Annotated in this window: 61 protein-coding genes and 1 pseudogene (2 of these 62 cut by a window edge); 17 read left to right on the top strand and 45 right to left on the bottom strand. The window is 44.7% G+C overall.

All coding sequences use genetic code 11. From position 1 onward, the window contains the following. Together AC0YOD_RS17795 and AC0YOD_RS17790 are read right to left on the bottom strand one after the other, a co-directional pair. Positions 1 to 1261: the 5' portion of an MFS transporter gene (locus tag AC0YOD_RS17795; RefSeq protein ID WP_475800663.1), read on the bottom strand. It extends 53 nt beyond the left edge of the window; 1261 of the gene's 1314 nt are visible here — the first part of the coding sequence; it begins with the start codon at positions 1259 to 1261; the stop codon falls past the left edge of the window. Positions 1262 to 1380: 119 nt separating this feature from the next. After that, a complete protein-coding gene (locus AC0YOD_RS17790) occupies positions 1381 to 1941 on the bottom strand; it encodes a GNAT family N-acetyltransferase (RefSeq protein ID WP_475800662.1) in 561 nt (186 codons plus the stop codon). 66 nt (positions 1942 to 2007) lie between these two features. Between AC0YOD_RS17790 and AC0YOD_RS17785 the strand changes: the two genes are divergently transcribed. Together AC0YOD_RS17785 and AC0YOD_RS17780 are read left to right on the top strand one after the other, a co-directional pair. Then, positions 2008 to 4245: a UvrD-helicase domain-containing protein gene (locus tag AC0YOD_RS17785; protein WP_475800661.1), complete on the top strand. Its 2238-nt coding sequence runs from the start codon at positions 2008 to 2010 to the stop codon at positions 4243 to 4245. A 16-nt stretch (positions 4246 to 4261) separates the two neighbouring features. Then, positions 4262 to 5269: an HD domain-containing phosphohydrolase gene (locus AC0YOD_RS17780; protein ID WP_475800660.1), complete on the top strand. Its 1008-nt coding sequence runs from the start codon at positions 4262 to 4264 to the stop codon at positions 5267 to 5269. A gap of 91 nt (positions 5270 to 5360) precedes the next feature. Here the strand turns inward: AC0YOD_RS17780 and AC0YOD_RS17775 are convergent, their stop codons facing one another. The 4 genes from AC0YOD_RS17775 to AC0YOD_RS17760 all read right to left on the bottom strand — a co-directional run bounded on the left by AC0YOD_RS17775 (position 5361) and on the right by AC0YOD_RS17760 (position 7673). Continuing rightward, positions 5361 to 5864, bottom strand: coding sequence for a ferritin (locus tag AC0YOD_RS17775; RefSeq protein WP_475800659.1), 504 nt, complete (start codon positions 5862 to 5864; stop codon positions 5361 to 5363). A gap of 94 nt (positions 5865 to 5958) precedes the next feature. Further along, positions 5959 to 6117, bottom strand: coding sequence for a DUF1450 domain-containing protein (locus AC0YOD_RS17770; RefSeq protein WP_475800658.1), 159 nt, complete (start codon positions 6115 to 6117; stop codon positions 5959 to 5961). Further along, positions 6092 to 6220 carry a hypothetical protein gene (locus AC0YOD_RS17765; protein ID WP_475800657.1) on the bottom strand — a complete coding sequence of 43 codons (129 nt, stop codon included), beginning with the start codon at positions 6218 to 6220 and terminating at the stop codon, positions 6092 to 6094. Before AC0YOD_RS17765 ends, AC0YOD_RS17770 begins: the two co-directional genes overlap by 26 nt. 28 nt (positions 6221 to 6248) lie before the next feature. Next, positions 6249 to 7673 carry a S41 family peptidase gene (locus AC0YOD_RS17760; RefSeq protein WP_475800656.1) on the bottom strand — a complete coding sequence of 475 codons (1425 nt, stop codon included), beginning with the start codon at positions 7671 to 7673 and terminating at the stop codon, positions 6249 to 6251. A 181-nt stretch (positions 7674 to 7854) separates the two neighbouring features. Here AC0YOD_RS17760 and AC0YOD_RS17755 point away from each other — a divergent pair, with 181 nt between their 5' ends. Continuing rightward, entirely contained in the window at positions 7855 to 8661 is an 807-nt protein-coding gene (locus tag AC0YOD_RS17755) for a Cof-type HAD-IIB family hydrolase (protein ID WP_475800655.1), read from the top strand. A gap of 79 nt (positions 8662 to 8740) precedes the next feature. On the opposite strand, the gene AC0YOD_RS17750 is transcribed toward AC0YOD_RS17755, so the two are convergent. Together AC0YOD_RS17750 and fur are read right to left on the bottom strand one after the other, a co-directional pair. After that, positions 8741 to 11188 carry a bifunctional diguanylate cyclase/phosphodiesterase gene (locus AC0YOD_RS17750; protein ID WP_475800654.1) on the bottom strand — a complete coding sequence of 816 codons (2448 nt, stop codon included), beginning with the start codon at positions 11186 to 11188 and terminating at the stop codon, positions 8741 to 8743. Between the two features lie 171 nt (positions 11189 to 11359). Then, positions 11360 to 11839, bottom strand: coding sequence for a ferric iron uptake transcriptional regulator (gene fur, locus AC0YOD_RS17745; RefSeq protein ID WP_475800653.1), 480 nt, complete (start codon positions 11837 to 11839; stop codon positions 11360 to 11362). Between the two features lie 225 nt (positions 11840 to 12064). On the opposite strand from fur, the gene AC0YOD_RS17740 reads away from it, so the two are divergent. Then, complete coding sequence (locus AC0YOD_RS17740; protein ID WP_475800652.1) at positions 12065 to 12313, top strand: type B 50S ribosomal protein L31; 249 nt, start codon at positions 12065 to 12067, stop codon at positions 12311 to 12313. A 91-nt stretch (positions 12314 to 12404) separates the two neighbouring features. Here the strand turns inward: AC0YOD_RS17740 and AC0YOD_RS17735 are convergent, their stop codons facing one another. From AC0YOD_RS17735 to AC0YOD_RS17715, 5 genes are all read right to left on the bottom strand, one after another. Continuing rightward, on the bottom strand, positions 12405 to 13187 hold the full coding sequence (locus tag AC0YOD_RS17735; protein ID WP_475800651.1) for an SDR family NAD(P)-dependent oxidoreductase: 783 nt from the start codon (positions 13185 to 13187) through the stop codon (positions 12405 to 12407). Positions 13188 to 13207: 20 nt separating this feature from the next. After that, a complete protein-coding gene (locus tag AC0YOD_RS17730; protein ID WP_475800650.1) occupies positions 13208 to 13618 on the bottom strand; it encodes a hypothetical protein in 411 nt (136 codons plus the stop codon). A 40-nt stretch (positions 13619 to 13658) separates the two neighbouring features. Next, a complete protein-coding gene (locus AC0YOD_RS17725; RefSeq protein ID WP_475800649.1) occupies positions 13659 to 13955 on the bottom strand; it encodes an antibiotic biosynthesis monooxygenase family protein in 297 nt (98 codons plus the stop codon). 264 nt (positions 13956 to 14219) lie between these two features. After that, positions 14220 to 16397 (bottom strand): transglycosylase domain-containing protein, encoded by a 2178-nt coding sequence (locus tag AC0YOD_RS17720; RefSeq protein ID WP_475800648.1) that lies wholly within the window; start codon positions 16395 to 16397, stop codon positions 14220 to 14222. Between the two features lie 139 nt (positions 16398 to 16536). After that, entirely contained in the window at positions 16537 to 16806 is a 270-nt protein-coding gene (locus AC0YOD_RS17715) for a hypothetical protein (protein ID WP_475800647.1), read from the bottom strand. 189 nt (positions 16807 to 16995) lie between these two features. Here AC0YOD_RS17715 and AC0YOD_RS17710 point away from each other — a divergent pair, with 189 nt between their 5' ends. Beyond that, a complete protein-coding gene (locus tag AC0YOD_RS17710) occupies positions 16996 to 17157 on the top strand; it encodes a hypothetical protein (protein ID WP_475800646.1) in 162 nt (53 codons plus the stop codon). A 96-nt stretch (positions 17158 to 17253) separates the two neighbouring features. On the opposite strand, the gene AC0YOD_RS17705 is transcribed toward AC0YOD_RS17710, so the two are convergent. The 6 genes from AC0YOD_RS17705 to AC0YOD_RS17680 form a co-directional block, all read right to left on the bottom strand. Then, positions 17254 to 18321 (bottom strand): sulfate ABC transporter substrate-binding protein, encoded by a 1068-nt coding sequence (locus tag AC0YOD_RS17705; RefSeq protein WP_475800645.1) that lies wholly within the window; start codon positions 18319 to 18321, stop codon positions 17254 to 17256. A gap of 34 nt (positions 18322 to 18355) precedes the next feature. Next, positions 18356 to 19420, bottom strand: a complete 1065-nt coding sequence (locus AC0YOD_RS17700) for a sulfate/molybdate ABC transporter ATP-binding protein (RefSeq protein ID WP_475800644.1) — start codon at positions 19418 to 19420, stop codon at positions 18356 to 18358. 3 nt (positions 19421 to 19423) lie between these two features. Next, positions 19424 to 20221 (bottom strand): sulfate ABC transporter permease subunit, encoded by a 798-nt coding sequence (locus AC0YOD_RS17695; protein WP_475801026.1) that lies wholly within the window; start codon positions 20219 to 20221, stop codon positions 19424 to 19426. Then, positions 20221 to 21036: a sulfate ABC transporter permease subunit CysT gene (gene cysT, locus AC0YOD_RS17690; protein WP_475800643.1), complete on the bottom strand. Its 816-nt coding sequence runs from the start codon at positions 21034 to 21036 to the stop codon at positions 20221 to 20223. Before cysT ends, AC0YOD_RS17695 begins: the two co-directional genes overlap by 1 nt. A gap of 236 nt (positions 21037 to 21272) precedes the next feature. Further along, the gene (locus AC0YOD_RS17685) at positions 21273 to 21905 is read right to left on the bottom strand and encodes a YigZ family protein (RefSeq protein WP_475800642.1); all 633 of its coding nucleotides are present in this window, start codon (positions 21903 to 21905) and stop codon (positions 21273 to 21275) included. Between the two features lie 36 nt (positions 21906 to 21941). After that, a complete protein-coding gene (locus tag AC0YOD_RS17680) occupies positions 21942 to 23291 on the bottom strand; it encodes a glucose-6-phosphate isomerase (protein ID WP_475800641.1) in 1350 nt (449 codons plus the stop codon). 245 nt (positions 23292 to 23536) lie between these two features. Between AC0YOD_RS17680 and AC0YOD_RS17675 the strand changes: the two genes are divergently transcribed. Further along, positions 23537 to 24430, top strand: a complete 894-nt coding sequence (locus tag AC0YOD_RS17675; RefSeq protein WP_475800640.1) for an NAD(P)-dependent oxidoreductase — start codon at positions 23537 to 23539, stop codon at positions 24428 to 24430. 94 nt (positions 24431 to 24524) lie between these two features. Here the strand turns inward: AC0YOD_RS17675 and AC0YOD_RS17670 are convergent, their stop codons facing one another. From AC0YOD_RS17670 to AC0YOD_RS17650, 5 genes are all read right to left on the bottom strand, one after another. Beyond that, the gene (locus AC0YOD_RS17670) at positions 24525 to 25046 is read right to left on the bottom strand and encodes a DUF420 domain-containing protein (RefSeq protein ID WP_475800639.1); all 522 of its coding nucleotides are present in this window, start codon (positions 25044 to 25046) and stop codon (positions 24525 to 24527) included. Between the two features lie 241 nt (positions 25047 to 25287). Next, positions 25288 to 25605: a pyrimidine/purine nucleoside phosphorylase gene (gene ppnP, locus AC0YOD_RS17665; protein WP_475800638.1), complete on the bottom strand. Its 318-nt coding sequence runs from the start codon at positions 25603 to 25605 to the stop codon at positions 25288 to 25290. A gap of 57 nt (positions 25606 to 25662) precedes the next feature. Further along, positions 25663 to 27681 (bottom strand): transketolase, encoded by a 2019-nt coding sequence (tkt, locus tag AC0YOD_RS17660; RefSeq protein WP_475800637.1) that lies wholly within the window; start codon positions 27679 to 27681, stop codon positions 25663 to 25665. A 162-nt stretch (positions 27682 to 27843) separates the two neighbouring features. After that, on the bottom strand, positions 27844 to 28743 hold the full coding sequence (gene purU / locus AC0YOD_RS17655; RefSeq protein WP_475800636.1) for a formyltetrahydrofolate deformylase: 900 nt from the start codon (positions 28741 to 28743) through the stop codon (positions 27844 to 27846). Positions 28744 to 28773: 30 nt separating this feature from the next. Next, the gene (locus AC0YOD_RS17650; RefSeq protein ID WP_475800635.1) at positions 28774 to 29904 is read right to left on the bottom strand and encodes a deoxyribonuclease IV; all 1131 of its coding nucleotides are present in this window, start codon (positions 29902 to 29904) and stop codon (positions 28774 to 28776) included. 101 nt (positions 29905 to 30005) lie between these two features. Between AC0YOD_RS17650 and AC0YOD_RS17645 the strand changes: the two genes are divergently transcribed. The 3 genes from AC0YOD_RS17645 (at position 30006) to AC0YOD_RS17635 (ending at position 32013) form a co-directional block, all read left to right on the top strand. Continuing rightward, on the top strand, positions 30006 to 30443 hold the full coding sequence (locus AC0YOD_RS17645; protein WP_475800634.1) for a DUF2621 domain-containing protein: 438 nt from the start codon (positions 30006 to 30008) through the stop codon (positions 30441 to 30443). 146 nt (positions 30444 to 30589) lie between these two features. After that, positions 30590 to 31078 (top strand): hypothetical protein, encoded by a 489-nt coding sequence (locus AC0YOD_RS17640; protein WP_475800633.1) that lies wholly within the window; start codon positions 30590 to 30592, stop codon positions 31076 to 31078. A 32-nt stretch (positions 31079 to 31110) separates the two neighbouring features. Next, entirely contained in the window at positions 31111 to 32013 is a 903-nt protein-coding gene (locus AC0YOD_RS17635) for a TIGR01777 family oxidoreductase (protein ID WP_475800632.1), read from the top strand. Positions 32014 to 32024: 11 nt separating this feature from the next. Here the strand turns inward: AC0YOD_RS17635 and AC0YOD_RS17630 are convergent, their stop codons facing one another. The 14 genes from AC0YOD_RS17630 to AC0YOD_RS17565 all read right to left on the bottom strand — a co-directional run bounded on the left by AC0YOD_RS17630 (position 32025) and on the right by AC0YOD_RS17565 (position 46929). Then, complete coding sequence (locus AC0YOD_RS17630; protein WP_475800631.1) at positions 32025 to 33713, bottom strand: DUF6382 domain-containing protein; 1689 nt, start codon at positions 33711 to 33713, stop codon at positions 32025 to 32027. A gap of 27 nt (positions 33714 to 33740) precedes the next feature. After that, the gene (locus tag AC0YOD_RS17625; protein ID WP_475800630.1) at positions 33741 to 34253 is read right to left on the bottom strand and encodes an A24 family peptidase; all 513 of its coding nucleotides are present in this window, start codon (positions 34251 to 34253) and stop codon (positions 33741 to 33743) included. 34 nt (positions 34254 to 34287) lie between these two features. After that, on the bottom strand, positions 34288 to 35268 hold the full coding sequence (locus AC0YOD_RS17620) for a TadE/TadG family type IV pilus assembly protein (protein WP_475800629.1): 981 nt from the start codon (positions 35266 to 35268) through the stop codon (positions 34288 to 34290). After that, on the bottom strand, positions 35234 to 37507 hold the full coding sequence (locus AC0YOD_RS17615) for a hypothetical protein (RefSeq protein WP_475800628.1): 2274 nt from the start codon (positions 37505 to 37507) through the stop codon (positions 35234 to 35236). The genes AC0YOD_RS17620 and AC0YOD_RS17615 overlap by 35 nt, the downstream gene beginning before the upstream one ends. 36 nt (positions 37508 to 37543) lie before the next feature. Then, on the bottom strand, positions 37544 to 38275 hold the full coding sequence (locus AC0YOD_RS17610) for a TadE/TadG family type IV pilus assembly protein (protein ID WP_475800627.1): 732 nt from the start codon (positions 38273 to 38275) through the stop codon (positions 37544 to 37546). Positions 38276 to 38278: 3 nt separating this feature from the next. Further along, positions 38279 to 38464 carry a Flp1 family type IVb pilin gene (locus AC0YOD_RS17605; protein ID WP_475800626.1) on the bottom strand — a complete coding sequence of 62 codons (186 nt, stop codon included), beginning with the start codon at positions 38462 to 38464 and terminating at the stop codon, positions 38279 to 38281. Positions 38465 to 38490: 26 nt separating this feature from the next. Further along, positions 38491 to 39375 (bottom strand): type II secretion system F family protein, encoded by an 885-nt coding sequence (locus tag AC0YOD_RS17600; protein ID WP_475800625.1) that lies wholly within the window; start codon positions 39373 to 39375, stop codon positions 38491 to 38493. A gap of 20 nt (positions 39376 to 39395) precedes the next feature. After that, positions 39396 to 40313 (bottom strand): type II secretion system F family protein, encoded by a 918-nt coding sequence (locus tag AC0YOD_RS17595; RefSeq protein WP_475800624.1) that lies wholly within the window; start codon positions 40311 to 40313, stop codon positions 39396 to 39398. Beyond that, the gene (locus AC0YOD_RS17590; RefSeq protein WP_475800623.1) at positions 40310 to 41554 is read right to left on the bottom strand and encodes a CpaF family protein; all 1245 of its coding nucleotides are present in this window, start codon (positions 41552 to 41554) and stop codon (positions 40310 to 40312) included. Before AC0YOD_RS17590 ends, AC0YOD_RS17595 begins: the two co-directional genes overlap by 4 nt. Further along, positions 41523 to 42722, bottom strand: coding sequence for a P-loop NTPase family protein (locus AC0YOD_RS17585; RefSeq protein ID WP_475800622.1), 1200 nt, complete (start codon positions 42720 to 42722; stop codon positions 41523 to 41525). The genes AC0YOD_RS17590 and AC0YOD_RS17585 overlap by 32 nt, the downstream gene beginning before the upstream one ends. 167 nt (positions 42723 to 42889) lie before the next feature. Beyond that, on the bottom strand, positions 42890 to 43288 hold the full coding sequence (ndk, locus tag AC0YOD_RS17580) for a nucleoside-diphosphate kinase (RefSeq protein WP_475800621.1): 399 nt from the start codon (positions 43286 to 43288) through the stop codon (positions 42890 to 42892). Between the two features lie 35 nt (positions 43289 to 43323). Continuing rightward, a complete protein-coding gene (locus tag AC0YOD_RS17575; protein WP_475800620.1) occupies positions 43324 to 44127 on the bottom strand; it encodes a pyruvate, water dikinase regulatory protein in 804 nt (267 codons plus the stop codon). Continuing rightward, a complete protein-coding gene (locus AC0YOD_RS17570; protein WP_475800619.1) occupies positions 44124 to 44795 on the bottom strand; it encodes a CBS domain-containing protein in 672 nt (223 codons plus the stop codon). Before AC0YOD_RS17570 ends, AC0YOD_RS17575 begins: the two co-directional genes overlap by 4 nt. Positions 44796 to 45141: 346 nt before the next feature. Beyond that, positions 45142 to 46929, bottom strand: coding sequence for a M3 family oligoendopeptidase (locus tag AC0YOD_RS17565; RefSeq protein WP_475800618.1), 1788 nt, complete (start codon positions 46927 to 46929; stop codon positions 45142 to 45144). Positions 46930 to 47047: 118 nt separating this feature from the next. Here AC0YOD_RS17565 and AC0YOD_RS17560 point away from each other — a divergent pair, with 118 nt between their 5' ends. Beyond that, entirely contained in the window at positions 47048 to 47218 is a 171-nt protein-coding gene (locus tag AC0YOD_RS17560; RefSeq protein ID WP_475800617.1) for a YycC family protein, read from the top strand. Continuing rightward, positions 47215 to 47457 (top strand): hypothetical protein, encoded by a 243-nt coding sequence (locus AC0YOD_RS17555; protein ID WP_475800616.1) that lies wholly within the window; start codon positions 47215 to 47217, stop codon positions 47455 to 47457. The genes AC0YOD_RS17560 and AC0YOD_RS17555 overlap by 4 nt, the downstream gene beginning before the upstream one ends. On the opposite strand, the gene AC0YOD_RS17550 is transcribed toward AC0YOD_RS17555, so the two are convergent. Beyond that, positions 47454 to 48194: a DUF2225 domain-containing protein gene (locus AC0YOD_RS17550; RefSeq protein WP_475800615.1), complete on the bottom strand. Its 741-nt coding sequence runs from the start codon at positions 48192 to 48194 to the stop codon at positions 47454 to 47456. The two genes, AC0YOD_RS17555 and AC0YOD_RS17550, sit on opposite strands and share 4 nt — an antisense overlap. A gap of 13 nt (positions 48195 to 48207) precedes the next feature. Then, positions 48208 to 48588 (bottom strand): globin domain-containing protein, encoded by a 381-nt coding sequence (locus AC0YOD_RS17545; protein ID WP_475801025.1) that lies wholly within the window; start codon positions 48586 to 48588, stop codon positions 48208 to 48210. Between the two features lie 496 nt (positions 48589 to 49084). Between AC0YOD_RS17545 and ylbJ the strand changes: the two genes are divergently transcribed. Beyond that, positions 49085 to 50089, top strand: a complete 1005-nt coding sequence (ylbJ, locus tag AC0YOD_RS17540) for a sporulation integral membrane protein YlbJ (protein WP_475801024.1) — start codon at positions 49085 to 49087, stop codon at positions 50087 to 50089. A 102-nt stretch (positions 50090 to 50191) separates the two neighbouring features. Continuing rightward, positions 50192 to 50989 carry an NAD kinase gene (locus AC0YOD_RS17535; protein WP_475800614.1) on the top strand — a complete coding sequence of 266 codons (798 nt, stop codon included), beginning with the start codon at positions 50192 to 50194 and terminating at the stop codon, positions 50987 to 50989. Between the two features lie 36 nt (positions 50990 to 51025). Here AC0YOD_RS17535 and AC0YOD_RS17530 read toward each other — a convergent pair whose 3' ends face one another. After that, a complete protein-coding gene (locus AC0YOD_RS17530) occupies positions 51026 to 51769 on the bottom strand; it encodes a YutD family protein (RefSeq protein ID WP_475800613.1) in 744 nt (247 codons plus the stop codon). A 26-nt stretch (positions 51770 to 51795) separates the two neighbouring features. Continuing rightward, positions 51796 to 52731: a lipoyl synthase gene (gene lipA, locus AC0YOD_RS17525; RefSeq protein ID WP_475800612.1), complete on the bottom strand. Its 936-nt coding sequence runs from the start codon at positions 52729 to 52731 to the stop codon at positions 51796 to 51798. A 240-nt stretch (positions 52732 to 52971) separates the two neighbouring features. Between lipA and AC0YOD_RS17520 the strand changes: the two genes are divergently transcribed. Then, complete coding sequence (locus AC0YOD_RS17520; RefSeq protein ID WP_475800611.1) at positions 52972 to 54030, top strand: M23 family metallopeptidase; 1059 nt, start codon at positions 52972 to 52974, stop codon at positions 54028 to 54030. 66 nt (positions 54031 to 54096) lie between these two features. Here AC0YOD_RS17520 and yunB read toward each other — a convergent pair whose 3' ends face one another. After that, complete coding sequence (gene yunB / locus AC0YOD_RS17515) at positions 54097 to 55260, bottom strand: sporulation protein YunB (protein WP_475800610.1); 1164 nt, start codon at positions 55258 to 55260, stop codon at positions 54097 to 54099. Positions 55261 to 55472: 212 nt separating this feature from the next. Continuing rightward, positions 55473 to 56360: a sugar phosphate isomerase/epimerase family protein gene (locus AC0YOD_RS17510; protein WP_475800609.1), complete on the bottom strand. Its 888-nt coding sequence runs from the start codon at positions 56358 to 56360 to the stop codon at positions 55473 to 55475. Positions 56361 to 56573: 213 nt separating this feature from the next. On the opposite strand from AC0YOD_RS17510, the gene AC0YOD_RS17505 reads away from it, so the two are divergent. From AC0YOD_RS17505 to AC0YOD_RS17495, 3 genes and pseudogenes are all read left to right on the top strand, one after another. Next, positions 56574 to 56789: a hypothetical protein gene (locus tag AC0YOD_RS17505; RefSeq protein ID WP_475800608.1), complete on the top strand. Its 216-nt coding sequence runs from the start codon at positions 56574 to 56576 to the stop codon at positions 56787 to 56789. Positions 56790 to 57003: 214 nt separating this feature from the next. Then, positions 57004 to 57219 (top strand): annotated as a pseudogene (locus AC0YOD_RS17500) (YiaA/YiaB family inner membrane protein); the annotation flags it as partial. 84 nt (positions 57220 to 57303) lie between these two features. Next, positions 57304 to 57504, top strand: coding sequence for a YiaA/YiaB family inner membrane protein (locus AC0YOD_RS17495; protein WP_475801023.1), 201 nt, complete (start codon positions 57304 to 57306; stop codon positions 57502 to 57504). A gap of 85 nt (positions 57505 to 57589) precedes the next feature. On the opposite strand, the gene AC0YOD_RS17490 is transcribed toward AC0YOD_RS17495, so the two are convergent. After that, a protein-coding gene (locus AC0YOD_RS17490) for an ABC transporter substrate-binding protein (RefSeq protein WP_475800607.1) crosses the window boundary here: on the bottom strand, positions 57590 to 57671 show its 3' portion. 1376 nt of this gene lie beyond the right edge of the window; only the last 82 of its 1458 coding nucleotides appear in the window; its start codon lies beyond the right edge, outside the window; it ends in the stop codon at positions 57590 to 57592.

The following is a 57671-nucleotide window of genomic DNA, read 5'->3' as shown; positions in this document are numbered from 1 at the left end:
GAGTATGGCGAATAGGATATAGGAAAAAGAAAAGAAGAGCAATCAGCAGAGCGGTGAACGGAATAAAACTAAGCATGGACCTTATACCCCATACTGCAGCCTCCGATTGAACCGCATCCTTCACGTAACCAGTAGCCTCTAAAATCGTACCAAGCACAATCGCTTGAAGAGAAACACCCCATCTAACAATGAAGCCGTTCATTCCAAAATACATGCCTTCCCTTCGCACATTCGTCCTTTTCTCATCCTCATCGATGATCTCAGATAACAATACGTCCAGCAGGACAAGCAGACCAGCCAAACCAATCCCTATAGCGGCTGCTGCTATAGCGGCTGCCGTAACATTTGATACCAATAGGAAAGGCAGCATGGCTGCCGCATATACCATAACAGCCGCAATGACGGTTTTTCTCGGTCCCCACTTTTGTACGAGTCTTCCCCACAGATAAACACAAGGAATAGCTGCAATAAATATGGCTCCAAGCAAGATTGAATTGGTGCCCTCTTCTGCCAGCAGCACGTATTTAGTGAAAAAGGGGATCGCAGCTGGCAAAACAGCAAACGTAAATTGCACAAAGAAGCTGCCTATTACAAATAGCACAAATGCTTTATTCGAGAATGTAAATTTCAAGGATTGCAGAAAGCTGATCTGCTCGCGCTGAACGACTATTTTCTCCTTGCTGGAGACGATCATGATAATGAAGAACAATAACGCGATACCGGCGAAGATAGCTCCCATTGGTCCCCAACCTAGCTCGCCATATACGAGAGGTGGCAGCGCAACACCGATTATCATACCGAGAATGCCAAACATTTGTCTCCAAGACGATACGCTTGCCCGTTCCTTTATCGTCGTGAACATTTCAGGAAAGAGAGCAGAATAATTCAATACGACCATAACAAACAACACGTCATAGAGCAGAACAATCATCAGAAAGTACCAGAACAACGCATTGCCTGTCCCAACTGGAAACCAGATTAGCGTAAATAGCGCAGCCAGCGGAACCATTCCAAACATCATATAAGGAATACGTCTGCCCCATCGCGACTTTGTTCGATCGGATAGGTGGCCAAAGAGCGGATTAAGCACAGCATTTACAATACCGTGAATGACCATAGCGGCACTTATTAAGCCGGGTCTGACACCAAGAACATCCACGTAATAAAAAATAATGTACGAAGCAAACGCCTGTGCAATTAAATTGACGGATAAGTTTCCTGAGCTGTATGCTAATTTCGACTTAAAGCTTGCAGTGGCCATAATGAACACGCTCCCGGTATCAATGAAAATGGATGGTTGACGCCCATACAACTTTCATCTTACCGTAGAATACCTTTTTATTCCATAATTAACTTATCATACTTGCAGACTGTCTCTTCTTATCTATTCTTCACCATTCTTATATACTCCGTACCGCTGACCAGAATGGAGCCGTCCTCTACATAGTTTAGTCTGCTATATAGAGCATGAGCCCTTTTATTGTAAGGCTCCACGATCAAAGACAGCTTGTTGTGACCAGCTTGAATGCCTCTCTCCTCAAAAGCAGCAATCAATGCCGTTGCGACGCCTTGTCCCTGATATTTCTCATTCACAGCGACGGAATCCAAATAAAACTCGCCCTCCATCGCCTCCAATGCGATTTCCTCATCCGCTCTAGGACCTGACTCCCGCCCTTTCCGCGTCAGGAAAGGAGCATCCAGCTCCGCGGCGCCATCGCCGGAATAGCTGATCAGCATTCCTGCAATATCGTCTTCTCTTCTATCAACAAGCACATGCTTATAGCTGATTCGGTTATCCTCACGTGTATAAAAATCAGATAAAATCTGCTTTACTTCCGTATCGTCTTCCGTTCCTGCTAAAGAGTAGGCAATATCTCCAATAGCTGCAAGCAGCAGAGGCAATACTTGGTGGACATCTTCTTTCAATGCTTGTTCAATCATGCTGTTATCCCTCTTCCTCTGTTTGATCTGTTATAATAAGTGAATATTATTTTCGAAGGTGATCATGTGACTAGTAACTATTATACATTACCGATAGGCATTCGAAACAGCGAGGTACCCTTCGCTGCCAAAGCAGAGGCGCAAACGAGCCGTCAACTCGTTGGTTCAAATGAAGAAGATGCCGCTTTTTTTCGCGCTCTAGAGCAGTACGGCATTTCACTCAACAGACCTCAAATTGAGGCAGTTCGCCACCATGCAGGCGCAGCACTGACACTGGCTGGGGCGGGCTCGGGCAAGACCTCTGTCCTCGTATGCAGAACGGCTTACCTGCTCTCTGTACGTGATGTTTCGCCTCAACATATATTGTTGATGACCTTCTCCAAGAAAGCAGCCGACGAAATGCGCGGCCGCATCCGTTCTTTGCCTGTTTTGAACGCTCATTCAGCAAAGGGCGTTGAAGCGCGGACCTTCCATTCCTTTTGTCTTCAACTGCTGCGCGGCAGCGGCTATAGACAAACTATTCTAGGGGAAACAGGACAAAAGCATATTTTCTTCAAGCGGCTCATGCGAGAGCTGATGCTGCAAAATGACTATGAGCCAGAAACTATATTGGCTAGACTGTCAGCGGTCAAGCTCCAGATGATTAACATTAGCGAATTACCTGAGAAAACAACGGAGGAAAGAGAGCTTAAGCTGCTCTTCACTCGCTATGAGCAATGGAAGAAAGAGACCGACAGGCTCGATTATGACGATCTGCTCCTAGAGGCTTACCGCCTTCTTCGTGATGACAGGGAACTGCTCGCTACACTGCAAAGACGTTTCCAGTACATCATGATCGATGAATTTCAAGATACGAATCAAGTCCAATATGTACTCGTGCAAATGCTGGCGGACGGACATCGCAATCTCATGGTCGTTGGTGATGATGACCAAACCATCTACTCCTTTAACGGCGCAAAAAATGATTATATTCTGAACTTTGAGCATCAATATCCCGGTGCTGCAACCATCATTCTTGACGTCAATTATCGATCCACCAGTACCATTGTCGGACTTGGCAACTCTATTATTCAGCACAATAAGCTGCGCAAGAAAAAGACACTTCTTGCAGTCAAGCCAAAGGGAGTACATCCATCCTATGCACGGTTAAAAACAACGGAAGATGAAGCCAAGCTGATTACAGATACGATCCTGTCACAAACCGATAAAGGAACACGAGCATTTGGCGATTATGCCATACTCTTTCGTACAGCAAGCAGCAGTAGAGCACTTGTTGAGCTGCTGCTGACCAAGCAGCTGCCCTTTATTGATTACGGTGACGGTCAGCTCTTCTATGACCAATGGGCGATAAAACCCTTGCTGGCTCATCTCCGGCTGGTTTTAGATAGGCGGAATTTTGATGCCATGGAAATCCTGCTTCCATCGCTTTATGTCAATCGAGAGCAAGCAATGGCATTCATATGGAATCAGGACAAGCTTCGCGCAAAAAAATGGCCGCTTATCCATCTTCTCCAATATCCGCAGCTCAAGGAATTCCAGAAAGAGAAGGTCAAGGAACGAATCAAACTCATTAAGTCGTTGATCGATTGCAAGCCCGCTGATGCTATTGTTCAGCTTCGCCAAGCTTTTTATGATCAATTTCTTGAAACAAGCAAACGACATGAAATGACGGAACATAAAGAGGGCTTAAAAGAAGTACTCGATGAGTTCGAGACTGCGGCAAGAAGCTATGAGACCATTGAAGCTTTTATTGCCTATATTGATGATATCTCTGAAAAGCATGCTTCCGTGAAGCAGCAACAGAAGCATGAGCATAATCGAAGCGCGATATCATTGATGTCGATACACAAATCGAAAGGACTTGAATTCCCCATCGTATTTGTAATCGGCGCTTCCGAAGGCATACTTCCGCACAGCTCAGCGCTGTCTGCAGACAAGCATAGTGATCGCAGCTCCATACAAACAGGCGATAATGCACTTGCAGAAGCATTGGAAGAAGAAAGACGGCTTGCTTATGTAGCCGTTACAAGAGCACAAGACGAGCTTTACATTAGCTCTCCTGCTTTGTACCGAGGAAAACCCGCAGAATTATCGCGCTTTATTCGATCAGCCTTTATGAGTGAGCAAGAGGCTGATCCCGATTCGGAAGCCGCGCTCGCGTGGCTTTGCACAAGCGATTCCTGCCAGGTCTGGCAGCGAATTATTACGTACGAGGATTCTCAAACTCTCTCTCGTCCTTGCCCCTTATGTCATTCACCCATGGAGCAAGGAACAAAAATACTACCAAAACAGATAAGTAAATAGGGGAGTCACTATCAGCATGAAGCCATTAAATGAACAGCTTACACTCTTCTTAAAGCTTGCAGATGCCGTTATTATCACGAATGATCAGCATCAAATTCTAGCCGTCAACTCGGCTTACGAGAAAATTACAGGCTATGTCTTGAAGGAAATATCAGGGAAAAAAGCTGGCATTTTACGAACATCCTATACACCGAAAAACACGTATGATCAAATGAAAAAAGCATTGAAGGATAATCTGCCTTGGTTAGGTGTATTTACGAATCGTCGTAAGGACAGCAGTTTATGGCATTCCTCCATTACGATAACTCCTTTCCCAATAGAGGGAGAAGTTTTTTATATTGGTGTATTTCGTGAGCTGGAGAAGCTAAAGAGCGGCTTTTATTTACCTGAGGAAAGAATCGGATATATTCAAAGCTCCATGCTGAAGGTACTCGCTATTTCATGTGAAATTCGCGACCCTAGCATTGAACAGCATCTTGTTCGAGTACGTGACTTAACAGAGCGATTAACCAGCTATCATAACGAACGCTTGCAGCTGGGCTGGCCCGTTGAGAAGGTTCAACAAATTGCCAATTCCAGCATATTGCATGATATTGGAAAGTCCGGAATTCCTGAAGGTATCCTCTATAAGCCCGGTCCGCTCACTTATTATGAAAGGCAAATTGTTGAGATGCATACTCAAATCGGTGTAGATATCATCGAAAAAATATACAGCGAATTCAATGATGATCTATTTACCCATGAGCTCGAAACGGGGAAAAACATTATTTTATCTCATCATGAAAAATGGGACGGTTCCGGTTACCCTCATCAGCTTGAAGGGGAAGAGATTCCTATAGAAGCAAGAATCGTTAGTGTCGTTGATGTATTCGATGCGCTAACCAGTGCTAGACCTTATAAGGAAAAATGGCCAGCTTCGCGCGCCATTCAGTATATTGAAGAGCAAAGAGGCCAGCATTTTGACCCTGCGCTGGTTGATTCTTTTATTGGCTTGATTCATGAGGAATCATCTATATCTATCTAGCTGCTTGCAAAAAAATAAGACCGTTCATAGGGTAGAAGACTCTACTTTATGAACGGTCTATTCATTATGTGTTAATAGTGCATAATCCTTCTTAAAGCGCTGGTGCTGTAAATGAGCGTGTTGCGAACTCCGCATCAAGCATGTAGAAAGCATTGCTGTCTTTATCAATTCGTTTTAGCTTATGAATAATGCTGTCGAACAATGCTTCCTCTTCAACCTGCTCTTCAATAAACCATTTCAAGAAGTTGATCGTTGCATGCTCGCGATCATTCATCGCAAGATCAGACAAATGATAGAAACGTTTCGTATTTTGTTGCTCATGGGCATAGCCATGCTCGAATGTATCAAGAATGGAAGCATATTCGTTTTTGGGTTCTCCCAAAGCCGTAACCGTTGCGCGACCGCCGCGATCGTTTAAGAATTTATAAATTTTCATTGCATGGAAACGTTCTTCATCTGCTTGCACAATGAAAAAGTTTGCAAAACCGTCTAGATTCTCACCGGAACAATATGCCGCCATGGCAAGATACACATGCGCAGAATAAAACTCGAAATTCATCTGTTCATTTAACGCTTCTGTTAATCCATCATTCATAGCTAGTGCACCTCAGCTTTCCTAGTTTATACTCATTCTAACATAAAAATAAAGAACGGCAAATGCCGTCCTTGTTAATTTAACCATATTTTAATTAACCAATCATTTTTTTTAGTCGCTTGAAAAGCTTCTCTGCCGACGGCGCGCTTACCGCCTCTGACTTGATGACGACGAAGCATTCCAATCTGCATGTCTTGCAATTTCCGAGACAATCACTTTTCTTTTGCTTAATGTCCGGATAACGGTCCTTCATTGCTTTGTAGATCGGCTTCAATCCATTTTTCAAGTTTTTCCTGCAATATTTGATCTTCTTGATCCGACTCACCCCGCAGCGCAACGAAGTATTTACTCTCCACTAAATGATAATGATTATCACCCTCGTTGTCAACTGCGATTTTTTAGTACATCCAGCCCCTTAATTAGCTGACTATCCTCTCGTCCAAGCTTCTCACGAAGTCGATTGAGCAGTTGATAGCCCGTCTTATCGTTAAAGCTGCCTGTCGTTTCCAACTTCTCTGCCGACTGGAATGATTTTAAGGCTTCCACGGTTTGCGTATCAAACATGCCTTCTTTCCCAGTAGGTCCGTAGCCTAGCACAGTAAGCATTTGCTGCAGCGTCTTAACATCGTCACCGTAGCTGCCCAATTTCATATCTGAACCAATGGCTAGAGGACTGAGCTTCGTGTAGGAAGGAAGCTCGACTGCAAAATCCGGCGTTACGCCTGCTTTGTTAATCCAAGTGCCGCCTGGCGTCTTCCATTGTGCTTCCGTTAAGCTTAGTACGGAGCCGTCCTTGTATTGATTGAACGCTTGCACGACACCTTTGCCATACGTTTTCTGACCGATAACAACGGCACCCGCAGATTCTTTTAAAGCAGCAGTCAGAACCTCGCTGGCGCTTGCTGATTGTCCGTTCACCAGAACTGCAATCGGAATCGTCCATTCCTCAGCCTGATTAGATTTATAGGTAATGGTTTGACGTTCATTTTTGTATACGACATTCAAAATCACTTTATTTTTTGGTATTAATATATCAGCGATCTTGATGGTTGGCTGCAGCAATCCGCCCGGATTGGAACGCATATCCAAGAGCAAGCCCTTTAGCGGCTCCTTCGCTTGCAGCTCTGCTAGCGCAGCGATAAACTCATCTGCTGTTTTCTCTCCAAATCGACTAATCGTCACATGTCCAATTCCGTCTTCCAGCAGCTCGGAAGTAACGGTGTGGATAGGAATAGCCTCCCGCTTCAAAGACAATGAAATCAGCTCCGTCTGATTAGGACGCTGAATTTGCAAGGATAGAGTCGTTCCCTCTTCGCCTCTAACAAGGCTCAGCAACTCCTCAAGCGTTTTTCCAGTCAGCTTCACATCATTAACCGAAAGAATAATGTCACCCGGCAGAATCCCGCCTCGTTCGGCAGGCGCGCCTTTAGTAAGCCCGCTAATGACGAATTGGCCTTCCTCTTCTCTCATTTCAGCGCCGATTCCATAAATCTGGCCCTCATACGATTGCGTATAGGCATTGCCCTTCTCCTCTACGAGGTATCGTGAATAAGGATCATCAAGGGATGCAACCATCCCCTCGACAGCACCGTTAATTAATTTTTTCGGCTCCGCCCCATTCAAATAATCATTCATAATTTTGTTATAAGACACAGTAAACTGCTTAAAGGTTGGTTCCTTAAGCATAGGATATCGATTGCCTGTCCAAAGTATTCCCAGTGCGAAGCCAGCAGCCGTCAATAAAACTGCGCCAAGCACACAGAGAGTCAGAAATCGTTGTTTCGCAGCCGCTGATGTAAAATAGTTCATTTCTTCTCTTCATCTCCTAAAAAGTTTTACGAAGTAAAACTTACTTCGTAAGCATAGTCCAAGTTTTGTGATGCAAAACTTACTTCGTAAGCATTAGCCTAGTCTTGTATGTGTCATTCATTTTAGCTACAATCAACCTAATCATAAATTTATAGACCTAGAGAGGGGCTTTACCGCTAGTATGTATAAACTAATCGCAATTGATGTTGATGACACTTTGTTAACGGATGATATAACAGTAACGGAAAGCACAAAACGTGCATTGGAGGCTGCGATTGCTCAAGGCGTGATGGTTACACTCGCCACAGGCCGCATGTTTGCTTCCGCAAAAAAGATTGCCAAACAGATAGAACTCAATGTTCCTATTATTACTTATCAAGGAGCACTCGTCAAAACTCTGCTGGACGAGCAGGTTCTGTATGAGAGAAATGTCCCTACCGACGCGGCCAAAGAGCTTCATGCCTACGCTGAAGCAAACGGTCTGCATTTGCAGCTTTATGTCGATGATGAGCTTTACGGAACGGTCGATAATGACAAAATCAAAGCTTATTCCAAGCTCACAAATATTCCTTACAAAATCGCGCCTGATTTTAACAAATTAATCGAATACCCAATGAACAAAATGCTCATTATTGACGATCCAGCTAAGCTTGATGCCATTGCTGAGGAACTCAAGCCATTGATCGGAGATCGCGTCCATATCACAAAGTCTAAAGCACACTACTTGGAATTCATGCACAAGGAAGGCACCAAAGGACATGCCCTCCGTTTCATGGCTGAGCATATCGGCTGTACGATGGAGCAAACGATAGCCATTGGGGATGCATGGAATGATAATGAAATGATTAAGGCTGCAGGTCTTGGTGTAGCGATGGGCAACGCCGTTCAATCATTGAAGGACATTGCAGATTACATCACGTTATCAAATAACGAAGATGGCGTACGCCATGTTATTGAGAAATTCGTACTACATTCAGTTATTAAATAATTCCCTTCGAAAGAAGAGACCAGCCCGTCGCATTTGCGATGGGTTGGTCTCTTCTTCTCTTCATATAGCTATTCCATTTTTAGATGGAACCAACTGTTGCACCTGTTCGACCTGGAACAAAAAATGCTTCCTCCACTTCGTTTGCCGGAAGCGGCTTACTGAAATAATAGCCTTGAATTTTGCTGCAGGACTTATCCGTCAAAATATCCAGCTGATCCTTCGTCTCGATACCTTCAGCAATAACCTCCATCTTCAAATGATGCGCCATTGAAATAATGGTAGCTACAATAGCTCGATCATTGTCGTTTTCCGTAATTTCCTTAATGAAGGAGCGATCAATCTTAAGTTTATGAATGGGGAACATTTTCAAATAACTAAGCGAGCTATAACCGGTACCAAAATCATCCAGGCTAATGCGAATACCGTATTTATTTAATTGATTCAAAATACCGGAGGACACCGTCGCATCCATCATCATGCTCTCTGTTATTTCAAGCTCCAAATATTGCGGTTCAAGACCGATCTCTTCCAGCATCTTTTTAATAATTTCGGCAAGCTGCGGCTGATGGAATTGCTGTGAGGATAAATTTACTGAGATCGGAATAAGTGGGCCGCCTTCATTATGCCACTCTCGCATTTGTGTGCACGCAGTTCGCAGCACCCAATCCCCTAGCTCATTAATCATTCCTGTCTCCTCTGCAATTGGAATAAAAATACCAGGCGACAGCAGCCCTTTCACAGGATGATTCCAGCGCACCAGTGCCTCAATTCCGATCATGACTTTATCCTCTGTACGGATTTGCGGCTGATAATGCAGCAAAAGCTCGCCTCTTTCAATTGCTTTTCTAAGATCAGCCTCTAATGCAATCTTATCCAGCAATTGCTTATCCATCTCCGTTGAGAAAAATTGAAATCCATTTTTCCCTTTTCTCTTCACTTCATACATAGCGGTGTCCGCATTTTTCAGTAATTGACTCGCATCTTGTCCATGACTCGGAAATAATGCAACGCCAATGCTGCCGGATACATAATAATCATGGTCCATCAGTCGATAGGGTGTTTGCACGGCCAGTATAATCCTTTGAGCCAATTCCTTAACCTGCTCTTCGTTCTCATAATCACGGCAAAGCAAGGTGAATTCATCGCCTCCCATTCGGGCAAGCATGACCTTTTGTCCATCAATAACATCATTTATTCGACTGCTTACCAGTTGTAGAAAATGATCGCCATATGTATGACCAAGGGAATCATTGATCATTTTGAAACGATCAATATCCAGTACCATGACTGCAAATGTGCTTCCATCCTTACTTTCTTGAATAACCTCAGCGATGGACTGGTTGAATAAACGACGATTAGGCAATCCTGTAAGCTCGTCATGGAAGGCTAGATGATTAATCTTCTCCTTCGCTTTCTTCTCTTCTGTAATATCCTTGAACATAATGTAGCTGCCTACGACTTCACTATTCAAAATGACAGGCGCATTCGTTACACTCAAATCAAATCGCACGCCATCATGACGAAGAATAGCCGTTTCATGTCTCAAAGTTTCCCCAGAATAGGATCTTTGAAATATCCCCTGCACGCTTTCAAGATCCTCGCTAGCGATTATAGAATCCAGTATGCCAATCTGCTGATTCAGCAGCTGATTGCTGTTGAACCCGGTTAATTCTAAAGCAACAGAGTTGAAGCTGATAACACGAAAATGCAAATCAACAGATAGAATGCCATCCTGATTATTATCAAATAATGACTTGTACCATTTCTCGTTTTGCTTCATTTCCGACTCTTTGCCCGCGAACCGCTTTGAAACATAAACACTTGCCAGTGATAAGCTAAGCGTAATTAAGATTCCAGTTGCCAAAAAATAAGCAAGCCACTGTTGATCCATAATAACGCCATAAAAAAGCGCCGATTTATTACTGCTGTGAAAGGTAACTGCTGCCATTCCCGTATAGTGCATACCCGCTATGGCTGCTCCCATAATAATTCCGCTTCCAATTTTCTTCCAATATTTCTCTCGATCATCGCTTTTACGGAAGTAAAAGGAGAGCCACAGCGCGGCAATAGATGCGACGAGCGCAATGAGGATAGATAGTAGAAATATACCCGGATTATAAGTAACTTCGATCAGCATGGCTGCCATTCCGACATAATGCATGACCGAAATGCCCGTAGCAAGGAGCAGAGCACCCACAAATAATCTTGTCCTCGTTAGCTGATTTCTTCCCACTACATGCAGCGTAATAAATGCTGCAGCTACAGCTGCAAGTACAGAGATTAGAACGACAATAAGATCATATTCAATCGTGAAAGGCAGCTTGAATGCAAGCATCCCGACAAAGTGCATCGACCAAATGCCCATACCAAGCGATGCCGCTCCAAATAACAGCCAAGTTATTCGGGATTTCCCTGTGGATGAGGCTACCCTTCCAGCCAAATCAAATGCTGTGTACGATGCTGCCGATGCAATAATATATGAAAAAACGACTAGTAAACTATCATATGATCCGTGAACATGCTCCATCATGATCTCTCATTTCTATGTATTATGAATGACAACGGGGGTCACTCAGCTATTATACAATATACTTCTAAAAATTTTCAGAAATATTGGAATCTTTCTTTTCAGAGAGTGAAGAAGAGCCTCCCCATAGATACAGGGAGGCTCTTCTCTCATATGATGCCAGCAGTACACTCAAGAAACAGCTTTGCGTTCTTTCTTGCAGTTTGCGTTTCCGCAGTTCTTGTAAGTGCCGGTAAAGTCCAAGCGATGATCCGAAACAATAAAACCATATTCCCGCTCTAAGCGTTGTTCCAGATCAAACAGCCAATCCTCTTTAATTTCCTTGAGAGAGCCGCATTCACTGCATATTAAATGATGATGCATATGTGCATGATCCTCGTCTCGCAAGTCATACCGGGCTACACCATCACCAAAATTCATTTTCTCAACCACATGAAGCTCGGCTAGCAGCTCCAGCGTACGATATACGGTAGCAAGACCAATATCATTAAACTTTTGTTTTACAAGCATATAGACTCCCTCAGCGCTTAAATGGTCCACTTCATTTTCAAGCAGCACGCGCAGGATGATCTCACGCTGATTCGTTAGTTTGTATCCATTAGCCATCAGGTGTCGATTTATTCTATCCATTTCCGACGTGATGTTCATCATACCGGATACCTCCTCTTATTAAAAAAAGCCCCATATAATTTATTCCATATATGTAAAGGCTTACTTTTAGAATTATTATAATCTAATGGTAGTATATTTTTGCGGATTAAGCAAATGCCATATTTTCATATACGGATGACCCGCTCTTTGATATTGATAATCATTATTATATATGTTACACTTATCTTGTTCGTAAACATTACGCATAAAGGTCAGGTGAGTGCAATGAGAGAATCCATACATCCCGTTTACCATCAGGTTTTATTTTTTGATGTAACAAGCGGATATAAATTTCTGAGCGGTTCAACGAAATCCTCGAATGAAAAAATGGAATGGGGAGACGGAAACAGCTATCCCGTCATCCGTGTAGATACGAGCTCTGCCTCGCATCCTTTCTATACAGGCAAACAACGCATTTCCGATAAAGGCGGACGCGTGGATCGCTTCAACCAGCGTGTTCAACAAATGAAATAAGCATAAAATGATGTAAGGAGCTTCTAGCCGTTAACCATCCCTTATGGATTACAGCCTGAAGCTCCTTTTTTTTCATTCTATGCGCAAATCGTTATAATACGGTAGAAATACCTCCATCTATATTCACAGATGTACCTGTTACGAAGGATGCCCCATCAGACACAAGAAATGCGATAACGTTAGCCGCTTCCTGAGCACGTCCTATTCGTCCAAGCGGAATGCCATGCTTAGGATCAGCCGCAAACTCATCCCAAGTTAAATGAGGTGCCCTCGCCTGCCACATCCGTTCAATCTGTGCGCTGCGAATCAAACCGATACATACTGCATTCACGCGAATTTGCTGCGAAGCAAGATCCTTGCTCATCGCTTTGGTAAGCGCAAGACCTGCTGCACGGCTGACCGAGGTTGGAAGTGAAGAGGCAGATGGTGTTTTTCCGCCTATCGCCGTTACATTCACAATTGCGCCTCCGCCTGCATGACGCATATAAGGCAGCGCAGCGCGTGAGAAATGAACAGCGCCTAACAGCTTCAAATCAAGATCTCCCGTCCATGCATCAGAATCCACTTCCTCAAACGGCTTTGCTGCCGCCGTACCGGCATTGTTAATAAGAATATTTACAGCACCAAATCTTTCAACCGTTTCCGTTACCGCTCTGCGGGCATTCTCCGGCACCGATACATCCGCACTGATGGCTAGAGCATCTTTTCCCGTCTGCTCCTTAATTTGTTCAACTGCAAGCTTTAGAGATTCCTCATCTCTAGCGACGATAGCTACATCTGCTCCCTCCGCTGCTAATAATAAAGCCGTAGCCAGTCCAATTCCCTTGCTTCCGCCTGTAATAATGGCAACCTTTCCGTTCAAGCCAAGTTCCATCCTTCTCGCCTCCATAAAATCTATTTTTGAACCGTTTTAATAACCTTTTGGACCTCGTTGTTAATATCTATTTCCGAATCTGAGGGCAGATTAACAATGAATATACCGCCAAAAACCTGTTCAGCCTTGCCCTGCCATTCCTTGATTTTATTTTTTAGTATTTTCAGTTCAAGGGAATGAATGACCTGCTTGCTGAGCAGCCAGTTGTATCTTGTGAATTTAGATTTTTCTATCGTTTCAATATAAATGAAAACATCTTTTTCGCTTCGAACTCTTATGATATCCCCGAAAGTTACCTTCTCCGTAAAAACAGGTGTTTCCGCGATTTCATACACGTCCTCTTTCACCTGTAATACATCCAATACCTCGACCTCTTGGCCTGCGCCATCGAAGGAAAGATGCAGCTTTATGTAGTCTAGAATGCCGTTCACCCTCTATGTCAAATTTCGTATAGAAAATATGCGATTCCGGTTAACTCAGATCAACATTCGTATAATGCTCAACCGTAGGAAACGGATCATAAAAATGGTGAAGCAAGCTTTTCCATTCCAAGTATTCCGCTGACCCTCTAAAGCCAACTGTATGATCTTCGAGCGTTTCCCATCTCACTAGTAAAATATATTTGCCCTGCTCTTCCATACATTTCTGCAATTCGTGGTTTATATAACCCTTCATCTTCGAAATAATAAGCGAGGCTTTCTTAAAGTTATCTTCAAAATCATTAGTCAATCCATTCTTCACCTGTAAAATCGCCGCTTCGAGAATCACATCAGCATCTCCCTGTTCTACAGTCTAAGCCTAGCATATAGGAATAAATCGAAAAATTCCATCGCATTATATGTCTAAATTGCCATTCCTTTTAAATAATCTTAACGAGAAGAGTGCTCTTACTCCTGCTATTCTAACGAGTTTTCTATCCTATCCCTATTCGATGAAGGGGATCAAATTCCCTTTTTAACCAAAAAAGGATACTCCCTTAGGTTAGCAACCGATAAGGAGTATCCCATATGTTCTTATTAGCTTACATGCTCATTAATCATTGTTGTCGTTTCTATCCTTTTTCTTGTCCCGCTCTTCCTTTGCCTTTTTCCTTTCTTCCTTCTCTGCTTTTTTCCTCTCTTCTCGTTCTTCCTTCGCTTTTTTCATTCTTTCTTTTCTATCTTTTATTTCCTGTTCTATTTTTGATTTGATATCCTTATTCTCTTCTTGATGATCGTCAGAGACAGAGCTATCCTTATCTTTATCTTTATCTTTATCCTTCTTGCTCTCCAAGGCTGGCAGCTTGCCTAACGCTTTAGGAAAACCTATTACTGGTTCATTAACTAGAGCGCCCTCCATCAGAACTTGGAATACAGAAGCTGCGGCTTTGGAGCTTGTTCTTAAGTAATGGGAACTGTCGCTCTTGTCATAACCGAGCCAAACCGCTCCAACTAGCTGAGGGGTATAACCGACAAACCAGTTATCCTTAGCCCCGTATCCCTTTGTTCCAGACATTTCAGTTGTGCCTGATTTTCCTGCAACCGGACGCCCTTCTAGCGACGCGGCGACTCCCGTACCTTTACTCGTAACACCCTCCAGCATTGCTGTCATCATTCGAGCGGTTTCAGGCTCTGTGACCCGCACCCCCGAATTATCTTGAAACTGGGCCAATACTAATCCATCTGCCGTTTCAATACGTGAAATCGCATGTGCTGTCATTCGTGTCCCATCATTTGCGAATACACTAAAGGCTTCCGCCATCGCAAGCGGAGAAGTTCCCTCTTCCAATCCCCCGAGCGCTAAACCAAGGTTGCGATCGCCAGCTGTTAACGGGATCCCAAAGCGTTCGGCTGCATCCATACCTTTATCTATTCCAATCTCATTAAGCAGCTTAACCGCAGGAATATTATAGGAATGGATGAGAGCCTCATATAATGTCACTTTACCATGGTATGCTCCGTCCGCATTATGAGGCTCATAGCCATTTAGGTTAATAGGCTCATCCACAAGTTTATCTGATGGCTTATAGCCTTGCTCCAGCGCAGGCGTATATACCGCAATCGGCTTCATCGTCGAGCCTGGCTGGCGTTTTAGCTGCACAGCTCGATTAAAGCCGCGAAAAGGCTGATCGCCTCTGCCCCCTACTAGCGCACGAAGCCCTCCATTGCGCGGATCTACTAAGACTGCTCCGCTTTGAATGAGTTGGTCCTCCGCGCTGTTTGGAAACAAATCGTCCTTCGCATAGACTTGCTCCGCTGTCTTTTGCATTTCCGTATCTAATTCTGTATAAATACGCAGCCCGCCTTGAAGCACTTCATTTTCAGATAGCCCATATGTCGTCATGGCTTCGCGTATGATTTGATCCACGTAATAAGGGAACAAAATATCGTCAACACGATTAGGCTTGGCTTCCAGCAAATGAATAGGCTCACTGACACTTGCTTCGTATTCTTCTTTAGAAATCCACGCTTGGTCTCTCATCAATGCAAGAACAATATCTCTGCGTTCCTTGGCTTTGTCTAAATGCTTATAGGGAGTTAGCGAGGACGGTGCCTTGAGGAGACCTGCCAGCAAAGCTGATTCAGCTATCGTTAGCTGATTTGCTTCTTTCCCAAAATACGTATTCGCCGCTCTCTTGATTCCCCATGCTCCTTCACCGAAATACATCTGATTCAGATACAAGGTCATTATCTCTTCCTTATTGTAGGTTTCTTCAATTTTTTTGGCTAAAAGCACTTCATCCCATTTACGCGACCATGTTCGCTCTTGCGATAAAAAAACATTTTTGGCAAGCTGCTGCGTAATGGTACTGCCGCCCTGAACAGTGCCTCCTGCTGTTAGATTAGTCCAAAAAGCACGTCCAATCGCACGCATATCCATCCCGTTATGCTCGAAATATCGTTTATCCTCCACTGCGACAACCGCATCAATCATACCCTTAGGAATATCTTTATAGTCAATTTCTTCAATCTTATTAAAGGCTAATGAAGTCGCCTCCTGGCCTTTCATATCATACAAAATCGTTGCCGCAGGCAGCGGTTCATCAAGCTGACCGACATCCTGAGCATTTACCAGTAATCGAAAAGTCAGCCAGCCTACTAGAATAATGAGTACAACTAATGCTGCCGCTATTATTAAAATATGCTTAAGTCCCGTTTTGTCCCTTTTGGTTTTCTTGCTCGTTGGCATAGCCTGTCCCCCATAATCATGTGTCTCTACTGTTATACTCATTCGTAATGGAGGACTGTTTTAGGTACGTTTGGGCCACAGATGCCCATGTACAAAAAAATGCCAATGAACAGCAGCCTGTTCATCGGCATTCATTTTTAGTTACTCGATACGTAGTTCTAACAAACGCTAGACCACAGCATTAATTTTGAAAGCGAGCGCTTAATGAATTTATGGGGTCATGCTTTAATTTGGGATGAGGGAGCTTAGAACGACAATCCGCCATCATAGCGGTCATATTCTCTCGTTTACTCACAAACTGTCCATATTGTGCTTGTGCAATTTCATCCTCTGGATTTGCTTCTAAATAAATCTCCAGCTCTGCAATGGTCATTTCAATCTCATGCAAAATATCCTTGCCCGCATAACGAAGCTCCACAATCGTTCGTGTTGGTTTCCAAGCATTTTTCAAGCTAATATCCTCCTGCTGCCCTATCCTGTTGTTTTGCAAACAAAAAAAAAAGCAGTCCTGCAAAAATAGGGCTTCGTTAAACAGTATATGCAGGAGCAGCGATTGTAGAACGGCTAATTGGCAACTAATGATTCATCGCTGTCCCGCTGGGGTAAGTATAGACAAATCTTAACTAAGGGAGTGGTTCATATGAATACGCAACAGCGAAACGTAGAAATTGAAGAACGTCATGTGGAGAAAAAGTCAGATTCCAGCTTAGTTGCATCGACATTCATTAAATATGCAGCCTATATCGTCATCTTCTTTGGCGCTCTATACTTTCTAGTTCGATATGTATTCCCTATGTTCTAATAGGAAGGGAATAAAAACCTCTGGTTAAAGCGCATCGCTCACGGAGCGAATCGCTTTAACCAGAGGTTTATTTACTTGCTAACATGCATCATGGACCTAAAGATCTGCCAGCACTTGATACCATACGCCCTTCTTCGAATAAAGGGTTCCCTTAACCTCGGACCAACCGCCAAGGTACGTAATATCGAATAATTGTTCCGGTATTATATAGCGATCCTTCGTGTCCTCAGCAACATCCTCATTAACTGCTCGGAAACCATGCTCGACAAACAAGCGCTGCATCTCATCCTTATGGAGAAAGGCGATAAATGCTTCCGCTACCTTTCGGGTACCATGCTTTTCGACATTTTTATCCACGACGGCAGCAGGATTTTGGATAAGAATTGTACTTTTTGGTACGACGATATCATATTTGACGCCTTTCTTGATTCGAGCGAGCAGCTCATTCTCATAAGTAACAATGACGTCGCCGACACCATATTCAAAGGCAGCCATGGAAGCGCGTCCGCTCTTATCAAGCGACTCTACGTTAGCGTGAACCGCTTTTAGAAAGCTTTTTGCATACTCTGGATTCTTCGTACCCGTCTTCTCCTCGGACTTTTTCAAGCCTGCACCGTAAATCGCATTAATATCCCATTGTGCGCCGCCGGATGTTTTCGGATTCGGATATAACACCTTAACGCCCTTCCGCGTCAGGTCATCCCAATCCTTAATCTCCTTCGGATTGCCTTCACGGGTTCCAAGAACGACAACGGAATTCGTAATCATTCCTTCATTGCCTTGAGTCTTCCAATTATGCGTGATGAAACCGGCATCGGCTATTTTGTCCAGATCGCCTTCCATAGCAAGCACAGCGACATCCGCTTCAAAGCCGCCAGCGATAGCGCGAGCTTGCGTGCCTGAAGCTTCATAGGACTCTTGGAAGGTTACCTTCTGGCCCGTCTCCTCCAGCCAATAGGCTTGAAAGGCAGGAAGGATGTCAGCGAATGCATCCTTCACAACCGAATAGGCACCGATTACAAGCGTTACATCGCCGTCTTGTACGGTAGATTCAGTAGCATTGACATTCGTCTGCTCAGCATTGCTGCAGCCTGCTGCAAGCAGCAGCAGCGCGGTAAGCAGCAGCGTGAGCATGCGCTGGCTTGTGGTTCGGTTTATTTTCATATTCGCATACAACTCTTTCTCCGCAGCTTATATTTTAAATATGGATAGGCATAGGATCTACTTTTAACGTATTTTCCGCAATCCAGCTTTCGTTATCATTAAATAAGTATGCTCGATGCACCAGCACACTTACACCCTCACCGGGATGCAGCACATCTTTCTCCAGTGATCGGTACGTAATCAGCTTCGTATCGCCTACTAGAAGCTCGACCATCCATTCACTGCCGCGGAAATGCAAATGCTTCACGATTCCTGGCAAAGTCGCAGAAGCTAGCTTAATTTCACCTGGCTTGCCGATCTCAATATACTCTGGACGAATGAGTGCTTTTGTACCTGGGCGGCTTGCCGCATCCTCAAAGCCTTTAAGCTGTGAAATATCCTCCACAATTGTAGATTCACCGATAAAGCTTGCCACAAAAGGTGTTTCCGGACTTTTATAAATATCCCAAGGACTGCCCTTCTGCTCCAGCTTCCCTTTGCTAATGATCATAATCTCATCGGCGACTTCGATCGCTTCCTCTTGGTCATGCGTAACGAAAATGGAGGTGATACCCACGCGCTCAATCATTTCCTTCAGCCATGTTCTTAGCTCTGTACGAATTTTCGCATCTATTGCTGCAAATGGCTCATCGAGCAGCAGCAATTGCGGCTCAGGCGCAAGCGCTCTTGCGAAGGCTACGCGCTGACGTTGTCCGCCGGACAGCTGATGCGCATAACGATGCTCAAAGCCTTTGAGACCCGTCAGCTCTACCAAATACATGACTCGCTCACGGATTTTCTCCTTGGATTGCTTCTTTACCTTTAAACCAAAGGCGATATTATCATAAACGGTCATATGCTTGAACAGTGCATAGTTTTGAAATACAAAGCCGATTCCACGTTCCTGCGGCGGAAGATCATTTACGCGTTTTCCATGAAAAATGATATCACCAGAGGTAGGTGTCTCAAGTCCTGCCAACATACGAAGTATGGATGTTTTACCGCCGCCGCTCGGTCCGAGCAAGCCAATCAAATGACCTTTTTCGATTTCAAAGCTAACATTTTGCACAGCATGGAAATCTCCAAAGCTTTTGTTTAAATTCCGCACTTCAATATGCATGGCTCAATGCACTTCCTTCCTTTTTTTAGCCCATTCCATCAGCAGCAGCAAACCAACGGAAAATGCCGCAAGCACCAAAGCAACGCCATTTGCAGCTACCACATTAAAGTTTTCTACATCCTGATAAACGAGTGTCGTAGCGGTTTGCGTCTTATTCATAATGTTGCCGGATACGACGAGTACGGCCCCGAACTCGCCTAGTGACCTCGCCACTGTCAAAACAACGCCGTAGATAACGCCCCATCTAATGGAAGGCCAAGTTACCTTCCAAAAAGTGTACCAAGAGTAAGCGCCCAGCGTTGAAGCTGCTTCCTCCTGTTGGGTTCCTATTTCTTGCAGAACAGGCATCACCTCACGCACCATAAGCGGGAAGGTAACGAATAGCGTCGCTAGAATCATCCCTGGCAGCGCATATACGATTTTGAAGCCTGCATCCTCGAAGAATGCACCCATTACTGTATTGGGTCCTAAAATGAGTACAATCATCAGACCGCCGATTACTGGTGATACTGCAAAAGGCAAATCAACGAGACTATTCAATAGCCGCTTTAGCCGGCGCCCAATCCATTCTGCACGAACCAGATAAATAGCAAGCATAATCCCGAACAATGTGTTTAAAGCTGTGACAACGATTACGATAATGCCTGTCATCATAAGCGCATGCAGGGATTGCGGGCGCGTAATACCTTCGACAAAGCCGCTCCATCCATCCGCCCATGAGCCGGTAAATATTTTGATCAACGGTATGATAAGCAATAGTACAAACACGATATAAGTTAACGTAATCCATAATCTTCTAATCATAGGCCGCTCCTCCTGCTCTGAATGAGGTTAACGGTCCATAGAATAACAAAAGACAGAGTCAGCAACAGTACAGATACAGCTGCAGCACCTTGGGGATTACTGCTTTCAATCTCTCCGAAAATGTATACGGAAGCAATCAATGTCTTGCCTGGAATGTTGCCGGCTACTAATACAACAGCTCCAAATTCCGCGATCCCGCGTGAAAATGCAAGCATCGCACCACTCAAAATACCTGGCAGCATCATTGGAAAAATAACGCTAAAAAATGTTTTTACCCGTGTAGCGCCTAACGTATAAGCTGCTTCTTCCTCTGATTTATCCATTTCCTCAAGGAGAGGCTGAATCGCCCGAATAACGAACGGAAAGGTTACAAACAGCATCGCAACGACAATGGCTGGTTCATGGAACACAATTTCAATTCCAAGCTTCTGAGCCAGGCTCCCTACAAAGCTATTAGGACCTAACAACAACAAAATCATTAGGCCTCCTACCGCTGTAGGCAATGCAAAGGGCAAATCAACTAAGCTATTCAGAAGTCTGCGTCCCGGGAACCGATAGCGGATTAGCACCCAGCCTATCATGGTTCCAAGAAACATGTTAAGGACCGTCGCAATGACCGCTAACTTCACAGTGAGCAGAACAGCTTTCCAAGCCAGCGGATCGGATATACTTTCCCAAAAAGGATTCCATCCAAGCGAAAAGGATTGCGTATAGATGCCGACGATTGGTAGAACGATGAGGATGATAAAATAAAGCAGTATGGTGCTTCGAAAACCAAAGCTCCACCCTTTTCCGCGAAACCATGCATTCACTGTAGCTTGACCTCCAAACCATCGGCTCGTGCCGTAGGACTAACAAACAAAGTAAAACAATAATTCCTATGACAATACTAGGTATTAATAATGTAGCATCCGAAATGGGATTAAGTCAATCCTATTTTTAGAAATTCTAATGGCTTTCATTTCAATTTCTTATAAGTATTTGCAAGCTGTTTTCTAGGTGCATGCAAAAAAGAGGAGACCGGCATATTGCCGATACTCCTCTTTCTCTATTCGCCTTCAATATAGTAAACATTATCGCCTTCAGAAATGATTGCTTGCCCTTGCGTGAGATCGGTTATCCATGCGATAAACGCTTCTGCTTGGGTCGTCTCAGGCAGGCATCGCACGATGACACGATCCGTAAAATCCGTCCCGCCAACGCGCGTGCCTTTGCCATGCAGCTCATTTTCCAGCTTGCCGTACCATGTATAATCCACATCAACGAAAACCTCGCGATGAAGAACCTTAACAATCTCATCAGCCGCCTCTATACCAGCAACCGCTCCGTCGGTATAAGCTCGAACAAGCCCGCCTGCACCCAGCATAATGCCGCCAAAATATCGCGTCACTACGACAGCAACGTTTTTCAAGCCTTTGTGCTTTATGACCTCAAGAATCGGTTTGCCTGCTGTACCGCTCGGCTCGCCATCATCGGACGCCTTCTGAAACTGATCTCGTTCCCCTACAAGATACGCTGAGCAATTATGTGTCGCTTGTCGATGGAGAAGCTTGATTTCGTTAATGAAAGCAACAGCTTCCTCCTCTGTCTCCACAGGCTTAGCATAACCGATGAATCGAGATTTCTTAATGACGATCTCTGCGTAATCCTCCCGCCTGACCGTTGAATACTTATCCAGCATAGGTTGTGACTCCCGTATACCGGTCCTGCCGGTTTATTACAGCCGTGCTTCCAGCTCGGCTTTTTCTTTCTCAAAGCCTGGTTTACCAAGCAATGCAAACATGTTTTTCTTGTAAGCTTCTACGCCCGGTTGGTCGAATGGATTAACACCAAGCAAGTAACCGCTGATTCCGCATGCTTTCTCGAAGAAATAGACAAGATAGCCGAATGTATATGGCGTCATGTCTGCAATGTTAACGATCAGGTTCGGTACTTGGCCATCTGTATGTGCAAGAAGCGTTCCTTCGAATGCTTTTTTGTTAACAAAGTCCATTGTTTTGCCTGTAAGGAAGTTTAGACCATCCAAATCCGCAGCGTCAGCCTCAATCGAAATGTGCTCAGCTACTTCTTTTACTTGAATGACTGTTTCAAAAATATTCCGGTTGCCCTCTTGGATAAACTGACCCATGGAGTGCAAATCTGTTGAGAAATCAACAGCAGCAGGGAAGATACCTTTGTAGTCCTTGCCTTCGCTCTCGCCGAATAGCTGTTTCCACCACTCCGAAACGAAATGCAATGAAGGCTCGTAGTTAACAAGAATTTCAGTTGCTTTGCCTTTGCGGTAAAGCGCGTTGCGAGCTGCCGCATATTGGTAAGCTTCGTTTTCTGCAAGGTTTGGATTGCTGTATTCCTTGGAAGCATCTGCTGCGCCTTGCATGATGGAATCAATACTGATGCCAGCTGCTGCAATTGGCAATAGACCTACAGCTGTTAGAACGGAATAACGTCCGCCTACATCATCTGGGATGATGAATGATTCATAGCCTTCTTCAGTGGAAAGCTTTTTCAATGCGCCTTTCTCGCTGTCCGTTGTTGCGTAGATACGTTTGCGAGCTTCTTCTTTGCCATATTGCTTCTCAAGCGCTGCCCGGAATACGCGGAATGCGATAGCCGGCTCAGTGGTTGTGCCTGATTTCGAAATTACGTTGATTGACCAGTCGCGACCTTCAATCAATTGCAATAAATGAGTCACATAAGTAGAGCTGATGTTATTGCCAGCGAAAAGCACTTGAGGCGTTTTACGCTGCTCTTTCGGTAAAATATTATAGAATGAGTGTGAAAGCATCTCGATTGCTGCGCGAGCGCCAAGATATGAACCGCCGATGCCGATTACGATCAGCACTTCGGAGTCGGATTTAATCTTATCAGCAGCCTTCTGAATGCGAGCGAACTCTTCTTTATCATAGTTAGTCGGAAGGTCGATCCAACCCAAATAATCTGAGCCTGTACCTGTTCCGTTATGTAATTGATCATGCGCAAGGCGAACGGACTCTGCCAAATAATCAATCTCATGCTTGCCGACAAATGTCAGCGCTTTGCTGTAATCAAATTGAACTGTTTTACTCATAGTAACGTGAACCTCCTCAAGATTGTGCGAAGCAAAAATCGCTTCGTATGAACACCCTTTGTTTTGTTGAATCCAAACTTCTTCGAAAGCCTGTGCTAAAATAAATGACAGCAGTCAGGCTTTTTTTCAACTTAGCATCTACAATATCGGATTTACACCACAAAAACAAGCACCGCAACAATGAAAACTTGATGAAGTTTCTGTATAATTAAATAAATAGACCCTTAAGAGTGGAGGAATGAATGATGAAAAAGATCGGATTTATAGGATTAGGTGTTATGGGTATAGGCATGGCAACCAATTTACTCAAAAAAGGATACGAAGTATCCATTTACAATCGTACGCCAGGTAAAGCAGCAGCCTTGCTAGAGCTAGGTGCAGTTGAGCTTCAATCCCCAGCTGAGGTTGTGAAAGCCGTCGATATGGCAATCACCATGATCAGCAACGATGCGGCAATTCGTGAAGTCTATTGGGGAGAAAATGGCGTTTTCGCCGGTGCGCGCAGCGGAATTATCCTCATTGACAGCAGTACGATTTCCCCTGCACTTGCGAAAGAACTGGCTGCATCAGCTGAAGCTCTCGGTGCCTCTTTCCTTGACGCTCCCGTAACAGGCAGCAAGCCTGCAGCAGAGGACGGCACGCTTGTATTCATGGTAGGCGGCCCAGAAGAAGTACTTCAAAGTGCTGAGCCCGTGCTTCTGGCAATGGGACGCAAGGTTATTCCCATGGGACCGAACGGCAGCGGATCGACTGCCAAGCTAGCGCATAATACAATCGTTGGCATAAATGTTGTCGCGCTGGTTGAGGGCATGGCAATCGCTGCAAGCGGCGGTATTGACGGCAGCAAGTTCATTGAGCTCGTTCAATCCGGCGGTGCTGCAAGTAAATCAGCCGAGCTGAAGGGCGCTAAGCTCCTTGAAGGCAACTATGATGTGCAATTCTCACTTGAGCTCATGCTAAAGGACTTAAAACTATCCTCCATCCTCTCCGATAGTCTTAAAGTTCCAACTCCGCTGTTAGAAGCGGCTAAGGGCTTATTCCAAGTTGGAGATTCTATGGGACTAGGCGAGCTTGACATGTGCAGTGTGGGTCAAGCCTATGAGCAGTGGATCGGTCGCAAGCTTAGCGGACGTGAGTAGAATGAACTAAGCAGTTAACGTATCAAAAAGAGGGGTTATCCATGGCTATTAACCATGGATAACCCCTCTTGCTATAGGCTAAGTATCGGTTTTCTTAATAATAAGGTGCGATCATCAAGTAAACGACTACACCAGTGAAGCTGACATACAGCCAGATCGGCATCGTCCATCTTGCGATTTTGCGATGTTTATCTACCTTCATTTGCAGTCCGCGCACTGCAGATATTAAAGCTAAAGGCACAATAACGATAGCCAATAGGATATGTGTAATCAAAACGAAGAAATAGATTGAACGAAGGATACCTTCGCCGCCGTAAGATGTTGATTCCGTCAAGTAGTGATAAGCCACATAGGAAACAAGAAAAAAGGTTGTAGATACAAAGGCTGCTCCGATAAAAGCGCGATGCATCCGTACATTCTTCTTCAAAATAGCAATTAGTGCTACCAGCAGCGCAATAAACGTAAAGCTGTTGAAAATTGCATTCAATAGAGGCAAAATTTTAACATCAAAGCCAATCTCGCCGTCATAGGCAGGCAAGAAAAATAGAACCGCTATAAGCCCGACAAGAACGACTGTTAAAATCGAAATGAGCGGTGTATAGTTTTTTTCCTTCATGGTGCTAGTCCCTCCTAAAAGTTTTGCAAATGACTCTAATAGTTATCCGCATAGTCTTATATCTTGCCTTAACTTTATCCCATTCCCTCCCTTAAAACAATTCCATATCACTCATCTTTGTAACAGAAAAACGAATATTCCAAGTCAATGCTGCGAACAGCTCCTATCCGCGTGCCTTCCCTACAAAAAAAGGAAGGCTGAACCCCTAAGAGGTACAGCCTTCCTTCTTTTCTTATACAGCTTACTCGTAGATATACGAGCAGCAATAATCTGTTACTTCAGCAACTTGAAGTTTGAACTTCGTGTTTGCAGCCACTTTGAATTCGCCTTCGCCTTGAATGTGCAGCCATTCCGTCTCGCCTGGCAGCAGCACTTTCAAATCACCAGCCAAAATCTCCATGATTTCGATGCAGTCCGTTCCGAACTCGTAGTCGCCTGGCAGCATAATGCCAAGCGTTTTTTTCGTGCCGTCCGCAAAAACGACAGCGCGGCTCGTTACTTTACCTTCAAAATAGACATTCGCTTTTTTGATAACCGTTACATTTTCGAATTGAGACATGGTTGCGGAAATCTCCTTTATATATCGGATGCGTAGGCTGCGGCTTGAATGCCGTTATTACAGCAATGCTTTTACTTTGCTTACAACATTCTCAACCGTGAAGCCATACTCTTGGATTACACGATCGCCAGGTGCGGATGCGCCGAAACGGTCGATAGCAAGAATGTCGCCATTATCTCCTGTGTAACGCTCCCAGCCAAATGGATGAGCCATTTCGATAGCTAGGCGAGCTTTAACTTCTGGAAGAATGACGGAATTTTTGTATTCCTTCGATTGCTTCTCGAAGAGATCGAAGCTTGGCATGCTGACGACACGAACTTGGATGCCCTCTTCTGCCAACGCTTTTTGAGCTGCAACTGCAAGCTGTACTTCGGAGCCAGTAGCAAGAATTTGTGCTTGCGGCTTGCCGTTTGCTGCATCGGATACAACGTATGCTCCGCGGCGAACTTTAGCATGTGTATCTTCCAATGCGCCTTCTAGAATCGGCAAGTTTTGACGAGTCAATACAAGCGCTACTGGATTTCCTTGGTTTTCAACCGCGTAAGCCCATGCTGCAGATGTTTCATTCGCATCAGCTGGACGGATAACAGTAAGACCTGGGATGATACGGATTGAAGCAAGTTGCTCAATCGGCTCATGTGTAGGGCCGTCTTCACCAACAGCAATACTGTCATGCGTCAATACATAAACGACTGGCAGTTGCATGAGTGCAGCAAGACGAATGGCAGGACGAAGGTAATCCGTAAATACGAAGAATGTACCTCCGAATACTTTCAAACCAGTATGCAATGCGATACCGTTCATTGCAGCAGCCATACCGAACTCACGAACGCCGTAATAAAGATTGCGGCCATCGTAACTGCCCGGTTTGAATTGCGTCATACCTTTAAGGTGAGTCATTGTTGAGCTTTCTAGGTCAGCAGAACCGCCAAAAATAGTCGGAGCATTTTTCGCTAGACCGTTAAGCGCGTTACCCGAAGCAACTCGAGTCGATACAGGCTTGTCATCAGCTGTGTAGACAGGAAGGTCTGCATCCCAGCCTTCTGGCAATGCGCCAGAAATGGCAAGCTCGAATTGAGCTGCAAGCTCAGGGAAAGCTGCTTTATAAGCTGCAAAAGCAGTATCCCATGCTGCGTTTGCTTTTTCGCCGTTGCTTTTCACTTCAGCAAAATGCGAACGAACCTCATCCGGCACGTGGAATTGGTGATCTTCTGACCAGCCATAAGCTTGTTTCGTTAGTTTTGTTTCGTCAGCGCCAAGCGGAGATCCGTGAGGACCAGCATGACCGCCTTTGCCGCCTTTGTTCGGGCTGCCGTAGCCGATTATTGTTTTCACTTCGATCAAAGTCGGTTTGGAAAGATCCGCTTGAGCATCAGCAACAGCTTTTGCTAGTGCATCAAGATCATTTCCGTCCTCAACGCGAAGCACTTGCCAGCCGTAGCCTTCAAAACGTTTTTGTACGCTTTCGGAGTAGGAAAGATCCAAAGCTCCGTCAAGTGAGATATCATTGGAATCATATAGAACAACCAATTTGCCAAGTTTCAAGTGACCTGCAAAGGAAGCAGCCTCGTGAGAGATACCTTCCATTAAGTCGCCATCACCGCAAATGGAGTAAGTGAAGTGGTTAATGATGTCATGGCCTTCTTTATTGTAAGTAGCCGCAAGCTGCGCTTCCGCAATTGCCATACCAACAGCCATTGCAACACCTTGTCCAAGCGGACCAGTCGTTGCATCAACACCAGCAGTGTGGCCAAACTCAGGGTGTCCTGGAGTCAATGAGCCCCATTGACGGAAGTTTTTCAGTTCTTCAAGCGGCAGATCATAGCCGGAAAGGTGAAGCAGGCTGTATAGCAGCATGGAGCCGTGACCCGCGGAAAGTACAAAGCGGTCGCGGTTAATCCATGTCGGATTCGCTGGGTTGTGAGTCATATTTTTTGCAAACAGCTGATAGCCCATTGGAGCAGCGCCCATTGGCATACCAGGGTGGCCTGATTTCGCTTTCTCAATAGAATCGATCGCCAGTGTACGGATCGTATCGATCGAAAGCTGATCAATTGATTTTTGTGTAACAGTCATTCCAATTCCTCCTATAATCTTATCTCATCTAATTTTCGTCTCGCCATAAGAAACCTATATAGCGATGCAGCGTCATACCAGTACGCAATAACTTTGAATATTGTATCACTCTGAATGCTTCAATGCTATCTCAAAAAACAGAAAACTTGCATAAAAATACAGTTAGTTGAATACAACTGTTTTGTTTTGGTGGACAAGAACGCGGTCCTCAATATGCCATTTTACCGCACGCGCCAGCACGACACGTTCGATTGTACGGCCAATACGTTTCAAATCATCCACATTGTCGCGATGACTTACACGCTGAACGTCTTGCTCGATAATCGGTCCGCCATCCAACTCTTCCGTCACGTAATGTGCAGTTGCACCGATAATTTTCACACCGCGATTGTAAGCTTGCGCATACGGCTTCCCGCCAACAAAAGCAGGTAGGAAGGAATGGTGGATATTTATGATACGATTCGGGAATTGCTCGATAAACTTCGGCGAAATGATTTGCATGTAGCGGGCTAAAACAATAATATCTGCCTTATCTGCTACCACTTCCATCTGCTTGCGCTCTGCTTCATCCTTCGTGGTTGCTGTAACCGGGATGTGATGGTAAGGAATACCGAATGACTCCACAAGCTCACGCATATCTGGATGATTACTAATAACCATAGAGATATCCGCATCTAGGTCGCCAGCTTTCCATTGCCATAACAACTCAAGCAGACAATGATCTTCCTTGGATACGAAAACAGCAAGACGCTTCTTGCGGCTGGCGCGGAATGTATGCCACTTCATATCGAAACGATCAGCTACTCTTGCAAAGTCCTCCACCAGCACAGGCAATTCCTTATCTAGATCCTGTAAATCGAACTCGAAGCGGATAAAGAACATTCCGCCCTCCGGGTCCATTGTATATTGATCAGATTGAACGATATTTGCACCGTGCTCATATAGGAAGTGAGATACTGCAGCCACTATTCCTGAACGATCTGGACAAGCAATGAGCATGCGCGCACGACCATTGTTTCCACTTACTCCTTTATTTTGTTGCGGGTTAGATTGAGATGACATTACATTCAAACTTCCTTCCTTTAGCTAATACTATACATTTGCAAGTAAAGATTTACCGCCAAACCAAGCAACAAGCCTTTGGTTGACTTGTTCCTCTGTTAATGAGCTCGACAATGCTTCACCTGCGATAATCAGATCATACAAGCGTTCCATCGGCTCGCGAGGGTCAGCTTTTTTCGCTTTTGCATCATTTTTGAGCAATTCCCACGTAGAGAGTACGAATAGTCTAGGATCAATTTCTTGCTTGCCAAAAAAGTGATGCAAACGCTCAACGTCCTCGAAGAACGTTTCACCAAAGCGATTTCGAGCATTGCCGCTTAGCAATGCAATTTCCGCTTCATACATTGGACGCTCTGTCTTGTCTTCCTTGCCAATCCAAGGAGTCTCAAGAATGAACGGGCGGCCCTGGAGTCCTTCATGATTTACGATTCTAGAAATCGCATCATGTCCAAGCCAGCCAGCGCCAATCGGAGCATGTCTATCCTTGCCTGCACCGCGCGTGTTTTTACTATCATTCACGTGAACAACCGCTACGCGATCGAGACCAACGGTACGATCAAATTGCGCAAGAACGCCATCCAAATCATCAACTAAATCATAGCCGGCATCATGCATATGACAAGTATCCATACAAACCGTCAAGCGGTGGTTATCTTCAACCTTGTCCATAATAGCTGCCAGTTCCTCAAAGCTGCGGCCAATTTCAGTCCCTTTGCCAGCCATCGTCTCTAGCGCGATATTCACATTTGTATCCTTCGTCCCTGCAAGAACCTCATTTAAGCCCTCAGCTATACGAGCAATACCAAATTCTGCATCCTTGTCTGTATAAGCGCCGGGATGTAGGACAATATTACGAACACCAATATGGTCCGTTCTGCGAATTTCTTCCTGTAAAAAAGATACTGCGAGCTCATATGTAGCGTCTTTGTATGAGCCTAAATTAACAATGTATGGCGCATGCACAACAATCTCTTGGATGCCGGATTTCTCCATCAGTGCTTTGCCTTCTTCAATATATAGCGTATCGATTGGTTTCCTTCTAGTGTTCTGAGGTGCACCTGTGTAGATCATAAATGTGCCTGAGCCGTACGACACTGCTTCCGTTGCAGCAGTGAGCAGCCCCTTGTCCGAAAATGATACATGGGAACCTATTTTTAACATGACTTTTTCGCCCCTTTCGGTTGATCAAACCTTATTTTACAAGGAATGTCGAAATAAATCTAGGAATACGGTATAATTCATTATTGAGGTGAAAGACACTTATGAAAACAACGCCTGATTGGTTCATGTATTTTATCGTTTTTTGGGCAATCGTCATGGTTGTAGCGATGTCGATTGGCGGGTTTTTCATGTTTAGAAAGTTCCTCAAGGTGCTTCCAATGCGCGACGGAAAATCCAAGCTCGATTGGCAGAACTACTGGGTAGAACGAAGCCGCAGCATGTGGAATGATGATTCCAAGGAGCTGTTGGATGAGCTGGTATCGCCGGTCCCAAGCGCTTTTCGCGATATAGCTAAACACTCCATTGCCGCCAAAATCGGTCAAGTTGCAATCGAAAATGGCTCGTCGACTGTCACACGCGCACATTGTATTGAAGGCTACATAAGAGCAACTCCAAAACGTGACTACCGAAGCTTAGTTACTTTCCTTGATCGTCGTGGAATTGATTACGCTCCCTATAAGCATCTACTTAATAAATGAGTTTAAGCCGCCTTGTGCTGCTTAAACTCATTTATAATTTCTGCACCGCTTAGCTGCATTTGCGTCATTATGGAATGATGAGTTTAAATAAAGATGTAACCATTTCGGTTCAGATTCGTTATAACATATAGGAGGTGGTTCTTTTGATGAAATCATCGAAGCAAAGAAGAAACAGAAAATCAGCAACAGCAGGAGCAATTCTTCTAGCTGTCATGCTCGCCGCATCAGCGTGCGGCAATGCCAACACGAACAACACAGCTAACGGACAACAAGGTACAGTGAATGAAGGTACGGTAGTCGATGGACTGCCAACTGACAACGGCGTGGTCGAGCCGGACGTTTCAACTCCCGAGCCAACTGCCGATTCCAGCAATAATACTGCTGCTACCGACAAACCAGCGACAGACAAAGTCATTGTCGCAGAAGGTACTTATATAGGTTTATCGGACTCTCACTCTATCGAGATTGAAACAGCTTCCGGACCTGTTCCTCTTCAAATCACAGAAGAGCAAGCAAAAACGCTGGAAGATTACCCATCGGATGCAAAAGTGAAATTTGAATACACAGAAAAAGCAATTGAAGGCGAAGCTACTCTTAAACAAAATTGGCTTACGAAAATAGAACAAGTGAAATAGTGATGTGAAGTGAAGTGAAGGAGCGAGGCGAAATGCGGATTGCCATTGCCGGCGGTACAGGCTTTATCGGCAGTGCCTTAACAAAGGCGCTGCTGGAAAGAAATGATGAGATATGGATTATCTCTCGCAAAAGCCCCAAGGAGCCGACCAAGCATGCCAATCTCCATCGCGTGACTTGGGTTGAACTGACAGGGGAACCTCTCATGCTTGATGGTATGGACGTCATCATTAATCTCACCGGCGAATCCATTAATCAACGTTGGTCCAACGCTGCAAAGCAGCGCGTTCTCCAATCCAGACTAACGGCAGCGGCACGTATTGCTGAGCTTCTTCAAGCCCTTAACAACAAACCAAAGCTCGTTATTAATGCTTCTGGCATTTCCGCTTATGGTATATCAGCTAACGGTGAATTTGATGAATCGAGCCCAACAGCAGTTACTGACTTCCTCTCTGAAGTCGTACAAAAGTGGGAGCAAGCTGCAGATGCCATTAAGTCAGAACGGCTAGTCAAACTTCGCGTTGGCGTCGTGCTGGATAAAAAGGAAGGTGCATTCCCTTTAATGGCAATGCCCTATCGCTTATTTGGCGGAGGCAAAATCGGCAGTGGAAAGCAGTGGCTTTCTTGGATTCATCTAGAGGACATGATCAGGCTTATCCTCTTCATTATTGATAATGAGGAGATAAACGGGCCTGTAAATGCCTCAGCACCTGAGCCTGTTACAAACAACACATTCGGTCGTGCCATTGGTAAGGCTATGGGACGGCCGCATTGGTTTCCCGTACCTGGTTTTTTAATGAAAACATTATTTGGAGAGATGGCTACCTTACTGCTGGATGGTCAAAGAGCACTTCCGCGGAAAGCGCTCGATAACGGATTCACTTTCCTTTATCCTACTGTAGACAGCGCTATGCAAGAGCTTGTAGGGAAACGTTGATTCCCTCTCATTTAACCTGACTTTAGCTCGTATCGCGGTCCATCTTCACCTGCTAAATGGATGACATCCCCTATTGCAAGCCGATAAGTCTTGTATGGGATCATCGTTTCTCCATTTAGCAGGCTTCCATTTCTTGACCCCAAATCCTTCGTACTCCGTTCACCGTTATTCTGTTCTATCTCCAAATGAATGCGCGAAACCCCATTTGCTTGATCCTCATAGCTTACCTGCTCACCCGTTCTACCTATTTTGAAGTGTGGATAATCCATCAGATCAATTCTTGCCTCTTGCCCCGCCCAGCATCTTTGCAGCCATGCCCCTTCTTTACTCTCTTTGTTTTCATATTTTTTCTCTCGTCCGAGCAGCATCGTTGGTTCAGAAACTGGCATAACGATAGAATCTATAGATGATTTTGGCATGGATGGCAATGAATCTACCGAATTAGTTCCTCTACTAAATGTTCGATCTTCTTTTATTTGTTTGCTATCATTTAAATATCCTTTTTTGTAATCATCAAGCTCCCGCTTGGGAAGTGGTTCTTCATAATCTTCACTTAATCCCATCTCTAAAAATGTCTCTTCTGAAGATTCGGACTTGTCCGTGCCCTTTCTCCATACGAATAGCAAAGCAGCTAGCAGCAAGAGAGAGATACCTGCACTAATAAGAAGACTATGACGAGCTCCATCTGTAAAATAGATAAAACGCCAAACACAAGCAATCATGATAGTGAACACGGCTGTAATGATCCAATTACGTTTTGCGTTTTGCTGCGATTCATCTAATTCTTCTATATAAGGTATATCAGCCAAAGTTCTTTTTTCAGAAATCTTCTCTTCATGAAATGAATCCATCTGATGGGGTATTCGACTGTCTTTCCCCATTAATGACTCACTCTTCGTACCTATAGATGGGTGGTTGTTTCTTTGTATGTAGGATTTTTGCTCTGACGGAAAAAACGATCGATTCTCAAGATTATAATCATGTGTTTTATAATCATGTTTTGGATTCTCATGAGTTCGACTTTCATGGACTCTATTTCCAATCGCATCATTCTTATTTTTGTCTTCATGCATTTGTTTCCCCTTATGGAGAACTGTCTTTTCTATAGGAGTCGTTTGTTGTCGTTGATTTCTCCCTATAAGATCTAGCAAGGTTGCTCTCAATTCTACCAGCGGCCATTTCTTCCCCGATAGATGATGTAATACATGCTTCAACCCGTCTCCATCAATTCCATCGATATAGGATGTAAAACGAACAATCAATGACAGCAGGTCGCCCATCCCCTTCGATTGCTCTTCGGCGATCTCCTTCAATGGTATATAGGCAAGCTGAATATCATGAAGCTGCTCGCCAATAAATATAAATTTCTCATCCAGCAAGCAGCCTTCTGGACGCAGCATATAATGCTTGCATTCATTAAGAGCATCCGTTATGCCTAGTATGAGCATATAATATTGTTCCATCGTAAGCGGCTGCTGCTGCAAACGATGCAAGAGCATTTTCTTACCAGTTAACGTGTACCGAAATGTAACTTCTCCGTCTAATTCAAACCAATCAATGGGTAATAGATAAGGAACTCGCTGACCATTCAGCATATTTAGCTCTATGTCATCCAACTCATTCCTGTATATGCCCTGCTCTCGGCCAATTGTCATTTCATGTTCCCGATTCATTGAAAAATCAATTCGATAGCCTTGCATACTGCTTATCCCCCTCGGAGTGTATTTTTAACTTATCATGAACCATACGGTAATCGCTGCTGGAGCTACAGCCAGCATGAACGGAAATTTCTTCCCTGATTCTGCCCATTGCATCCATTGATTCTTCCTCCATCTGGCTGCCGGTATAAGAATTGCGGTGACTCCTGCAGTAACACGCTTAACGAAGGATTGATTAACAACAACAAGACAAACCCCAATGAATCCGGCGTACAATATAGCATAAAACATTAATTGAAGAACTAACCCTGTCCCTACCCATGCCCCAATTGCGCCGAATAGCTTAACATCGCCTGCTCCGATTCCCTTCGCAAAATGAAGCAGCAATAACGGAATAAAGCCCGACGCTGCACCCACGATCGCAGCCGTTATGCCACCTAGTCCTTCAAAAGCAATGTGGTAAATGAATGCAGCAACAAAAAAGCTAACAGTAAGGCGATTCGGTATGATTTGTGACTTTACGTCAGTTATAAATGCAATAAGCAGCAGCAAAACCGTTGCTCCTGTTTGTATCATACTCATCCTTCACTTCTCTCCTATTCGACAGCCATTGCTGCTATTCATTACTTCCACTGCTCTTTTCCACAACAAAATGCATAGATACTCGATTATCCTGTCTTGCTGTTTCTGAGGCTGTAAACTCCCAAATACCTGGTGTTGTATTCCCAGAGACATGCCATGTCCATTTCACATATCCATTCTCATCAGCAACCGCTTCTCCCAAGTGCTTCGCTTTGCTGGAGCCGCTTTTGTACATGACTGCGAGTGAAATCACTGCGCCTGGCGCAGTTTTCACAATGACCGTTGCCTTCCTGCCTGGTCGAAGAGGTGCTGGCTCAATGGCAACCACTTGCAAAGGAATGGCATCTGAACCATTCAAACCATCATTTCCATATCTCGCAGGGTTTGCATCACTTATCCAAACACGTTCTGACGCTTGCTCTACCAGCACAATCGGCTTTCTATAAAAGGGAAGCTTTATCGGAAACTCATATTGGATCGCAATCGCCAAATAAGGTTCGTTAGCCTTTTTCAAATCGGGCAACGTCAACCATTTCAAGCTTATCCGCTCTGGACTAATAATTGCTTTGTCAGCAAATTCTCTAATTAAAGGCTCAACAATTGATGCCCCTAGTTCAGTTGCGGCTAAGTTTTGAAGCGGTCGAAAATCACCTCGGAGAGCTGATGATACTAACACTCCTGTCGGTGAAGGCAACCACTCTGCGGCTTCCGCTGCAATTTCACTCCAACGAGCTAGTGATTTGGATTGTTCCGTCGTCGTCTGATCACTTGCTTCCGCCGCCTGCCGCCATGCCAATTCAACTGGATGGATATGTGCAGCAATTTGTCTTACTGACTGGGAAGCTGCTGCATGCAATGCCATCTGAACGGCGCATAAACGAATGAGCATGACAAATACCAGAAGAACGATGATGATTAAGGGCATAACTAAAGCCGCTTCTACAACAATCGATCCTTGTTCATTCTTCCGACTCCTGCTTCTAGTAGGACCAGCCAATTGTTTGCGTCGTCTCATAACGATTGCCGACAACCTTTCCTTTCAATAATCCAAATCGGCCTAATACTTTCATTAGCCCAGGAACGAACCATAGCTCTGCTGATACACGAGCTTCTCCTGTTACTGCGCTAGGAACAGCAGATAGCGTCGTTCCACTGTTCTCTTCAATAACGGCAATCATGCGAGCAAGCCTTCCCTGCTCGTCCGCACTATGGATGAGCATAAAGAGTCTTAAGTAGTCTGTATAAGAAAGCTCAACCTTCACATATTTAGACAGAGGGGCGCTTCCCTTTTCTGAAAATGAAAGCATATCCTCTATCGTCTTCTCCAATCCGTAAATAAGAGCAGCAGATAGAATAAGAAGCGGATGACCCAGCGATTTGCTTTCAATAAGCCCTTCCATCGTCCTAACTGCAAGACGTATCGCAAATAATTCGCCATAAGCGGCAGCTATATTTCCAAATGAATTGTGAAATCCATAAATCACGTATTCCGATTCTTGATTATGGAAGGACAAAACCCCAGATAGACTATCCAACTCTCCGTCAGTCATCATAGAGCGTAAATGCTGCGGAGCAAAAGTCGTATAATGATGCACTACATACTCGCCATAATATAGAGAGTCTCTTGTCCGCTCTAACATATCTGCCATGCCCGAAAATAAGCCGCCCATAAGCGCACTTGATTGCTCGGCCTCCTCATGTGCATTGCTTGGTTTTTGGCTGTCATCCTCATGCTTAGCCTCACTGGATTGCTGATTAAACAAGAGGTTTGCAGTAAATCGCTCCCTCACCTTATCAAAAACTTGAGCATGCTCCTCCCTTTGAGGAATGGAAGACAATCCGCTTAGCATACTGCGTGCTTGTTTCCAAAGTGAGCCGGTTTTCTCCTCCTGCTGCTTTAGTTGTATTTTTACATCGCTGCTCTCCAGCTCTTCTTTTCGTTTCAGAAAGATGGTTGCAGGCTGAATATATTGATTGTGATATTGGATATAAGCAAATTCCAGAGATTTAACAGCTTCAAGTAAACCGTTTGAGTAAGCTCCATTAATCGGTACTTCCAACGAAGATAAAGATTTCATTTGAAAACTGGCTGCTTCCCTTTCTACAGCCGCAAATCCCGCTATTTGCTCCTCCACTTCTTTAACGTAAGTGTTGAACCAATCATTCGGTAAAATCAGTTCATCGACTGCTCCGCTGATTTGTTCAATATCCGAAGCTGCATTAGAAGGAACATCATGCTGTTCCCAACCCTTCGAATCACTGTTTGCAACTTTATCGTAACCAGCGTTCGCATCAGCTTGAATCTCTTGATCAACAAGCTGCTGCATTTGATCATTAAGAACTCTCGCTGCTGCCAATTCATTAAGTCCTTCACCAAGAAGCCTTCTATGCTCTGCTGATAGATCGTTACTGATTCCCGCCAGTTGCGCACCTGCCAAACTTACTTTATCCTTGTATGCTTTAATTTCATTTGAATATTTCGGTGCTTGTGCCGATGAAAGCGATTGATCATACTCAACCTGCTTAACATATACTGCAAACTCACTAGCAATAGAATTTGCCGTTGTCCTCTCTATGGATCCCGTTGAAAATCCATATGGTACTAATGGACCTATTCTGCTTCCGTTAGTTTTTGCTGCCGATGTCTGTTGAAGCTCTAAAACACGTGCGAGATGCGCTTCCCTTTTCTCATAGAGCTTACGCATGCTTTCAAGTAGATTAATAGTTACCGAGGCTTCCTTCATTGCTCCAGCCATTGGTGCAAATTTGCCCGCAAGCTCAAGTGTGAAATCAATTGGAGCCTTATATTTCATCTCTTCTAGTATTTGTCTAGCGAAGACATCATGATTACCAAGAAATGCAGCTGATTGGAGGGTCGAAGCATCTGCTTTCAATTGCACTAGACGCATGAAGTTTGTTCCTACAGCTCGATCCGTCTCCACGTTCGCTCTCATCGCTTCCAAAAAGATCGTTTGACCATCTGTGCCGCCACGACCAAATAATCCATATCTCTCATATAAATTACGATCATATGCAGAGAGAACAGATCGAATACTAGACCGAGCAGCATCCTCAGTAAGCTTGTGCATGGCGGCTATTCTGGCATAATCGATGAGCAGAGAGAAGAACAAGAGCAGCGACGAGAGCACGATAACGGCAAATACGGTAACTGCACCATCATCGCGAAACCAAATATTACGAAAGCATTTAAAAACCGGATAGACTCGTCCTCTGTTCTTATCTCCTGTAATCAACGTTTCTTTACCCCTTCTCTCTACAAAATCGCAGCATTATTCATTTCTTTTTGGCGGCATAGAGTCTTTATAAGTCTCAAGTACTTTGCCCCCTTGAGTTTTGGCTCCAGCTGCTCCGCCGCCTATATTTGCGAACTTCGAGGAGTAATATCGGACGAGATCAACACTGCGAATAAATTCCATTGGATCTACGATAGAGGTGGAGGCTACAGACTTCGGCTCTCGCTTCAACCAACTTTGCTCTAATCTATCCATCGACAAGGGCTGCTTAAGCTTCACCTCGATGCTTCTTTTTAAAAGGTCATGAGAATATCTGATCCCTCCCTCATGCACAAGACCAACCTGTGACAGCCACCGCGCTGCTTGTTTTATTTTGCGTAATGGTAAATCTTCTTCTTCATTAGTTGTCTCTACCGGAAGGGTAAGTATGATATCCTGTTCTTCGCCACCTAGACCAAATAAACTGCCCAACGTCTTATCTTCCGTTACTCTCCAATACAAGCCATCATACTGCGAATCCACTAACATGCCGCTCTTAGGATCGCGGTAGCTATTATCCCAACTGAAGGCAGCCCGTTCAACTGTTGTCGATGCGGCATAATACAAAATAACCTTCTGGTACATATACATGCCGAATAAAATAAAGAATAAAATAAGCGACAATATTATAGGAAATACTAGTGTAGATTCCAGTGTAAAACTGCCCTGCTCCCTCTTCAGCCATTGCACTAAACCTTTTGAGATATGGCTTCTATTCACACCGCTCACCTGCTAGCCAAATATTTTATCCGCCTCATCATCTGCTTTGCCCATTAACCTTTCAATTAGTTCGATAATCCAATCCTTGAACAAAAGAGCAATAATAATAACCACTGCAATGATCAAAATAATTTCAAGCGTTCCCAAGCCTTCCTCCTGTTTCCAAAATGAGCGCACACTATTTTTAAGCTTGTTCATTATTCCATCTTCCTCTCTAATAGTAGTTATGTCATAAGTAAAACAGCAGGTGATGCGACTAAAACCATAAGCACCAATAAAATACCTACTAGCGGGAATACGAGCTTGGACGAAGCCTGCTCGCCTCTGGATCTCGCAATTGCCTTTCGTTTCTCCCATAAGGTATAGGACAGCTCTCTCAAAGCGAGTACGAAATGCTCACCTCCACGGCGATAGTTAAGTAGAAGAACTGTCGTGAAAATCGATACCTCTTGCACCGCGCAGCGTCTGTTAAACATCTCCAGCGCACTGCTAAATGAATGCCCATTGCTAATGGAAACAACAGCACTGCTCCACTCCTTGTATAGCGGATGTTCTTCTCTATCTTTCCCCTCCAAGCAGCGAGCCAAAGCTAGCTGTACCGTCTCACCAGCACCAACCAGCAGCATAAGCTTACTGAGCATGTTCGGCAGCTCCGTTATCATTAACTGCTTGCGCTCCTCTACCTTTCGTCCCGCTTCCATAATCGGCCGCCATGTTAACAAAAGGCCAAACAACAAACCCATCATAAGGAGCAAGGGCTCCTGCGCAAGCAGGCTAAGCCAAGAGCAAGCCGTGAATGCCGCATAGCCATTCCCAAATGAAACCGCGACTTCATCTTTTGAACGTTCTATGGTCCAATCATTCTGCTTCAATATAAGAAGCTTCATATGATAGCTGCTTAGAGGCAGCTGCCCTATATCGAATACATGCAGCTTTTCGAGGATTCGTCTAAAAGGATGAATCAGTAGAAGCAGCTTCAACTGATGATCTGGCTCTCTCCATTGGCGTTTTTTCCCCAGCGTTTGCAGGCAAAGTATTTGCAAAGACTTGGTCCCTGCGAAATATAACCAAATGAGCGTCAATATAATAGCAATGATTGCTGCAAGCATTTCACCTCCTCCCCACCTGTCTACATCCGAATATTCATAATCCTTGCCATCAGCCAGAAACAGAGGAGAAGCAATAGCAGCGCTACTGTCAGTAACAAATACCCCGCCCCCCTGTATAAAGGAGCCATATAATCTGGAGCAGCGAAGCTTAAAAAGGCAAGAAAAACAAAGGGCACGCCCATCATTATTCGTCCTTCAAATTTTTTCTGAGCAATCATAACAGCAATCTCCTGTTCAATTTCCATCTTCTCGCCTATTATGACCGTTGTCTGTTTCATGATAAGAAGAGGATCTCCGCCCGTACGCTTACAGGCTGTAAGGGCATCAACAAACTGCGTAATCTCATCGACCTGTGCCCGTTTAGCGAAATTTCGCAATCCGGATTCTAAGGGCTCCGCATTCTCCAGACGAAACTGAATAACTTGAAACTCCAGCAGCAGCTCCGTTCGAGGATCTGGATAAAGCATCTTCAAATCATCTAATGTAGATAAAAATGCATTTTCCAATGAGCGACCAGCTGCAAGCGATGAGGTTAACGAAAATAATGCTTCTTTAAATTGCAGCTTCAGCCGTTCCTTGCGTTTCGTTAGCAACGCTCTTCTTCTAAGCCGCGGGGCGATAATACTACTTATCGATGCCGCGAGGGAAACAATAAATGAGTGATAAAACAAGTAAACAGCAGAGAATATGATGATGGCTGCAATGATTGCGCTCACCATAAACTGTACGCGGCTTAAATAATATTCGCCGTAATTCGTTAACACACGCCCTGATCGAATTTCACACATCATGTCCTCATTCTCCCAGCCGCACCATTTCAATAAACGATGCAATCGACTCCGTTCAGCTTGATTATTTGGAAGCACTCCCTTCTCATGCCCCGATCGCTTTGCTTCTTTGGTTTGCTTCAAAAGATTAGCTTCGCCAGATCTGCTCATACTACAGCCGCTCCACTCAACCTTTTTCCTGCCATGACTAGCTTGTCCGAATGAATGAGTGTGTTTCCTGTTGGCTGGAGCCCTCCTGTCACTCTCCCATTTACCTCTCCCTCCTCCTGAAATAGGAAGAGGGGATTTAGCAGAACCTCTCCCTCCTCCATCCCTCTGATCTCAGAGATCTCCGTTACTTTCCGCGTGCGATCTCGAAATCTTGATAAGTGAATGATAATATCAATAGCCGAAGTAATTTGCTGGCGTATAACTTGAACGGGGAGATCGGCCGCACTAAGCACCATCGTTTCTAGTCGAGCAATCATATCCTTGGCACCATTCGAGTGACCGGTAGACATGCTTCCACTGTGTCCTGTATTTAGAGCCTGCAGCATATCGAGTGCCTCACCTCCTCGCACCTCTCCTACGATTATTCGATTCGGCCTCATTCGAAGTGAGGCACGAATAAGATCACGTATCGTAATCTCCCCCTTTCCTTCCGTATTGGCATTACGTGTCTCCATGGAGACTAAATTAGGAATTGTTCGAATTTGCAGTTCGGCTGAGTCTTCAATTGTTACGATTCGCTCATCACTCGGAATGAATTGGGAGAGTGCATTCAGAAAAGTTGTTTTCCCCGTTCCCGTACCGCCGCTTATAAAGATGTTATATTGCGCTCCAATCATCTCTTGTAGAAAAGCAGCTGCATCAGAAGAGAGTGAACCAAGAGCGATTAGCTGTTCCATTGCAAGGGGCTGTTCCGGGAATTTGCGAATTGTCATACACGGTCCTTTCAGTGCGACTGGCGGCAAAACAATATGCACTCGGGAGCCGTCCTTCAGACGAGCATCAACGATGGGGGAAGATTCATTCACAACTCGGTTAACACTAGCAACGACAGTCTGGATCAGATCCTCCAAACGCTCTCTGCTCTCGAATGTAACGGGTAACAGCGTCATACGTCCCTTGCGTTCAATAAATATTTCAGCATGGTGGTTGATCATAATTTCACTAACTGACGAGTCCTCCATAAGGGGCTGTAAAATATCAAGTCCTCTAAAAGAATGAAAGAGTCTGCGGACCAGTTTTACTTTTTCCGTAGCTGTAAGCGGATTGCGTTCACACCATTCAAAAACAATTCCCTCTGCAATCCGCATAAGACTGTCATCTGACAAGGCACCGCTGAAATCTATCTTGGATCGAACCTTATCTCGCAGTTCAAGCACCGTCTCCTCCTTCAGCAGCCCCATCTCCTCCTTCCCTTATCATCATTTTGAATAGCTTATCTACAGCAGCACGGAACAAGGGCGAGGAAAGCAGCTTTACGTTGGGAACACCTCGCCATTCGGGAACCTCTGGCAATGAAACTTGCGCATAGTTAAACCCATTCATTTCTGAATCTTCACCTTCTGTGTCGGTCGCCCTATTACGGACAAATAAAAATTTGCGTGTCAGCCTACTAAAGGGTTCATTCCATTTCTGCTCTCCGTATCGCAATGCCAGCACCTGCTTGCTTCTAACCGCAGCATCTTCATTCATCACCCAAAGCACATGATCTGATTGTTCGAAGATAGCAGTATGAAGAACATCCAATCCATCATCGAGATCAACCACGATCAGATCGTATTGACCAGACCCCGCAATGATGTCAACTAAGTTAAGCGCATCTTCTGCTCCCAGCGTCAGCCGATCCTCCAAATTTGTGCATGCTGCCAAAAAGTCTGCTTTTAGCAGCGGATGCTGCTTCCGATTTTCCAATAACCATCTTATCGATTGCTCCGGCTGTGACTTCATACCATACAAAAGCTCGGAGAGCCCTTCATCATCAAAATTATGAATACGCTCTATTTCGCTGGCATTAGAAGCAGACTTATTACCTGACTGAACCATCCCTAACCAGGAACTAGCTGTATTCCATCTCTCTAAATTCAAATAAAATGTTCGAAACTGATGACTGCTTGCTGCATGTGCCAAGTGCATGGCCACCGCCGTTTTCCCCGTACCTCCTGAAGCAGAATAAACGGATATGACTTTAACACTAGATGCAGCTGAGGAATGTGCTGCTAATTGAGCAGGATGGTTGATAGCTTTGGTATGAATATCTGCTAAACGCTGCAGCAGCAAAGGAAGCGGCTGATATTGCAACAGCTCGGATTCTTCTGAGCTCTCACCTAGCTTCATGACCAGCGCTGTGAAGGGAACATTAACGATAACTTCCTTCAACTCTCGCAGCAGTGTCGGTTGCGCCGCAATCAGATCAATTTTGTAGCCTTGCTTCACATATTGCTTATAGGCATCCGCATGTGTGAAAGCAATCACCTGCCATTGTTCACCCCATTGACTGTCGCGCACATAATCAGCCAGCCGTTTCAAATACTCCGTTTCCTTCATTACCAGCGCAAGCTGATATTTCTTCAATTGCAATCTCCTCCTTCCAGCTATGAAAACACAAAAAAAGCACCATAGAAGGCGCAGCTTACTGCGGCCTTATACGGTGCTTCCGTGTTTGTTTTTTAACTTTGTATAAAATTTACCATATGGGTATTCTATTCGTCAACCATGTTTTATTAATGCTTACGCCAGTCTTACCCAAAAAATAGTTTGATTTCACGTTCTGCATTTTCATTTGAATCTGAACCATGAACAATATTGCTGCTAACATCAGTCGCAAAATCTCCGCGGATTGTACCAGGAAGCGCTTCCGAAGGATCGGTAGCACCAATGAGCTCGCGAGCATTTTTAACGGCATGCTTTCCTTCCCAGACCATTGCGAATACAGGACCTGACACGATGAAATCTACCAATTCACCAAAAAACGGCTTTGCGTTCAAATGCTCATAGTGCTTCTCTGCGTGCTCTCTAGTTAAATGCATAACCTTCGCATCAACAAGCTTAAATCCCTTTTCCTCAAAGCGAGTTACAACACGTCCAACTATACCTTTAGCGTAGCCATCAGGCTTGATCATTACGAATGTTTTTTCCATTTTCAAATCCCCCTTGTATCTATCGGTATAACCATTTATTTGTTTAGCCATTCAGTAATGATGCCAGCAGTCTCTTCAATTGCTCGATTCGTGACGTCGATAATGGGGCATTCAAGCGTTTTCATGAATGACTCCGCGTAGTTAAGCTCCTCATGAATGCGCTCTGAAGAAGCATATTGTGCGGATGCCGGCAATCCTAACGTCTTTAGCCGCTCTGATCGAATTTCTAGCAAATGATCTGCTTGCATCGTTAATCCGACTATCAATCTTCCTTGAGCAGGCTTAAATAATTCTTCCGGCGGTTTAACCTCAGGCATAAGCGGTAGATTTGCGGTCTTGATTCCTTTATGGGACAAAAATATACTTAACGGTGTCTTAGACGTACGTGATACGCCGATCAGAACCACCTGTGCTTGTATTAAGCCGCGTGCATCTTTTCCATCATCATATTTTACAGCGAACTCAATCGCATCCATTCGGTGATGATAAGCATCATCCATCAAATGCAAAAGTCCAGGCTCTCGCTTCGGAAAGCTGCCGAAAGTGTCTACGTAAGCTTGCATCATCGGGCCCATTACATCAACAGCTCGAATGCCTGCTCTAAGCGCTTCTTCCTTCATTAATTCCCGCAGCTCCGGTTGAACGAGCGTATAGCTGATAAAACCACCCGTGCTTGCTGCTTCTGCAATGATTCGTAAAATCTCATCTTCGGACTTCAAGTGTCCATATCTTTTTATTTTCACATGCTCAGAAGAAAACTGCCGAAGCGTTGCCTTCGCGACTGCTTCAGCTGTCTCACCAATAGCATCGGAGCATACATAAATATATTGCTGTGTCATAACTGTGGGTCCCCCAATTCACCAACCGTAGCAATGTCCGCTATCAGACGTATTATGTTCGACTTTGATACCCAGCCTGTTACTTCCGGATCTGCCCCTTGATCCTCTCTCGGGACAATGACAGGAAGACAATCTACCTGGTGGAGCGCCATTTTGCGAATCGCATCCATCATCGAATCATCGGGCATTAGTGTCACAATATTCGGATATCGTGTCATTACCATACTGACAGGAATTGATGCAGCCCCAGCGTTTCCAAGCGTTATTTTAAGTAAATCCTTTGGTGTTACGATGCCAACAAAACGCTTCTGATCATTTACGATAAGGAGCGTATCTGCGTTTTCTGTAAACAAAGTGATAACAGCATCATGGACAGACAAAGAATCAGGAATATTGACAGGAACACCTTGTACTTCTCTAACCTTCATCGTATTAAACTGCTGCAGAGGTTCATTGCTTGAGCGATAAGAATTACCAAGAAAATAACCGACCTTTGGCTTTGCATTAAGCAAACCAAGCATGACAAGAAGAGATAGATCTGAGCGAAGCGTCGGCCTGCTTACACTCAAAAATTCTGCTAATTGTTCACCGGTAATCGGTGCATGCCTCTCTACAAGCTCTAGAAGCTCCAATTGCCGAGATGTTAGCTGAATCGGATTCCCCTCCATTCGTTATATGAGTCACATTTAAATATATAATACCACTTTTCGTTATGTAATATATCACATTCATGTTTTGTGCACAATAAAAAATACAAATCACATACTAAACCGAATATTCCCCCTCTATTAATGCGATGAAGAATCACAATTATACTCATAAAAAAGCTAATCAATCTCAAAATGATACATATTTATCAACGATTGTTCTAATTGCATCCTGAATTGAATCCTATCAACTTCCATGCAAAGAAACCTTCGTTCTGCATCCATCATGGGTGCAAAACAAAGGTTTGATAGGTTTGTTCTCTAATCTAATAAAATTGTATTCAACCAAGCAGACATGAAATTCAGCTTATTCACCGTCAGTCATCTCCATAAATAGCTCCACATCAATTGCCGTAAGAGCAACCGCTTCACGCCAGAAATCGCTCTCCTCCACATTTACACCAAGATGCTGCTCAGCCAGCTGCTCGACGCTCATCCGCCCTGTATCACGGAGCAGTGCAACATATTGATTTTTGAAATCCGCCCCTTCCTTTAACGCTCTCGCATAGATGCCTGCGCTAAATAAATAGCCAAACGTATACGGGAAGTTGTAGAACGGTACATCCGTTAAGTAAAAATGCAGCTTAGAGGCCCAGAAATGCGGATGAACCTCGCCTAGCATATCGCAATAGGCTTCCCGTTGAGCGGTTTCCATCAGCTCGTTCAGCTCTTCAACTGAAACTAAGCCCTCGCTGCGCCGTGCATAGAACCGTGTTTCAAATAGGAACCGTGCATGAATATTCATAAAAAAAGCAACCGAGCGTTGAATTTTGTCCTCTAGCAATCCGAGCTTCTCCTCGGGATCGATCGCTACCTTCATTGCTTGATCAGACACAATCAGCTCTGCAAACGTAGATGCTGTCTCCGCTACATTCATCGCATATTCTTGCGACAAAGGAGGCAAGTCATTCATCACATGCTGATGATAAGCGTGACCTAGCTCGTGAGCAAGCGTCGATATATTGGATGCCGTACCGGAGTAGGTCATAAAGATACGTGTTTGTTCACTCTTCGGAAATGATGTACAGAAGCCGCCGGGACGTTTTCCTGCACGATCCTCAGCCTCGATCCAGCCTTCTCGGAAGGCCATTTCAGAGAACTCGGCTAGCTCAGGACTAAATGTCCGGAACTGCTCAACGATAAAAGCAGCCGCTTCGTCATATGGAATTATTTTTGTCGCTGAGCCAATCGGTGCTTCAACGTCATGCCAGTCCAGCTTCGTTAATCCCAGCAGCTTCGCTTTGCGTTCCAAGTAGCGTACCAAAACACCCTTGCCTTCTTGTATCGCAGCCCACATCGCATTCAGCGTCGCTTCACTCATACGGTTCATTTGCAGCGGCTCCTGTAGAACCGATCCCCATCCACGCTTCTCATACAGCTTCAAGCGGAAGCCGGAAATACGATTAAGCGTATCTGCGCACAGATCCGCTTGCTCCGCCCATTCACGCTCCCATTCCTTGAACGCGATCTCCCTTACTGTACGGTCACCGTCCGATAGACGATTATGCATTTGACCAGCTGATAATATTTTCGTTTGACCATCCTTGTCGATATCATTAAACTTTGCTCGTGACACGATAATATTATAGTGATCACCCCAGCCATGATAGCCATCTACAGCTAAATCACCAACTAACGCCTCAAGCTCTGGAGCCATCTTCTGCTTCGCAAGCTCTCTGCGCTCGTTAAGATTGAATGCAACCTCAGCCAGCTTCCCATGTTGGAGCAGACTCCTCCAGGCTTCATCAGGAATCCCGCGAAGCATATTATCAAAACGAGTAAGGGTACCAAGAAATTTCGCTCCAAGTGTCTTTACTCGATCATTTAGCGCGTTGGCAGCTGAGTCTTTAACATTTTGAGCTAATAGACAAGAAACGAATGAATCCGACTCACGCAAGCGAAGCTGCACGCTTTGCAACAGGTCAGTTTGTCTCTCCAGCTCTGTTGAGCTAATCTCAGTCAAAAGGTTGGAGCTGTCATCGAGCTTCGCTATATCCTCACCTATTCCTCTTAGCTCTTGTGCGAAAGCAGCCGAGCTGGAGCCCCCCTCATATATGGCATCTAAATCCCAGCTTTGCGGATATCCCTTATCCATTTTCTCTCATCCTCTCTCATTCCAAATAAAAAAAGCCGAGAAGCGGCCGCGTTTTTATTTGCGCAAACCTTCTCGGCGGTGTATAACTTAATTATATACAGATTGGAGGAATTTCACCATGTCCCAACCCCTGCAAATTTCAGCTGAAACAGCTATAAAGCTTTCCCAGCAGTTAGGTGTTCCGATAGAGCATTTGATGCATATGCCGCGTCATATCCTGCTGCAAAAGCTTGGCGAGCTTGCTAAAGCTCCTAGCACGGACTCAACTGATAGCGAAAAAAAATCATGATTCCATTCGAAAAAGCTTGGCCTTATGACATCCTTATGGGCGATCTCTATGTTTCAAGCTGTCCCTTCTGCGAGACGGACAATGTATTGCTTCCAATACGTCCAGCTGAGCTGAAGGACATTCAAGAAGGTACGAAAAGGCTGCTCGTATTTCCTTGCTGCCATAATAAAGTAACGCTTGTGGACGCGGATCAGGATTATCTTCTGACGAACCGCGTCCTTCGCAAAAAAATACGTTAAGCAGAGGTTGAAATTTTCGCTGCATCGGCTGTGCCCTGATCGGAAAGAGATGCTTCGCTGGACGAGCCTGAAGGTCTGGCGTTCATTTCTTCTCGAATCAGCTGCCACTGCTCACGACTTGCGCGAATCATAGCTGCATCGACGATTTTCTTATCATTCACCACACGAGAGAACCAACGCACAGCCTCGTTATTTTCTCCAGTCCGACGATTGAGCTCACCAATGATATACATAAGTTTAGCGTTATTAAGCGCAACACCCTCCGCCTCGTAAACGCGTATGTAAGCCTGCAAAGCAAACTGCAGAAATCGCTGTTCCTCATTGTGATTAGATTCATACCGATATAACCAAGCAATGTGATGCAGCAAGCCTGCAATCACACGATCCTTCTCTCCCACAGCTTGAGCAGAAATTAAAGCCAGCTTATAACAGCTCATTGCTTTCTGTACATTTCGTTCTCCGGAATAATCCTGTTTCGTCCATTGAGCGCCAATTTTATCCGTATATCGCTGTTTCTGAGCATCCGTTAAATGATGCAGTCCATTCTCAGTCGAGGCATAGCCGCAGCTCGGACAAATCCGAACAACATAAAAATCAGGGTTGGCATCCGTTTTATAATAACCGCAGAAATCAGTATCTGTTTTAATCGATCTTTTGAAACTCGGTCTAACTCGCGTTGTCATAAATATAGTCTCGCAGCAGATGCATGACATTTTGGATTGATAGAGCGGTTCCATGGAATCACGTCTCCTATTCAGATGTGTTCACAAAGTGATGGGCAGGTCCAGATAATCGGTCTATAACAAAGTCTTGCAATTCATCAACAATACCTACTTCTTGAAGAGCTCTCCTCATACAGTCAAGCCATGCTTCAGCTCGCTCTGGCGTGATTGGGAAAGGAAGATGCCGTCCCCGCATCATGGGATGCCCGTATGCATCAGAATAAAGTGAGGGGCCTCCAAAAAACTGGGATAAGAACATAAATTGCTTATCAACTACAGGATCAATATCTTCTGGAAATAGTGGTCCAAGCAACGGATGAGCTTGTACCTTCGGATAAAATGCTTCAACAATTAGTCTTAAAGACTCAGCTCCACCAATTGCTTCGTAAATGCTTATATTCCTATTCATCATTAAAATCATCTCCATTGGTAGGTAATTAGTATTATATCATAAAATCACGATGTATCATGACAAAAAAAAAGCCCGCAGCTTAACGTGCGGGCACAGAAATTAAATGGTATTTCCAGTTAACCTTCATAATCCTCTTCACCAGGTGCAGTAAGGGATTCTCGAATGACGTAGACAAAAGCGCATACTAGGATGCCAGCTATTATACTCATGATCATCACTCCAAACATTTCAAAGGTAAATACATTGTACCATAAATAAGCTAGGAATCCAGCGTTTTTGCAAACGTTTTCTTTTATAAAAATATGTTTTTTCGGCTTGTACAAGTGATGGATGTCCCATTTCCAACATATATGTGTTAGAGAGGTTGTACAGCTTATAGTCTTGCTGTACCTATTTCCTAAATTTCATACATAAGGGGGCTGCCATCCTGCTGCGTGCCTTTCTCCATCCCTTGTCTTTAACTGCAATCGGCGCCTTATTCATCGTGCTGTTAATGAGCGTTTATCCGACTGAAACCATGCTTTCTTCGCTGCGCGGACTCTCTATATGGTGGCAGGTACTCTTTCCAGCATTATTTCCTTTTTTCGTTATATCCGAGATGCTGCTTGGCTTTGGTATCGTACATTTTTTTGGAAAACTGCTTGATCCGTTCATGCGTCCGCTATTTCGCCTTCCCGGTATCGGCGGCTTTGTCATTACAATGGGTTATATATCGGGATACCCTGTAGGAGCAAGACTCACCGCTCAGCTTTGGGAGCAGCGCCTTGTCAATCGCGCTGAAGGAGAACGATTAGTTGCATTTACGACGACATCTGATCCCATTTTTCTAATCGGAGCGGTTTCCGTAGGTTTCTTCCATAACGTCGCGCTCGCGCCTGTTCTTGCAGCTGCACATTATGGAGGAGGGCTAATAATAGGCATTCTAATGCGTTTCCATGACCGCCATGCTCCCGCTTCTTCTGGTGAAAAGCTAAAAACGGAAGGCTCTCGCAAGTATCGACCCTCTCGATTGACTGAAGCGCTCAGAGCTATGCATCAGGCTAGGCTTCTCGACGGACGTGGCCTTGGAGCCCTCATCCAAGACTCTGTAAAATCTGCGCTTCGACTTATGATTGTCGTCGGCGGACTTGTTGTATTCTTCTCTGTTGTCATGGAGATGTTGACGCATGCCGGCATTGTTGAAGCACTAGCTCAAGCGCTGCGTTTTATCTTCGATATCATTGGCCTGCCAACACGGCTTGCGGACGCCATGATTTTCGGATTTTTCGAGGTCACGCTAGGAGCACGCGCCGCAGGCACAGCTGGGACCGGACTTATGCATCAAGCAGCTATTGCCGCTTGGGTCCTCTCATGGGGAGGATTATCCGTTCATGCCCAAATTGCCAGCCTGCTTAGCCGCACTGACTTCCGCTATCGTCCTTTATTACTAGCTAGGCTTCTGCATAGTTTTATTGCTATGGCGCTCGTTTATATGCTGTGGAATTGGCTGGGTCCTTAAGAATTATTGACTTAATCACACACAAAACGCCTATCTCATTGAATTACTGGTCAATTTCCTTTATCATCTAAGGTACTATGGTGATCGGAAGGAGATCTATCTTTGAAGTATGCGGTAATTGATCGAGGAGATTCATTATCCAAATCGTTAGCAGAAAAGTTTCATACCTTAGCCAGTGAGCGCGGATTCATTCGAAATGATGAATCACCGGAAATCGTCATTTCCATAGGGGGCGACGGTACGCTTCTGCAAGCTTTTCATACGTATGTGGAGCAAATAACGAATGTTGCTTTTGTTGGTATTCATACCGGCCATCTGGGATTCTATGCAGATTGGCAAGCTGATGAGCTTGAAGAACTCGTCAATATGATGGCTACGGAAACACCTAGGGTAGTAAGATATCCTTTAGCAGAAATCGAACTCGAAACACCGACGGAATCCCGTCATTATTTATCACTAAACGAATTCACGCTAAAGGGAGTCGACGGTACGCTAGTCGCTCAAATTAATATCAATGATGAGTTGTTCGAAATGTTCCGGGGTGACGGCATTGTTATTTCCACCCCATCGGGAAGCACGGCTTATAACAAAAGCTTGGGCGGGGCAATTGTTCATCCGTCCATCGAGTCTCTGCAAATCGCCGAAATTGCTTCCATTAACAATCGCGTATACCGAACATTAGGCTCATCCGTGCTGCTGCCCAAGCATCATCAGTGCGATATCATTTCCAAGAAGGAACAGCGGATTCAACTTACCATCGACCACGTCAGCATTATGCGCAGCGACATTCGCTCTATTAAATGCTGCGTATCCAGCCGTAAGGTAAGCTTTGCGCGTTACCGTCCTTTCCCATTCTGGACAAGGGTTCGCGAAGCATTCCTTGGATATGACGTTCATTAACTATTAGCTCCCTATAGAAAAAGACACTGACCGCCCTTAAACGGGACGTTCAGTGTCTTTTTTGTTTGGTCGATTAGTCGCTTCAGCCGATGCTGCTGCCGTTTCATTTGCTGCAAGTCTGAACGGCTTCTTACCGCGGTTATCATTTCCGCGAAAATTCTTTTTCCCTTGATTCTCGCGTTTTCCACCGCGTTGCTCGCCATTCCCACGGTTTTCTGCACCGTTATCATTATTTTTCCGGCTCTCTCCGCCGCTGCTATTCTCATCGCTGTTGCGATTTTCATTGTTGCGATTAGAGCTTCTATGACGATTTTCACGATAATTATGTTTCTGTCTTTCTTGTATCGGAGCAGGAGCAGCTTCCTTGGCACTCGCTGTTTCATCCTCTTCTCCGATCTCAAATTCATCAGAGCTCTCAGCTTCATCAGCTAATGCATCAGTCTCGTCAGTCTTTGGACGTTCATAAGCGTCCAAATCGAAGTCGCCGGGTTCTTTCTTCGTACTTTGTGACTTCTCAAGTATGAAATAGGCACAGCCGAAATTACAGTATTCATTAATGTAATCTGACATACTGGAGAATGTGCTGTCCTTCGTCGCCTTCTGATGATTATCGCGAAAAAAGCCTTTTAACCGAAGCTGGCTATAGCCCCAATCACCAATTATGAAATCATAACGCTCAAGGACCTCGCTATATCGATCGCGAAATGCTTCAGGATTCCAGCCATTTCTGTTTTCATGAACAATCTCGTATGATTTTCCGCCGATATGAATCAAAGCCATTGTCATCACCTCATCTTGAACGTCAATTAAATGCCGCTTGAGCAAGCTCCAGAAGAAATTTCTTGTTCTTCTACAACGCTTGCAGCAATGGCTGCGTGAGCCGAATCCGTTTGCTCATGCGCATGATAAGAGCTGCGTACTAAAGGTGCAGACTCTACATGTCGGAAGCCGCGCTTCAGTCCTTCTTCTTTCAATTTTGCAAATTCATCTGGATGAACATAACGAACGATTGGCATATGTTTAGGTGTAGGCTGCAAATATTGACCAAGCGTCAATATGTTAACATCATTAGCACGCAAATCATCCATCGTTTGCAAAATCTCGTCCCATTCCTCGCCTACGCCTAGCATAATACTCGATTTCGTTGGAATTTTTGGCTTCATTTCTTTAGCGCGTCTCAACAATTCCATCGTACGGCTGTATTTCGCCTTCGCGCGAACCCGATCAGAAAGTCTTTCTACTGTTTCTACGTTATGATTCAGTATGTCAGGATTAGCATCCATAACAATTTGCAAAGCTTCTTGATTACCTAGAAAATCTGGGATAAGGACCTCGACACGACAAAACGGCATCCGTTTACGAATAGCTCGTACGGTTGCTGCAAATATGGATGCTCCGCCATCTTTCAGATCATCACGCGCAACGGAAGTTACGACACAGTGCTGCAAGCCCATTTGCTCAGCTGCCTCTGCAACCCGTTCCGGCTCATCCAAATCAAGCTCTGTCGGCATGCCTGTCTTAACTGCGCAGAAACGACAAGCACGCGTACAAATATCGCCCAAAATCATAAAGGTAGCTGTACGATTAGCCCAGCATTCATAAATATTAGGGCAGCGTGCTTCTTCACAAACAGTGTGCAATGTTTTGGAACGCATCATATTTTTAATTTCGGCAAAGTTGCCGTCTGTTGCTAATTTTATGCGGAGCCAGTCAGGCTTTTTTAGTGTTTCTCGTTGTTTCATAAGGCATTACCTGCTTTCAAGTTCATTTATATTTCCTAAACTCATGGATGTATTATAACAGATTTCCAATAAAAATAGCACTTTCTTAGGTTTTCGTTTACGATCATTTGCTTGTTCTTTGCTGCTGTAACAATATGTATAAAATTTTCAAAGACGAACGATCATGAACAAAGCGTATAAAAACCAATGATTTGCAAAACATAACCCCATAACCGTCATGCTTTCCGGAAGGGTGAGACGATGAAACTGACTATTTCCATTGTTGCAACAGCTATATCCGCGGTTTCCCTGTTCATTGCTCCCCCCTCTAGCTTGGCATTTGCGTCTCCTGCCTCAGAACGAGCATCGGATGCGATAGAAATGCAAGCAGAAGCGGCAGATGGGGACCCGTTTGCAGAACGCAAAGACTTATACAACAAATTAAATGTACTAACTGATGTCCCTTGGTACTGGATAGCGGCTATCGATCAATATGAGCGGTCTATGTCAAAAGTGAAGCCGAAAGCAAGACCTCCGCTCGGAAACACCGTTGGCGTCTTCATTGATCAAGAACGATGGGCAGGCATATTAAATCCTGATGCCGAAGATAATTCACCGCTTTCGATTCGCTTTTTTGACGGAATGGGCCGCGACGGTGACGGCAATGGTCAAGCTGAGCGAACCAATGATGTAGATTTGCTTTATTCACTCGTTAATTCAGTCTCTGCATATGGAACATCTGATGATGATTTCTCGATCGGTCTATGGCAGTATTATCAAAATAATCGCTCCGTGCAGCGCATTCAGCAATTTGCTCGCATTTACGCCAAGTATGGTCAGCTTGATCTGTTTGAACATGCCTTTCCTGTTCCAATCGGTAATCATTATGCTTACAACAGCACGTGGGGAACCGGTCGAAGCTGGGGCGGCAGAAGAACCCATGAGGGCACGGACATTTTTGCTCCGCATGGTCTGCCTGTTCGAAGCACCTGTTACGGTATCGTTGAGGTGAAGGGCTGGAATCCTTTTGGCGGCTGGCGGATCGGCATACGGGATCTCAACAATTATTACCACTATTACGCTCATCTGTCCGGCTATGACAAAACAGTCAATGTAGGCGATGTCGTGAAGCCTGGTCAAGTGGTAGGCTGGGTAGGCAGCTCGGGCTATGGTAAGCCTGGGACGCAAGGTAAATTCCCACCTCATTTGCATTACGGTGTATATAGTGATCGCGGCTTATTCGAATGGTCATTCGATCCTTATCCCATGCTGAAAAGATGGGAGCAGGCGGAGCGCAAACGATTACGTTCAGGAAAATGAAATAATGAAATAAAAACGACTTTATCATCCGACCTTGCGGATTCGATAAAGTCGTTTTTTTGTATATTAATTTGTATTCCCGCTAGTTGCGTTATTAGTAGAGCCGCTATGCTCATTCGTTTTTGCCGATTCACCAGTTGTTGCTTCATTAGCAGGATTCGTATTTTGAGATCCACCATTTGAAGAACCCTCATTGCCGATGTTCTCGGAGGATGAAACACCGCTTCCCTTCCCTTCTCCAAGCGGTACAGAGATGTTCGGTGCTTGCGCGGCAGAATCGCCAATTGGCTTGCCGGTATTATCGTAATAATACATTGGCACATCTCCCACAACGAGCAAATAGGAGATTGGAATGTCTGTTTCAACAACTTCGGGTTCCGTATCGAATGGAATGATGATTGTAACCTCAGCAATTATGCGAATGTATACCTCAACCAAAATCATATTGATGCCAGCGTTCTTTTCTCTGGTGCCGAGATCAACCTTTGCAACACCCACAGGCTCGAACTTCACTGGAATCCGCGGTCCATAAGAGGAAATTATCGCACTGTTAAGCGCATGTCCGATTGGAATATGCTCTGGGATATCCTTCATTTCATTTAATGTCGCTTGCACCGTATTTATCGTTTGCGAGGTAATTGTCATATGCTCAGAGTAATTAAGCATGAAGCTAGACACTTTTCCGTCTTTATCCATCTTCCAATCAATTAAATTCTCGGTATTGGGCTGGTTGGCCACCTGCTCGGTGATCGCTTTATTTATCGCTTGAGTCGCCATTTGCTTTATCCGTATTTTCGCAATATTCATTAAAGGAGGCCGTAGATTTTTTTCAATATAGATGAAGGACTGAACAGAGAAAATCATCATAACAACGAGCGTGATCATGACGAATGTTCTTTTCCGAAAACGAGGCCTCGTAGGCTGCCCCCCCCAGAGACCGCCTGAGCCTGATGAGCCGTTGCTGCTTTGCTTACGGCCGCCGAGCCGTAAAGTTGATCGGCTGCTTCCCCACTTAGCCCCTCCAGTCGTACTTGAACGTGCTCCCCATTTTATAGACGATGAACTTGTTCCCTTTCCCCATTTCTTAGGAGCAGGTCCTGTCGATGAGGAGCCTGAGCGGCTGCCCCAGCTTACTGTCTTCGTTTTTGCAAATGATCGACTTGAAAAAAACGACGTTCGACCGCCTCCCAAGAGGCGAAAACGAAAGCCCTTCCTGCCCCATTTTGCCAATCCAATCCCCTCCTGCTGCATCCAGCCCGCTTCCTATATAGATTCTTATGCAATACTCGGCCAAAAAAGAAGACGGCCTATCCTGACCCGTCCTCCATGGAGGCAGTTGGCGCAAGCTAGAATGTGATGGGAGGACATGAAAAAGAAGAGCACAAGCTGTTCCCAGCCTGCGCTCTCCTCTATACTTTCATCTCGCTTCACCTGCAAATGAATTACAGCAAGGAACGAATGTATGCGATGTTGCCCTGCAGAAGATTCTCCGAGGATGCCGATCCGCTAAAATCCTCGAAGCTAAGCCATCCGTCATAGCCGGTTGCTTTCAAATCTGCGATAACCTGCGGCCAGTGCACAATGCCTTCCGAAATGGGTGACCAAGCTGCTTTCCAAATAGGAGCATGCGGCTCCCTTTGATTATAAGAGTTGTCTGCAGCCATATTGGGCAACGCAGCGTCCGTACGCTTCCATATCGCATTTTTCACATGAACATGTGCTAAATACTCACCCAGCACCTCAATGCCAAGCTTGTACTGCTCAAAGCCCTCGTAAACCATGTTGCCAGGGTCATAAATGACACCTATTCGTTCAGGATCCAGCCCATCAACTAGCTGACGAGCTAACGATGCGCTTGATGCAATATTGCCGAAATGCACCTCAATTGTACCCTTAACCCCATAGGTTCGACTTAATTCCTGGGTCTCATGCAAATAAGTTCTCGCTTCCTTCAACAGGTCTGAATAATGTCGAGAGCGATCATAGCCCGGCACACCGATACGAACGGACGGAGCGCCTAACAGCTTTGCCGCACGCATAGCTGTCTCCGTTGCTGCAAGGTCCCCTGACCCAATGTATGCAGCTAAATTGGGCACAGTAAGACCCGCAGCTTCCGTACGTTCCCGTAAAGCATACAATTCTTCATCCGTTGCATTTGTTTCTAATGTAGAAAAGTTATTTCCCCAAAACGAAGGCGCTTCTCCTCGTCTAGCCGGATCATTATTAGTAAAGCGCCATTCGACGCCATCATAGCCATTTGTGCTAAGGAGCTCTAAGGTATCATTAATTGAGCAATCTGGCAGCATTACAGTGAATACAGATAGCTTCATGCTTCACCTCATCTATTATTTTTTTGTTAATACTACCAGCTTAGCACATGGCGTGCCTCATCTCTTCGCTCAGCTTTGCCTATATGGCATGCCTATTTGACTGTGATTGCTATTCCAACTTAAAACCAATCGCAACAGCATCATGGACTTTGCAATACGAGATAGTTACGATACACTAATATAAATCGATTACCCTATGAAAGGAGCTTTCGCATGGGCATAAACCGCCGTCTTAACACCGACAGTGATTTCGAGGAAGTCATTGAACAGCAGCAGCGCATACGCGTCTTTCAGGATAATCAGCTCATCGATTCCAGCTCGCTAGTCGTGAGATTTGACGATAACCTTATCGTAACCCAATCGGGCGTAAGCGATATTGCCTATCATAACCGGAAAGAATGCGAATTTTTTGTGCTTAGAAAACGTTAGGCTTATTAATTCAGAAAAAAAGGTGTCGCCCTGATCGCATTCGCGGGAGAGGCTGACACCTTTTTTGCTTTTGAGTGATACCCTCACATACTCCCCCTCCGACAATATCTAATACCTGGTACTATAAGAAGTTAGTACTTTCGAATATAGGAATATAAAGTAAAATAAAGATATCAAGAAGACAACAACAACTCAATTCGGGAGGCTATCTCAAATGGAAAAAATAGAAACGATTCACACTCGCAAGCCCGCTAACTTTTACCGTAGACGCAACACACCAACGTACACTTTTATGGCATGGGCTGCTTTCCTCATCGCAAGCGGATTCGAATTCATCGGTATCTATACGCTTAAGCAGCCGATGTCTGTACAAGGCTATTACGCTGTAACCGGCGTACTCTTGATCATTACTTCCTTCCTTCTGCAAAAAATAGCGCGCGACAACGACGAAGATAAATTTATTAGAGAATATCAACCCAGCTATAGAAACCGCAATACTGCCGCTTTTACATTCATGGCGTGGGCAGGCTTTATCATCGCTGTTCTCGCTCAATATATCGGTATCTACAACTTGGAGGAGCCGCTCTACGTAAAAGGCTACTACGCCATTGCCGGCGCTTTTCTAATCGTTGCTTGCCTTGTCCTTCAGAAGACAATCCGTGACAATGAGGAAGATAATGCGCATTTGAGTGCAGATGAAAACTTTGAAGCCTAGAAGATAATAGAAAAGCCTCCCTTTCATTTGAAGAGGGAGGCTTTTCTTATTTCAGAACAGGTAGATTCAGCTGTTCAATTTCCGCCTACTCTACTTTAATAGAATCAAAAAACTTCTCTTGCACGACCTTGGCTGATTTGTCTAGCAAGCCTTGAAGGTCTGCGCCT

This window comes from Paenibacillus sp. J31P13 (assembly GCF_056269295.1).
This window is presented reverse-complemented; position numbering and strand designations above follow the sequence as displayed.

Coding starts and splice junctions, on each gene's coding strand:
- AC0YOD_RS17790 (WP_475800662.1), bottom strand. CDS start 1,941: ATGATTGAACAAGCATTGAAAGAAGATGTCCACCAAGTATTGCCTCTG.
- AC0YOD_RS17780 (WP_475800660.1), top strand. CDS start 4,262: ATGAAGCCATTAAATGAACAGCTTACACTCTTCTTAAAGCTTGCAGAT.
- AC0YOD_RS17775 (WP_475800659.1), bottom strand. CDS start 5,864: ATGAATGATGGATTAACAGAAGCGTTAAATGAACAGATGAATTTCGAG.
- AC0YOD_RS17770 (WP_475800658.1), bottom strand. CDS start 6,117: ATGAAGGACCGTTATCCGGACATTAAGCAAAAGAAAAGTGATTGTCTC.
- AC0YOD_RS17760 (WP_475800656.1), bottom strand. CDS start 7,673: ATGAACTATTTTACATCAGCGGCTGCGAAACAACGATTTCTGACTCTC.
- AC0YOD_RS17755 (WP_475800655.1), top strand. CDS start 7,855: ATGTATAAACTAATCGCAATTGATGTTGATGACACTTTGTTAACGGAT.
- AC0YOD_RS17750 (WP_475800654.1), bottom strand. CDS start 11,188: ATGGAGCATGTTCACGGATCATATGATAGTTTACTAGTCGTTTTTTCA.
- fur (WP_475800653.1), bottom strand. CDS start 11,839: ATGATGAACATCACGTCGGAAATGGATAGAATAAATCGACACCTGATG.
- AC0YOD_RS17740 (WP_475800652.1), top strand. CDS start 12,065: ATGAGAGAATCCATACATCCCGTTTACCATCAGGTTTTATTTTTTGAT.
- AC0YOD_RS17735 (WP_475800651.1), bottom strand. CDS start 13,187: ATGGAACTTGGCTTGAACGGAAAGGTTGCCATTATTACAGGCGGAAGC.
- AC0YOD_RS17720 (WP_475800648.1), bottom strand. CDS start 16,397: ATGAGTATAACAGTAGAGACACATGATTATGGGGGACAGGCTATGCCA.
- AC0YOD_RS17710 (WP_475800646.1), top strand. CDS start 16,996: ATGAATACGCAACAGCGAAACGTAGAAATTGAAGAACGTCATGTGGAG.
- AC0YOD_RS17705 (WP_475800645.1), bottom strand. CDS start 18,321: ATGAAAATAAACCGAACCACAAGCCAGCGCATGCTCACGCTGCTGCTT.
- AC0YOD_RS17700 (WP_475800644.1), bottom strand. CDS start 19,420: ATGCATATTGAAGTGCGGAATTTAAACAAAAGCTTTGGAGATTTCCAT.
- AC0YOD_RS17685 (WP_475800642.1), bottom strand. CDS start 21,905: ATGCTGGATAAGTATTCAACGGTCAGGCGGGAGGATTACGCAGAGATC.
- AC0YOD_RS17680 (WP_475800641.1), bottom strand. CDS start 23,291: ATGAGTAAAACAGTTCAATTTGATTACAGCAAAGCGCTGACATTTGTC.
- AC0YOD_RS17675 (WP_475800640.1), top strand. CDS start 23,537: ATGAAAAAGATCGGATTTATAGGATTAGGTGTTATGGGTATAGGCATG.
- AC0YOD_RS17670 (WP_475800639.1), bottom strand. CDS start 25,046: ATGAAGGAAAAAAACTATACACCGCTCATTTCGATTTTAACAGTCGTT.
- ppnP (WP_475800638.1), bottom strand. CDS start 25,605: ATGTCTCAATTCGAAAATGTAACGGTTATCAAAAAAGCGAATGTCTAT.
- tkt (WP_475800637.1), bottom strand. CDS start 27,681: ATGACTGTTACACAAAAATCAATTGATCAGCTTTCGATCGATACGATC.
- purU (WP_475800636.1), bottom strand. CDS start 28,743: ATGTCATCTCAATCTAACCCGCAACAAAATAAAGGAGTAAGTGGAAAC.
- AC0YOD_RS17650 (WP_475800635.1), bottom strand. CDS start 29,904: ATGTTAAAAATAGGTTCCCATGTATCATTTTCGGACAAGGGGCTGCTC.
- AC0YOD_RS17645 (WP_475800634.1), top strand. CDS start 30,006: ATGAAAACAACGCCTGATTGGTTCATGTATTTTATCGTTTTTTGGGCA.
- AC0YOD_RS17640 (WP_475800633.1), top strand. CDS start 30,590: ATGAAATCATCGAAGCAAAGAAGAAACAGAAAATCAGCAACAGCAGGA.
- AC0YOD_RS17635 (WP_475800632.1), top strand. CDS start 31,111: ATGCGGATTGCCATTGCCGGCGGTACAGGCTTTATCGGCAGTGCCTTA.
- AC0YOD_RS17630 (WP_475800631.1), bottom strand. CDS start 33,713: ATGCAAGGCTATCGAATTGATTTTTCAATGAATCGGGAACATGAAATG.
- AC0YOD_RS17625 (WP_475800630.1), bottom strand. CDS start 34,253: ATGAGTATGATACAAACAGGAGCAACGGTTTTGCTGCTGCTTATTGCA.
- AC0YOD_RS17620 (WP_475800629.1), bottom strand. CDS start 35,268: ATGAGACGACGCAAACAATTGGCTGGTCCTACTAGAAGCAGGAGTCGG.
- AC0YOD_RS17605 (WP_475800626.1), bottom strand. CDS start 38,464: ATGAACAAGCTTAAAAATAGTGTGCGCTCATTTTGGAAACAGGAGGAA.
- AC0YOD_RS17600 (WP_475800625.1), bottom strand. CDS start 39,375: ATGCTTGCAGCAATCATTGCTATTATATTGACGCTCATTTGGTTATAT.
- AC0YOD_RS17595 (WP_475800624.1), bottom strand. CDS start 40,313: ATGAGCAGATCTGGCGAAGCTAATCTTTTGAAGCAAACCAAAGAAGCA.
- AC0YOD_RS17590 (WP_475800623.1), bottom strand. CDS start 41,554: ATGGGGCTGCTGAAGGAGGAGACGGTGCTTGAACTGCGAGATAAGGTT.
- ndk (WP_475800621.1), bottom strand. CDS start 43,288: ATGGAAAAAACATTCGTAATGATCAAGCCTGATGGCTACGCTAAAGGT.
- AC0YOD_RS17575 (WP_475800620.1), bottom strand. CDS start 44,127: ATGACACAGCAATATATTTATGTATGCTCCGATGCTATTGGTGAGACA.
- AC0YOD_RS17570 (WP_475800619.1), bottom strand. CDS start 44,795: ATGGAGGGGAATCCGATTCAGCTAACATCTCGGCAATTGGAGCTTCTA.
- AC0YOD_RS17565 (WP_475800618.1), bottom strand. CDS start 46,929: ATGGATAAGGGATATCCGCAAAGCTGGGATTTAGATGCCATATATGAG.
- AC0YOD_RS17560 (WP_475800617.1), top strand. CDS start 47,048: ATGTCCCAACCCCTGCAAATTTCAGCTGAAACAGCTATAAAGCTTTCC.
- AC0YOD_RS17555 (WP_475800616.1), top strand. CDS start 47,215: ATGATTCCATTCGAAAAAGCTTGGCCTTATGACATCCTTATGGGCGAT.
- AC0YOD_RS17550 (WP_475800615.1), bottom strand. CDS start 48,194: ATGGAACCGCTCTATCAATCCAAAATGTCATGCATCTGCTGCGAGACT.
- AC0YOD_RS17545 (WP_475801025.1), bottom strand. CDS start 48,588: ATGAATAGGAATATAAGCATTTACGAAGCAATTGGTGGAGCTGAGTCT.
- ylbJ (WP_475801024.1), top strand. CDS start 49,085: ATGAGCGTTTATCCGACTGAAACCATGCTTTCTTCGCTGCGCGGACTC.
- AC0YOD_RS17530 (WP_475800613.1), bottom strand. CDS start 51,769: ATGGCTTTGATTCATATCGGCGGAAAATCATACGAGATTGTTCATGAA.
- lipA (WP_475800612.1), bottom strand. CDS start 52,731: ATGAAACAACGAGAAACACTAAAAAAGCCTGACTGGCTCCGCATAAAA.
- AC0YOD_RS17520 (WP_475800611.1), top strand. CDS start 52,972: ATGAAACTGACTATTTCCATTGTTGCAACAGCTATATCCGCGGTTTCC.
- AC0YOD_RS17510 (WP_475800609.1), bottom strand. CDS start 56,360: ATGAAGCTATCTGTATTCACTGTAATGCTGCCAGATTGCTCAATTAAT.
- AC0YOD_RS17505 (WP_475800608.1), top strand. CDS start 56,574: ATGGGCATAAACCGCCGTCTTAACACCGACAGTGATTTCGAGGAAGTC.
- AC0YOD_RS17495 (WP_475801023.1), top strand. CDS start 57,304: ATGGCGTGGGCAGGCTTTATCATCGCTGTTCTCGCTCAATATATCGGT.